This window comes from Pseudomonas sp. REP124, from assembly GCF_020164475.1.
GTDB lineage: Bacteria > Pseudomonadota > Gammaproteobacteria > Pseudomonadales > Pseudomonadaceae > Aquipseudomonas.
The window spans coordinates 1-56,497 of record NZ_JAIQWX010000022.1 but is presented as its reverse complement, the minus strand read 5'-3'; the positions used below and the strand labels follow the sequence as shown (position 1 = coordinate 56,497).

Genomic DNA, 56,497 nt, shown 5'->3' with positions numbered 1-56,497 from the left:
GGGGTCGCGGTAATCGGGGCGGCTTCAGGCGGTGGCGCTACCGGCTCAGACGCGGTCGGCATGGCTTCGGCAGGCGCAGCCGGCGCTTGTGCTGCGGCGGCAGGTTCTGCTTTGGTTTCCGGGGCCAGGGACGCAGGAGCAGGCGCTGCTTGCGGCTCCGGCATGCCCAGATCGGCTTTCGGCTTATCGGGAATATGCGCCGCTTCTTTGACTTCCTTGGGCAGGAACACTTCCACCAGCGCAAAGAAACGCTCGTAGAACTTGGACGACGAGACCGTTTCGCTCGCGACCTTGACCATCGAATCATCCGACGAACCGATCGGCATCGAGACCGAACCCAGCACGCCTACGCCCAGGCTTGCGGAGTTGTTGGTTTTCTTCAGTGCGTACTGGTCCTGAAGGGCGTTGGCAAACACCGTGGCGTGATGCCCGGCGCTGCCGTCTTCGGCACAGACCACACTGAAACTGATTTCCATGTGGGTTTCGCCGGTCTGCTGGAAGCTCTTGTGCCCGCTGACCAGCTTTGGATCGCTGCTGGTGATGATGTAGCCCTGGCTCAGCAACGCCCGGCGAGCAGCCTCACAGCTCTGTGCATCGGTAACAGGATAATTGCGGGAGAAGGTCCCGGAATCGTCGAAGTTCTCATGCTCGTAGATCGCGGTTTTCTTGGACGAGCAACCGGCGGCAGCGGCCAGCACCAGCGCCAACCCGGCAACACGCATGGGAAATGATTTAAACATTGAACATCCTGCTGAAAACGGTTCGGGGCGTATTGTGCAACAGATCGATGCTTAGCGTCGCACCGATTGTGTCTTAAAACAGTTACAGGAGTGTTGACTCCGTTATTTGGCATTAATCCCCCACGTCCGTCGGGCGCTCGGGAACAAAAAACCCCGGCTGTATGGCCGGGGTTCTTGTGTAACGCGAGATTTCAAACAGACATCAGTAGCGCTTGATGTCCGCTTCGCTTTCCAGCTGTTTGCGGTAAGCGGCGAAGTCCTGCTGGCCAACACGCGAAGCGAGGAAGCGACGGTATTGAGCCTTCTCTTCTTCAGTCGGCGTGGCGGCGTCGTTGACACCGTTCAGACGAACGATCATCAGGCTGCCATCAGGCAAGGTCACGCTGGTGAAGATCGGCTTGTCCTTGGCAGTCGGCTTCGGCATGCGGAACAGCGCCTGCAGCACGGTTGGGTCGATCCCTTCCTGAGCGCGGTTCGCAGCTTCGGTGACCTTCCAGTTCTGGCCATCGATCGCAGCGTTCAGCGCGGTCTTGCCATCGCGCAGGCTGGCGATCAGCTCGTCAGCCTTGGCCTTAGCGGCAGCACTGGCGTGCTCCTTGGCCAGTTGGGCGCGAATCGGACCGGCAACCTCTTCCAGCGGCAGTTGCGCAGGCTTGAGGTGCTCCTTGGCGCGCAGTACCACAACGGTTTCCGGATCCAGCTCGATGGCGGTGCTGTTGGCACCCTCATCCAGCACTTCCGGGCTGAACGCCGCGGTGATCACGGCACGGTTGGCGGTAATGCCTTCACCGCCGTCACGACCGAACGGCTTGGAGGTGTGAACGGTCAGCTTCAGGTCTTGCGCCGGCTGAGCCAGATCGGAGGCTTCGAAGGAGGCGTCTTCCAATTGCTTGGTCGCTTCGACGAAACGCTGTTCAACCTGCTGGGTTTTCAGTTCGCGGGTCAGCTTGCCTTGCAGGCTGGCGAAGGTCGGCACTTCAGGTGCCTCGACGCCCAGCAGCTTGATCAGGTGGAAACCGAAGTCGGTGCGAACCGGCTCGGAAACCTGGTCCTTGGCCAGCGAGTACAGGGCTTTTTCGAACGCCGGGTCATAGACACCAGGACCTGCGTAACCGAGGTCGCCGCCGTTGTTCGCCGAACCCGGATCCTGGGAGAATTCCTTGGCCAGAGCCTCGAATGTCTCGCCCTTGGCTAGACGGGCCTGGATGTCTTCGATCTTCGCCTTGGCTTGCGCCTCGGTGGTCTTGTCGTTGACTTCGATCAGAATGTGCGCAGCCCGGCGTTGCTCGGACAGGTTCGCAATTTCCTTCTGATACGCCGCTTGCAGGTCTTCGTCCTTGACGCTGACCTGATCGAAGAAGGAAGCCTTCTTCAACTCCAGGTAATCGATGACCACCTGATCCGGGGTCATGAATTCCTTGGCGTGTTCGTCGTAGTAGGCTTTGACTTCGTCGTCGGTCAGCTTGACCGCTGCCGGGTCAGCCTTGATGGTCAGGGAAGCGAAATCGCGGGTCTGTTTTTCCAGACGGGCGAAGGCCAGAACCTGTGCATCGGTGACGAAACCGCTACCAGCCAGACCGGCGCGCAGTTGGCCGATCAGCATTTCCTGGGCCAGCATCTGGCGGAATTGCATACGGCTGTAGCCCAGCTGACGAATCACCTGGTCGAAACGCTCGGGACTGAACTTGCCATCCACCTGAAATTCAGGCGTTTGCAGGATGACCTGGTCCAGGGCCGCTTCGGAGAAAGCGAATTTGGAGCCTTCTGCGCCTTGCAGCAGCAGTTTGCGATCGATCAGGCCCTTGAGCGCCGATTCGCGCAGCATCTTCTCGTCGAGCAAGGAAGCGTCGAAATCCTTGCCCAGTTGCTGCATGAGCTGACGGCGTTGCATGTCGACCGCCTGGCTCAGATCGTTCTGGCTGATTGCATCGCCATTGACCTGCGCCGCCTCGTTCTTGTGCGTCGTAGCCTGAAAAATGGCGTCGAAACCGGTCAGGGCCATCAGTACAACGATGACCCCGATAATTGTCTTGGCAATCCAGCCTTGTGAATTGTCCCTGATGTTCTGCAGCATGCGTCCCCCAAAAACGGTTGAACTTCAAAAATTAGGCAACCGTGGAGCGTGGGTAGAATCCGGATAGAAGAAAGGCGCATCCGAGGATGCGCCTTCTCGTAACTGGCGAAGCGGACCGATGACTCGAATCTGTGAGCCCCGGCGTCTCGGACCGGCGAATTGCCGACTGGACTACCGCTCCGCTGCCAGGTCAGGCATGACCCTGACCCGGACAGGCAAAAAACTGAATCGAACTTAGTTGACAGCTTCTTTCAGTGCTTTACCGGCTTTGAAACCTGGTTTTTTGGCTGCTGCGATTTCCAGAGTCTTACCGGTCTGTGGGTTACGACCGATGCGAGCTGGACGATCAGTTACGGAGAAAGTACCGAAACCAACCAGAACAACGGAGTCGCCAGCCTTGAGAGCGCCAGTGACGGATTCGATTACAGCGTCCAGCGCACGGCCAGCAGCAGCTTTCGGGATATCAGCGGATGCAGCGATAGCATCAATCAGTTCCGACTTGTTCACTCTAAGTCCCCTTATATCTATTTGAGTATGATTCTAAGTTTTTTTGGTGAAAGCAAAAACAGTGCTGAATGGCCTACAGACACTTAAGAGCCGCTTTATAACAAGGGCTCTAAAAAACTGTCAACAAGCCCCCCAGCCAAATACGTATTAATGCGTGCTAATTCTTTCCTTGGAATCGGACTCGCGTTTTTCATCCTTCGCGACAATCTCCGGAGCCACATCCGGCAAGGGCTCCGGCGCGTATTGCAGCGCAATTTGCAGGACTTCGTCAATCCATTTAACCGGTTTAATCTGGAGATCCTGCTTGATATTGTCAGGAATCTCCTTCAAATCGCGAACATTCTCTTCGGGAATGATCACGGTCTTGATTCCACCGCGGTGAGCAGCGAGCAGTTTTTCCTTCAGACCGCCAATCGCCAATACCTGACCACGCAAAGTGATCTCACCGGTCATGGCCACGTCCGCACGCACAGGGATGCTGGTCAATGCCGACACCAGCGCCGTGCACATGCCTACACCGGCGCTTGGGCCGTCTTTCGGCGTTGCCCCTTCCGGCATGTGGATGTGGGTGTCGCGCTTCTCGTGGAAGTCCAGGGGAATGCCCAGGCTCTTCGCGCGGCTGCGCACCACGGTCTGGGCTGCGGTGATGGATTCGACCATCACATCACCCAGGGAACCGGTCTTGATCAACTGGCCCTTGCCCGGAACGACAGCGGCTTCGATGGTCAGCAGTTCGCCACCCACCTGAGTCCACGCAAGACCGGTCACCTGACCGATCTGATCCTGTTGCTCGGCCAGGCCGTAGCGGAATTTGCGCACGCCCAGGAAGTGTTCCAGATCGTTCGCGGTGACCTTCACCGAGAAGCGTTTTTCCAGCGCATGTTCCTTGACCGCCTTGCGGCAGACCTTGGCAATCTGGCGCTCCAGGCCACGCACACCGGCCTCGCGGGTGTAGTAGCGAATGATGTCGCGGATCGCTTCCTCGTCGAATTCCAGCTCGCCTTTTTTCAGGCCGTTGGCCTGGATCTGCTTGGGCGAAAGGTATTTGACGGCGATGTTGATCTTCTCGTCTTCGGTGTAGCCAGGCAGACGAATGACTTCCATCCGGTCCAGCAGCGCCGGCGGAATGTTCATGGAGTTCGAGGTGCAGAGGAACATCACATCGGACAGGTCGTAGTCGACTTCCAGATAGTGATCGTTGAAGTTGTGGTTCTGCTCAGGATCGAGCACTTCCAGCAACGCAGACGCAGGATCGCCGCGCATGTCGCTGCCCATCTTGTCGATTTCATCGAGCAGGAACAGCGGGTTGCGGACGCCCACTTTTGTCATCTTTTGAATCAATCTTCCCGGCATCGAACCGATGTAGGTACGGCGATGACCACGGATTTCCGCCTCATCACGCACGCCACCCAGGGCCATGCGCACGAACTTGCGGTTGGTGGCGTGGGCGATCGACTCCGCCAGGGACGTTTTACCGACCCCAGGAGGACCTACCAGGCACAGCACCGGACCACGAATTTTCTTCACGCGCTTTTGCACGGCGAGGTATTCGAGGATCCGCTCTTTGACTTCTTCCAGACCGTAGTGATCGGCATCGAGAATGTCTTCTGCGCGCGCCAGATCGAGGCGGACCTTGCTCTGGGCCTTCCACGGCACCTGAACCAGCCAGTCGATGTAGGAACGAACCACGGTGGCTTCGGCGGACATCGGCGACATTTGCTTGAGCTTGTTCAGCTCCGCCGTTGCCTTGGCCAGCGCATCTTTTGGCAGGCCGGCGGCGTCGATACGCTTTTTCAGCTCTTCGACTTCGTTGTGACCCTCGTCGCTGTCGCCGAGCTCTTTCTGAATGGCCTTCATCTGCTCATTCAGGTAGTACTCGCGCTGACTGCGCTCCATTTGCTTTTTGACGCGACCGCGAATGCGTTTTTCGACCTGCAGCAGATCGATTTCGGCATCCAGCAACGCCAGCACGTGCTCGACACGGGCCGACAAATCGATGATTTCGAGGATTTCCTGCTTCTGTTCGATCTTCAGCGCCATGTGTGCGGCCATGGTGTCTACCAGGCGCCCAGGCTCGTCGATGCTGTTGAGCGACGACAGAACCTCAGCCGGGACTTTCTTGCCCAGCTGCACATATTGCTCGAACTGCGACAGCAGACTGCGCACGAACACTTCCGACTCGCGCTCTGGCGCGTCGACTTCGTCGATCAACGAGACTTCGGCACGGCAATGGCCGTCCACTTCGCTGAAGCGCTCAACGGTGCCCCGCTGCTCGCCTTCGACCAGAACCTTGACCGTGCCATCAGGCAGCTTCAGCAGCTGCAGGACGGTGGCAATCGTACCCACGCGATAAAGTGCGTCTTCACCCGGATCATCGTCGGCAGGGTTTCTCTGGGCCAGCAGAAGAATCTGCTTGTCGCCCGTCATCGCGGCCTCGAGGGCTTCGATGGATTTCTCGCGCCCCACGAACAGCGGGATAACCATGTGCGGATAAACCACGACATCACGCAATGGCAGGAGAGGCAATTCGATGGTTGTCTTCATGATTTCGCCTCTACGGCGGCCCTTCGGCCGGAAACAGATGGAATTAAGCGTGAAACCAAGATGGGGGCTAGGTTGGAAAAAAACAAGCGGATAAAAAAACGACTTGGAAGATTGTCGGATCAAGACCTGAACCCGTGGCCACGTCAGAAAACTGGCTGACCGCCCGCCCCTGCCCTTCACACGCAAAGCTCGTGCCCATAAAAAAGCAAAAGGGGCCCGAAGGCCCCTTCTTTGTACCGGCTGCGTGACGCTTAAGCGTCTGGCGCGGCCTTGGCAGGTTTCTCATTGTTCTCGTAAATGAACAATGGCTGAGACTTGCCTTCTATAACGCTTTCGTCGATCACTACTTTACTCACATCGGATTGCGATGGGATTTCATACATAGTGTCGAGCAACACACCTTCGAGAATCGAGCGCAGGCCGCGAGCACCGGTCTTGCGTTCCAGCGCGCGCTTGGCGACGGCTTTCAGTGCGTCTGCACGGAATTCCAGGTCCACACCTTCCATCTCGAACAGCTTGGCGTACTGCTTGGTCAGAGCATTTTTCGGCTCGGTGAGAATCTGCATCAGCGCAGCTTCATCGAGCTCGTCCAGCGTGGCAAGAACCGGCAGACGACCGACGAATTCCGGGATCAGACCGAACTTGACCAGATCGTCAGGCTCGACTTCACGCAGGGACTCACCGACTTTCTTGCCTTCTTCCTTGCTGCGCACTTCTGCGTTGAAGCCGATACCACCTTTGGTGGAACGGTTCTGGATGACCTTCTCGAGACCCGAGAACGCACCACCGCAGATGAACAGGATGTTACGGGTGTCGACCTGAAGGAATTCCTGCTGCGGATGCTTGCGACCGCCCTGAGGCGGAACGGAAGCGACCGTGCCTTCGATCAACTTGAGCAGGGCCTGCTGCACGCCTTCACCGGAAACGTCCCGGGTGATCGACGGGTTGTCGGACTTGCGCGAGATCTTGTCGATCTCGTCGATGTAGACGATGCCCATCTGGGCTTTTTCCACATCGTAGTCACATTTCTGCAGCAGCTTCTGAATAATGTTCTCGACGTCCTCACCCACGTAACCGGCCTCGGTGAGGGTGGTTGCGTCGGCGATGGTGAACGGAACGTTCAGCAAGCGGGCCAGCGTTTCGGCAAGCAGGGTTTTACCCGAGCCTGTCGGGCCGATCAGCAAGATGTTGCTCTTGCCGAGTTCGACGTCGTCAGCCTTTTTGTCACGCTGGTTCAGACGCTTGTAGTGGTTGTACACCGCTACGGCCAGAACCTTTTTGGCACGTTCCTGACCAATCACGTATTGATCAAGGATGCCGCTGATTTCTTTAGGCGAAGGCAATTTATGCGCGCTGCTCTCGGCCTGTGCTTCCTGCACCTCCTCACGGATGATGTCATTGCACAGGTCGACGCACTCGTCGCAGATAAAGACCGAGGGGCCGGCAATCAATTTACGTACTTCATGCTGGCTTTTGCCACAGAAGGAGCAATAGAGCAGCTTGCCGTTGTCCTCGCCGTTGCGGGTGTCAGTCATTCGTTCGATCCAAATCCGATAGGCTTGCAACACAAGATGAAGGCTATTGCGGGCTTTTTCAAGCCCGCAAATGATCGGAAAAGCCGACCACCCTCATTTTGAGCTGCTTATTTTAAGCTGGGCGCTGGGTGATCACTTCGTCGATCAGGCCGTATTCACGCGCAGCCTCTGCACTCATGAAGTTGTCGCGGTTGGTATCGCGCTCGATTTCTTCAAGTGTGCGACCGCTGTGCTGGGCCATCAGCTTGTTGAGGCGTTCACGAATGAACAGGATTTCCTTGGCGTGGATTTCGATGTCAGAAGCCTGACCCTGGAACCCGCCCAACGGCTGGTGAATCATCACTCGGGAGTTCGGCAGGCAGAAACGCTTGCCAGGAGCACCGGCAGTCAGCAGGAAAGCACCCATGCTGCACGCCTGACCGATACAGGTGGTCGACACGTTTGGCTTGATGAACTGCATGGTGTCGTAGATCGACATGCCGGCAGTCACCGATCCGCCCGGGGAGTTGATATAGAGATGGATGTCCTTGTCCGGGTTTTCCGCTTCAAGGAACAGCAATTGCGCACAGATCAGGTTGGCCATGTAGTCCTCTACAGGACCTACCAGAAAGATCACTCGCTCCTTGAGAAGACGCGAGTAGATGTCATAGGCGCGCTCGCCACGAGCAGATTGCTCGACAACCATCGGGACCAGGCCGCCTGCGGCCTGGATATCAGAGTTCTGCTGAATATAAGAATTACGGAACATGCTCTGCAGTCACTCCCAAAATAGTTAGGTCTTGAAAACGCATAAGCCAGCACGAATGCTGGCTTATGGTGTGTACTTCTTGACGCAGGAACAATCAGTCGGCTTGTGGAGCTTCTACCGGCTTGACCGCTTCTTCGTAAGAGACCGATTTGTCGGTCACGCTAGCTTTCTGCAGAACAGTATCCACAACTTGCTCTTCCAGCACAACCGAACGAACTTCGTTCAGTTGCTGGTCGTTCTTGTAGTACCAAGACACTACTTGCTCAGGCTCTTGATAGGCGGAAGCCATTTCCTGAATCATTTCGCGAACGCGGGTTTCGTCAGGCTTGAGGTCGAATTGCTTGACCACTTCAGCCACGATCAGACCCAGTACAACGCGGCGCTTGGCTTGTTCTTCGAACAGCTCGGCCGGCAGTTGGTCAGGCTTGATGTTGCCGCCGAACTGCTGAACAGCCTGCACGCGCAGACGGTCAACTTCGTTGGACAGCAGAGCCTTTGGCACTTCGATCGGGTTGGTGGCCAGCAGACCGTCCATTACCTGATTCTTGACCTTGGATTTGATCGCCTGACGCAGTTCGCGCTCCATGTTCTTGCGAACTTCGGTGCGGAAGCCGTCCAGACCGCTTTCCTTGATGCCGAATTGAGCGAAGAACTCTTCGTTCAGTTCTGGCAGGGTTGGCGCGGAAACGCTGTTCACGGTAACGGTGAATTCAGCGGTTTTACCAGCCAGATCCAGGTTCTGGTAGTCCTCTGGGAAGGTCAGGTTCAGAACGCGCTCTTCACCAGCCTTGGCGCCCACCAGGCCTTCTTCGAAGCCAGGGATCATGCGGCCGGAACCCAGAACCAGCTGGGTGCCCTTGGCGGAACCGCCAGCGAATACTTCGCCGTCGACCTTGCCAACGAAATCGATGTTCAGCTGGTCTTCGTTCTGGGCAGCACGCTCGGCCACTTCGAAACGGGTGTTCTGCTTGCGCAGGATGTCCAGCATCTTGTCCAGATCGGCGTCTTCGACATCAGCGCTCAGGCGCTCTACGTTAATACCGTCGAAACCGGCAACGGTGAACTCAGGGAACACTTCGAATACGGCTACGTATTCCAGGTCCTTGCCTGCTTCCAGGGATTTTGGCTCGATCGATGGCGAACCAGCCGGGTTCAGCTTTTGCTCAACCACTGCTTCGTAGAAGGAGGACTGGATCACGTCGCCTACAGCTTCCTGGCGAGCTTCAGCGCCGAAACGACGCTTGATTTCGCTCATTGGCACTTTGCCTGGACGGAAGCCAGCAATCTTGGCCTTTTGGGCAGTCTGCTGCAGACGCTTGTTGACCTGAGTCTCGATGCGCTCAGCCGGCACGGTGATGCTCATGCGGCGCTCAAGAGCAGAAGTATTTTCAACAGAAACTTGCATGGATATTCCTCGTTGCACAGACGTTAGCCGGCCGTTTCCGACCCCAGAATCAAGGGCATGCATTCTAGTGGGTCAAACTCAAGAAGTCACCCTACTGAAAACGGGTAAAAACACAGCAGGCAATTTATAGGTGCGAATGCACGGATGCACCTCGCCCCGGTGGCAAATACAGCCAAACATGCCAGGGCTCTGCGCCAACCCTTCTATATATAGAAGAGGTTGCCAATCATCTCCCTGACAGCCGAACTTGCGAGCAAGTCGGCAGGCAGCGCGGCATCATCGAGAAACATAAATACGACGAAACGCCCTGCCCTTGCGACCCCGGACCAGCAGTCGCCGAACCACTGAAACAAAAAAGGCGCCAGACTGTTAAATCTGGCGCCTTTCGGAATATGGGGTGGACGATGGGGATCGAACCCACGACAACGGGAGTCACAATCCCGTGCTCTACCAACTGAGCTACGCCCACCATATTGCGTGTCAAAGAAGCCAAACAACTTCTTCGTTAAACCCCACCATGCCAAGTGGCACATATGAAGCTTTATTTGGTGCGGATGAAGAGACTCGAACTCTTACGCCTCGCGGCGCTGGAACCTAAATCCAGTGTGTCTACCAATTCCACCACATCCGCGGCTTGAAGCTTTAAAACAAAGGCGCCAGACCGTTAAATCTGGCGCCTTTCGAAATATGGGGTGGACGATGGGGATCGAACCCACGACAACGGGAGTCACAATCCCGTGCTCTACCAACTGAGCTACGCCCACCATATCGCGTTACTTGTGCCAATGCTGCCTAATGGCGCACCCGGCAGGACTCGAACCTGCGACCATCCGCTTAGAAGGCGGATGCTCTATCCAGCTGAGCTACGGGCGCCTTATTAATCTGTACCCTTGAAGGACTACAAACTAAATGCTTTCCAGTCGTTGCAGAACCTTGATTCCGCTTGACCTTCTTAACCAGTGCTAGGCTGTGCCCGACAAGTGCGACGAATAGTATAGAGCCACCTGTAGGTCGTCAAATCCTTTTTAAAAAAAATTCATTTAATTAAAGGAGTTAGGGGAATTTGCAGACCAAGCGCCTTTGCCCTCACCGCATGACATGCGAGAATGCGCTCTCTTTTTTTCCCCTCTCGATGGTTAATCACGCGCAATGACTGCACAACTTATCGACGGCAAATCGATCGCCGCCAGCCTGCGCCAGCAGATCGCCCAACGCGTCAACGAGCGTCGCCAGCAAGGCTTGCGCACGCCAGGCCTCGCGGTGATCCTGGTCGGCAGCGATCCTGCCTCTCAGGTTTATGTCTCGCACAAGCGTAAAGACTGTGAAGAGGTCGGCTTCCTGTCCCAGGCCTACGACCTGCCTTCCGAAACCACTCAAGAAGCCTTGACCGATCTGATCGATCGCCTCAATGACGACCCGGCAATCGACGGCGTCCTGTTGCAGCTTCCCCTCCCCGAACACCTGGACGCCTCGAAACTGCTCGAGCGCATTCGTCCGGACAAAGACGTCGACGGTTTCCACCCTTATAACGTCGGTCGCCTGGCCCAGCGTATTCCGCTGCTGCGCCCATGCACTCCCAAAGGCATCATGACCCTGCTGGAAAGCACCGGTGCCGATCTGTACGGAATGGACGCAGTCGTCGTCGGCGCTTCCAACATCGTCGGCCGCCCGATGGCGATGGAACTGCTGCTGGCTGGCTGCACCGTGACCGTGACCCACCGCTTCACCAAGGACCTGGCCGGTCACGTCGGTCGTGCCGACCTGGTGGTCGTGGCCGCCGGCAAGCCTGGCCTGGTCAAGGGCGAGTGGATCAAGGAAGGCGCGATCGTGATCGACGTCGGCATCAACCGCCAGGATGACGGCAAGCTGGTCGGCGACGTTGTCTACGAAACCGCCCTGCCCCGCGCCGGCTGGATCACTCCGGTGCCGGGTGGCGTAGGCCCGATGACCCGCGCCTGCCTGCTGGAAAACACCCTGTACGCCGCCGAAGCCCTGCACAGCTGATTCACACTGCACAGGCAAATCAGCGACACAAGGAACCCCGCCACGGCGGGGTTCTTTTTTGCCTGCGGAACAGTCATGACCATCCGCCGGAAAGTGACTTTTTTTTCATGTTTCCAACGACTTTCACGCCACCCTCGAACAACCATCGACAGTTATTCAGCCATACTCCAGAATGTCGCGCTTTTACGAAATAGCCCGTTACATAACGGCGTATCAACACTTTATGAGTCTGCCAGCGTGAAAATCCGTCTTTCCATCCTGAGCCTAGTTTTTGCACTTACAGGGACTTTGATCACGCCACTTGCCAACGCCGGCGAAACCACCGCCGCACCTCGAGACACCTCGAAACTCAAGCTCGCTTCCGGCAGTTCGTTGTTGCTGGATATGCAGACCAACAAAGTCATCTACGCCAGCAATCCAGACGTGGTTGTCCCCATCGCTTCGGTCAGCAAACTCATGACCGGCCTGGTTGTGGTTGAAGCCAAACAGAACATGGATGAGTACATCAACATCGACATCAGCAACACGCCAGAAATGAGAGGCGTGTTTTCCCGGGTCAAGCTCAAAAGCGAAATGCCGCGCCGGGAAATGCTGCTGATTGCCTTGATGTCGTCCGAGAACCGCGCAGCCGCCAGTCTCGCGCACCACTACCCGGGCGGTTACGCCGCGTTCATCGCCGCGATGAATGCCAGGGCCAAGGCTCTGGGGATGACCAACACGCACTTCGTCGAGCCGACCGGTCTGTCGCCGCGCAACGTCTCGACCGCTCGCGACCTGAGCAAGCTGCTGGTCGCCGCGCACAAGTACCCGCTGCTGACCGAGCTGAGCACCACCAAGGAAAAGACCGTGTCGTTCCGCAAGCCCAACTACAGCCTGGGTTTTCGTAACACCGACCACCTGGTGCGCAAGCCGGACTGGAACATCGAGCTGACGAAAACCGGCTTCACCAACGAAGCCGGCCACTGCCTGGTGCTGGTGACGTACATGGGTAATCGCAAGGTGGCGATGGTCATCCTCGATGCCTATGGCAAGTACACCCACTTTGCCGATGCCAGTCGCCTGCGCAATTGGGTCGAGACCGGCAGAAGCGCCGATGTGCCTTCGGTTGCCCTGCAATACAAGTCGGACAAGAACCTCAAACAGCGCCAGAGCGGTGTGGTTGAGGCCTCGAAGTAACCACGTAATCGCCAATAAAAAACCCCGACTTGTCGGGGTTTTTTATTGCTTCGATCAATCATTCGGCAACGGCATCTTATCGTCATCCGGAATGCCATCCCCCTTGCTCGGATCGTTCCAGCCCTTGGGATGTTCCGTCGGCGCCACGGCAGGCCGGGCCAGCGGATCACGCAGCGGACTGTCCGGATCCATCACCGGATCGACGCTTTCCTCAGGCGTCGTCGGAACATTTTCCGGACGTTTGTCGTTAAAGCTCGAGTCAGTAGACATACGCACCTCCATCGCAGCTAAGGTTTCAGATCACCCAGCGGGTCATAGGGTTTTGACGGCGCCTTGGGATTGTCACCCGGCTTCACGTCTTTGGGTGCCTTGGCAGGTCCGACGGGATCGACCTGAGGGTCGTCGAGGTCCGGGGAATCGGGATCGAACCCCAACTCATCGCCGGACGAATGCTCGGATGAGTGTGGACCGGAAGGGGTATTGGAATATGCCATGAACACCTCCTGTGAACGAAGCCCGGAGATTCCGGGCCTTGTCCTTCAGATGGCCTGCATGCAGTACGGTGCCCGGCAAATGACGAACGGCCTCAGTGCGTGGACAACGCCTGCCTGGCCTGGGCCGCCGCCTGCTCCCGGCCAGCCTGCGCCAGGTCGTTGGCCGCCTTGAGCCAGCGCTGCTTGTCGACCTCGGCCGGAATCTGCGTCGGCGACTGAATCAGTACCGCCCAACCGCCGGCATCCTTGAACGCCGACTCGAACGAGCCGAAGCTCATCATCTGCCGCTGCTCCATACCGGCGCGCAACAGCACGGTCTGCTTCTGACGGTTGTACCCGGACAGAATCGCATAACGCGGTTCGGACCAGAACGCCGTACCTTCAGTGAAGCGCACCATAACCGGGAAACCCGCCGCCACCTGGGTCAACAGTGCCGGCAAATTGTTGTCCAGCGGATAAACCACCATTCCGTATTCCCGGGCAACGTTCTGAATGTTCTGCTGCAACTGAGCCTCGCCGCCCGGCAGATGCAACGATTTCTCGAGCAACCCCGGCGTGATCACGATGCCCTGCTGGGACAGCATGCTCGCCAGCACCTGCGGCCCGCTCTGATTGGCCACACCGCGATAGAACCTGCCGCTGAGCTCGACCCGCTCCGGCAAACGCTTGATCTGTGGCGAAACGCTGCCGGCGCAACCAGCCAGACCGGCGACGCAGCCGACGATGACCGCCGCTGAAAGAAATCGAGAAATTACCCGCACCATGATCACTCTCTTCTTCAGATGCCAGGCAATCCGCTTCCCGGCTTGGCTGTGGATCATAGGACGCCCGGCGGCGTCGGTATAGCCTTAACCGGTAGTCGAGGGCTTTGCATAGAGCAAACTGGTTGGTGACAGTCGACCTTCGGTCAATAGCCTGAAACAACCCAGCGACTAGACTGTCACTTGAAAGGTGTGTGTGCCCGCCGCAGGGCAAAGAGGAGGCATCGATGAGCCTGACAATGACGATCGTGATGTTGATTTCCGGCTGGCTGGCCGTTGCCGCCGCCATGTTGTGGGGTGTTCTGCGCATTGCGCGTCGCCACCATCACCCCGTTCAACCGGCCAAACGGGTACAGCCCGAAAAAACCACGAGGCGTCACGCCACCGCCCACTGACTGCACTTTCAATCTTAATAAAAAACGGCCGCCTGCTGTCTTTCGAGAGCAGGCGGCCGTTTCATTTCAGCCCAGCTTACGCTTCAGCGGTCAGACGCTTCTGCTTGGCCCGGCGGGACATCATGTTCAGCACCTCGATCGCCGCCGAGAATGCCATCGCCGCGTAGACGTAGCCTTTCGGTACGTGGGCGCCGAAGCCTTCGGCGATCAGCGTCATGCCGATCATGATCAAGAAGCCCAGCGCCAACATCACCACGGTTGGATTGTCGTTGATGAACTTGGCCAGCGGATCAGCCGCCAGCAACATCACCAGTACCGACACCACCACCGCGATGATCATGATCGGCAAGTGCTCGGTCATGCCGACAGCGGTAATGATGCTGTCGATGGAGAACACCATGTCCAGCATCAGGATCTGGCCGATCGCCGCGGCAAAGCCCAGGGTCACGGTCGAGGTCTTCGACGTCGGATCTTCCGGCGAAGGGTCCATGCTGTGATGGATCTCGGTGGTAGCTTTCCAAAGCAGGAACAGACCGCCGGCGATCAGGATCATGTCCTTCCAGGAGAATGCCTGACCGAAAATCTCGATCACCGGCGCCGTCAACTGGACGATGAACGCGATGGTGCTAAGCAAGCCCAGACGCAGGATCAGCGCCATGCCGATACCGATGCGCCGTGCCTTCTGCCGGTGCTGCTCAGGCAGTTTGTTGGTCAGGATCGAGATGAAAATCAGGTTATCGATGCCGAGCACGATTTCCATAACCACCAGGGTGGCCAGGGCGACCCAGGCGGTGGGGCTTGCAGCTAACTGTAAAAGGTATTCCATGGGTCAGTCCTGACTCGCTGTGAGACGGTTTAGATTTCCTGGGAAGACGATTCGGTTTTTTCCGATTCTTTTTCCGATGATTCTTTTTTGCTGATCAAGCCGCCAGTGGCCTCGCTCAATGCCTGTTCGGCGGCCTTGTGGGTGTCGTCGATGGCCTGCTTGGCACTTTCGGCAGCCTTGCCCATCAGTTGCTGAGCGCTTTTTTCGGCCTGATCACAGCCGGCCAGAACCAGTAAAGACGTTATCAGCAGCGCCGTGGTTTTAAGCTTCATGATGCTTTCCTCGATAGAACGAAACGGGCCACAGCGATGGCCCGTTGATAGCGATGCATTCTAGGGAGATGAACACTTCAGGAAAATTCGTATTTTTGGCGGCTATACTTCGGTTTTTACGAATCCGAAATAGGGCATTCACCACATGCTGAACTACCGACAACTGCACTACTTCTGGGTCGTCGCCAAGACCGGCAGTATCGTGCGCGCCTGTGAGCAGTTGAACCTGACGCCCCAGACCATCAGCGGGCAGATTTCATTGTTCGAACAAACCTACGGCATCGAGCTGTTCCGCCGGGTCGGCCGGCAGCTGGAGCTCACCGAAGCCGGTCGCCAGACCCTGCCCTACGCCGAACAAATGTTTCAGCTGGGCGGCGAGCTGGAACTGATGCTTCGGGCTCAGCCCAACGAGCAGCAGATCCTGTTTCGAGTCGGCGTGGCCGATGTGGTGCCCAAATCCATCGTCTATCGCCTGATCGCGCCGACCATGGAATTGACCGAACCGCTACGCATCACCTGCCGCGAAGACAAGCTCGAACGATTGCTCGCGGACCTGGCCATCCAGCGCCTGGACCTGGTGATTTCCGACAGCCCCATGCCGACCCACCTGGACATCAAGGGCTACAGCCAGAAACTCGGCGAATGCGGGATCAGCTTTTTTGCCACAAAGGAATTGGCGACACGTTACGGCCAGGACTTCCCCCGCAATCTGCACGGCGCGCCGCTGCTGATTCCCGGGGCGGAAACCGTGGTGCGCAGCCGCTTGCAGCGCTGGTTCGCCGAGCAGCAGATCCAGCCGCAGATTGTCGGCGAGTTCGATGACAGTGCCTTGATGCAGGCCTTCGGCCAATCCGGCAGCGGAATTTTCATCGGCCCCAGCGTGATTGCCGACGAGGTCAAACGCCAGATGGGCGTGGAGGTGATTGGCCAGACCGACGCGGTGAGCGAGTCGTTCTACGCCATTTCGGTGGATCGCAAGGTCAAGCACCCCGGCATTGTCGCCATTACCGAAGGTGCCCGACGCGAGCTGTTTACAGCGCTGTAACGGCGTCCCGCGGCTTGAAGGTCATCAGCGCGATGGCCAGCAGGATCGATGCGAGGATCAAGGCGGCGGCAGCGAAACCCAGGCCCTGCAGGCCGACGCTGTCGATCACCCGACCGCCGATCATCGCGCCCAGGCCGATGCCGAGGTTGGCTCCAGCGATGTTCAGCGAGGCAGCAAATGCCGGCGCTTCCGGAGCGGCCTTCATCAAACGCACATGGCTGACCAGGAACAACGCGGCCTGGGTAATGCCCCAGATGCCCATCGCCGCCGCCAGACCGAAGGCCGAATGAATGTTCGGCACCAGCGCCACCAGACCGGCAATCATGAAGGCGCAGAACATCATCGAAGCCACCAGCGGGTGCCGATCCACGGCGCGACCGCCCAAAGAGTTGCCGATCAGCCCGACCGCGCCGAAGCCCATCAGGCACCAGCCGACCACCGTGCCGTCGAAGCCGGCGAGGCGCTCAAGGATGTCCGCAAGATAGGTGTAGGCAGTGAACATGCCGCTGAACACCACGATCGACAGCAGCACATGGCCGACCATCAGGGGGCTGCGCAGGATCTTGAATTGCGAGCGGAAACTGACCTGATGTTGATGCAGGTTGGTCTTCGGCAAGTAGACAAACAGCAGCAGCGCCTTGGCGAAAGCGATGACCGCCAGAATGGCGAAGGCGCTGCGCCAGCCGAACGCATCGGAAATCAGCGTGCCCACCGGAATGCCGAATACAGTGGCGCAGACGATGCCGAAGCCGATCTTGGCGATGGCGCGGCCGGCGAAGTCAGGGCCGACGATGTCCACCGCCGTCTCGCTGGCCAATGCCCAGAACACCGGCAAGCCCAAGGCCGGAACCAGTCGGGCAAAGGCCATCACCCAGATGTTCGGCGCCAATGCCGCCACGGTATTGGCCAGGCCGAACATGATCAGGATCGTAATGAACAGCTTGCGCCGCTCGAAGCGGGCGAAGAACGCGGTGAGGAACGGCCCGAACGCGGCGACGGTGAAGGCGAACAGGGTCACTAGCAACCCCGCTTGCGGGATGCTGACGTCGAGATCACGGGCGATGGCCGGCAACAGGCCGACGATGACGAACTCCGTTGTCAGCACGGTAAAACCGGCGGCCGACAGCAGAAGGATGGGAAACAGCATGCACAACTCCAGAAAACGACAACACCAGCGCTAGCCCGAAGGCCCACTGGCAGATTGAAAATGGGGATGGCGAAGCTTAACAGAGTGTGTCCGATCAGGCTTGCACGAACCTGCAAATCGGCTCCGGAAACCGGGTGGCAGATCGTCACACTTCTGAAGGAATGGCCCTACGCTGTGATAAAGTCCGCGCCCCGCGAAACGTACCCCTGAACGTCGGCCATTTAAAGCCTCGATGTCACGTTACCCGCCCCGATAAATCCGAGATGCCGTTTTATGACAGCTTCATCCACTCCTCTATTGCAACGCCTCAAACGCACCAGCCTGGTCACACAGATCATCATCGGCCTGATCGCCGGGATTGCCCTGGCGCTGTTCGCCCCTGAAGTCGCCAAGGCCACCGGTTTCATCGGCAAAGTCTTCGTCTCGGCACTGAAGGCCGTCGCGCCGATCCTGGTGTTCGTGCTGGTCATGGCGTCCATCGCCAACCACAAGCACGGCCAGGAAACCCATATCCGGCCGATCCTCTTCCTGTATCTGCTGGGCACCTTTGGCGCTGCCGTGGTCGCAGTGGTGGCGAGCATGATGTTTCCGTCGAGCCTGGTGCTGTCCACCGACAACCTGGCCGTCACCGCGCCGGGCGGCATCGGCGAAGTGCTGCAAAGCCTGCTGCTGAGTGTGGTTGACAACCCGGTCAGCGCCCTGATGAACGCCAACTTCATCGGCATTCTGGCCTGGGCGATCGGCATGGGCATCGCCATTCGCCACGCCGGTGACACCACCCGTGAGGTGCTGGGTGATCTGTCCAACGGCGTGACCGTGATCGTGCGGTTGGTGATCAGCTTCGCGCCGCTGGGGATTTTCGGCCTCGTCGCCTCGACCCTGGCCACTTCCGGTTTCGGCGCCCTGATCAGCTACGCGCACCTGCTGGCCGTGCTGCTGGGCTGCATGGTATTCGTGGCGCTGGTGATGAACCCGCTGATCGTGTTCTGGAAACTGCGCCGCAACCCGTTCCCGCTGGTGCTGATGTGCCTGCGGGAAAGCGGCATCACCGCGTTCTTCACCCGCAGTTCGGCGGCGAACATTCCGGTCAACCTGGAACTGAGCAAGCGCCTGGGTCTGCATGAGGACACCTACTCAGTGTCGATCCCCTTGGGCGCAACCATCAACATGGCCGGCGCGGCGATCACCATCACCGTGCTGACACTGGCGGCCGTGCACACCCTGGGCATCGCCGTGGACATCCCGACTGCCATTCTGCTGAGCGTGGTCGCGGCGATCTGTGCCTGCGGCGCTTCCGGCGTGGCCGGTGGTTCGCTGCTGCTGATCCCGCTGGCGTGCAGCCTGTTCGGCATCCCGAGCGAGATTGCCATGCAGGTAGTGGCGGTGGGCTTCATCATCGGCGTGTTGCAGGATTCGGCGGAAACGGCGCTCAACTCCTCCACCGACGTGCTGTTCACGGCGGCAGCTTGCCTGGGCGAAGAACGCCTGGCCTGACCCTGCTCCCCTGTAGGAGCGAGCACGCTCGCGATGGACTATCAAACACCGCGGGAAATCAGAAAGCCCGCGTCATCGTTGACGACCATCGCGAGCATGCTCGCTCCTACAGAAAGCAAAAAAACCCGCCTAAGCGGGTTTTTTTGTATCCGGACGGTTTAGAACGCGCCCATGTAATCACGCTTGCCCACTTCCACACCGTTGTGACGCAGCAGCGCGTAAGCGGTGGTGACGTGGAAGAAGAACTGCGGCAGGCCGTAGGTCAGCAGGTAGGACTGACCGGTGAAGCGCTTCTCTTTCGGCGTGCCCGGACGGGTCACGATCTCGATGCCTTCCTTGCCATTGATCTGCTCCGGCTTGATCTCGCCGATGAAGGCCAGAACCTTGGCGATCAGCGCTTGCAGTTCGGCGAAGGTGGTTTCGCTGTCGTCATACTTCGGAAGTTCGATCTCGGCCAGGCGCGCGGAAATGCCTTTGCTGAAATCAACGGCGATCTGCACCTGACGCACCAGCGGGAACATGTCCGGGAACAGGCGGGCTTGCAGGAAGGCGTTCGGATCGATGTTTTTCGCGGTGGCGTGGGCTTCGGCCTTTTTCAGCACATCGCTCAGGGCGTTGAGCATTTGCTGGAGAACAGGAACGGAAGCGTCGTACAGGGAAATGGTCATGGTGGGTCTCTTGTGTGACAGGTGGGAAACGTCGGCCGAGATTATAGCCATGCCCGCCCGTGCTGCGGCTTGTCTTTTCTCGCGCAAGGATTAGGCTAGGCGGCTTCGACGGCATGCTTCGATTGCATAGGGAACAGCGTGATGAGCACTGAACAAGAAACGACATTCGACGAACCGCGCCTCAACAGCAGCGAAATCCGCATCCTCGGTTCTCTGATCGAAAAGCAGGCCACCAGCCCGGAATCCTATCCACTGACCCTCAATGCCCTGGTGATTGCCTGCAACCAGAAAACCAGCCGGGAACCGGTGATGAACCTGACCCCGGGCCAGGTCGGCCAGAGCCTGCGCGCCCTCGAAGGCCGCGGCTTTGCCAAACTGGTGATGGGCAGCCGCGCCGACCGTTGGGAGCACAAGGTCGACAAGGCACTGGAACTGGTGCCTGCCCAGGTGATCCTTACCGGTCTGATGTTTTTGCGCGGGCCGCAGACGGTCAACGAACTGCTGACCCGCAGCGGGCGCATGCATGAATTCGAAGATGCCGAACAGGTGGTGCACCAGCTTGAACGCCTGATTGCCCGCGGTTTGGCGGTGTTGATTCCGCGCCAGGCGGGGCAGCGTGAAGACCGTTATACCCATGCCATGGGTGACCCGGCGGATGCCGAGGCGATCATGGCGGCACGGCAGAATCCGGTGGAGCGCAGTGGCGGTGGCGGGGTTTCGGTGGAGCGGATTGAAGAGTTGGAGGCGCGGATTGCGGCGCTGGAGGAGCGGTTGGCGCGGTTGGAATAAAGTGATTTGCCGGTGCATTGATGTTGGATGTACCGGCCTCTTCGCGGGCAAGCCCGCTCCCACAGGTTCCGTGTGTCGATCACATTATGTGTGGACACCACAGATCACTGTGGGAGCGGGCTTGCCCGCGAAGAGGCCAGTGATGTCAACGCCTATGTTGAACATTTACCCCCGAGCAAACGCCACCGCCTTCTGAAACTGCTCATCCGTCGGCCGCACACCGGTGTACAGCACAAACTGCTCCAGCGCCTGAATCGCGATCACCTCAAGCCCGGTAATCACCTTCTTGCCTTCGGCCCTGCCGCGCACGATCATCGGCGTTTCCGAGGGAATCGCCACCACATCGAAGATGATGTCCGCAGCCTTGATGACGTCAACCTCGAATGCCAGTTGACCTTCCTCAGGTCCGCCGTCCATCCCCACAGGCGTCACGTTGACCAGCATCTGCGGCCGACGCTCACCCAGTTCCGCCTGCCATTCGTAGCCCAGTGAGTCCGCCAGGGCACGCCCCGCCGCTTCGTTTCGCGCCACGATCAGGCCGTTGCTGTAACCGCCGTCACGCAAGGCGCTGGCCACGGCCTTGCCCATGCCGCCGCTGCCGCGCAGGGCGAAGGTCACGTCCTTGGGCACCGCGTGGGTTTCCAGCAGTTGGGCGACGGCGATGTAGTCGGTGTTGTAGGCCTTGAGGTGGCCGTCGGTATTGACGATGGTGTTGATCGATTGAATTGCCGCGGCCGAGGCGTCCATTTCGTCAACCAGCGCGATGCAGGCTTCCTTGAACGGCATCGACACGCCGCAACCGCGAATGCCCAGGGCACGGATGCCTCCCACCGCGCCCGGCAGGTCCTTGCTGCTGAAGGCCTTGTAGTAGAAGTTCAGGCCCAGTTGTTCATACAGGTGGTTGTGAAACCGCAGGCCAAAGTTGCCGGGGCGCCCGGAGAGCGACATGCATAGCTGGGTGTTTCTGTCAGGGTTCATCTGCATGTGAATCTCCTTGCAATGCACTTTCGGATGGACGGGATTAGCCAGCCCATCGTGTTCTGTTCGATCATATTCCCGTGGCCGAATGCCGGATTGAACGTCGGTAAACGAGCCGGTACAGACCTTACACAAAATTTACCTTGCCGCTGTGCTGATTTTCAGAAAAACGCTGTCTTAGAAGTATCCCCGCGACGATCCTTGGGTCTATTGCAGAGCCAAGCGCCGGGTCGAAGAACCGAGGAATTATCATGATCCGTAAAATCCCCACAGTTGCCTTGCTGATCGGCGCTCTGGCTATCGCAGGGCAGGCAGAAGCACACGGCGGTGGCGGTTGGGAAGGCCCGGCGGTCTTTGGCGCGATCGTTGGCTCGGCCATCGTCGGCTCGGCACTCATCAACGCCAACCGGCCGGTCTATGTCGCGCCGCAGCCTGTGTATGCGGCACCGCCACCGGTCTACTACGCTCCGCCTCCACCGGTCTATTACCAGCCGGCGCCGGTGTATGTGCAGCAACCGATCTACTACCGCCCGGCTCCGGTCTACTACGGGCCGCCACGCGGCTATTACGGCCCGCCTCGCGGTTACTATGGCCGTCCTTATGGCCACTACTGACAGGCACAAAACAGGCCCCGCCGGAAATGGCGGGGCTTTTTTATGCACCACGAACCTGTAGGAGCGAGCATGCTCGCGATGGTCGTCAACGATAACGCTGGGTGCCTGATGCCCCGCGGTGTCCCGACGTCCATCGCGAGCATGCTCGCTCCTACAGTGGGTCGAGGGTGACCGTTCGTCGGAGTTGGTCTGGATACCTCTCGTCGGTGTCGCTATCGGGACAGTTTCGCCCGTGCAAACGGTCATATTGGTGTCATGTCGGATCCGCAAGCTTGAACCTGTCCGCCAACAACAGGTTACTTACAACAAGGACGCCCCCATGCCCACACAGAACCCGCACCACATTGTCGGTCTGTGCACCTCGAGCAAGGTGTACAACACCCTCACAGAGCTCAAGCAGCTGGAAGGCCATCGCACGGCCAAGTTTCTCTCGTTGCTGACTCAGGATCTGGTGCGCAAAGGCCTGCTCAATGAGCGAGAAGTGGTGCACATGCTCGATCAGGTGGTCGACTGAGCGACAGACGGTCCGATAGCCTCAACGGCGTCAATGACCACTATCGAAAACGGTGATTGTCGGAAAACTCGCCGGGCTCGTAAGGTATCTCCATAGTTTGATGGCCAAAGATGGAGATGCCTTAAATGTCCCAAGTTCAGATCATGTCCGTAATCGGCAGCGCCGTTCCCGCCACTCTCAGAGCTTCCGGGCTGCTTGCCTGCTGGTATCTGGTGCTCGATGGCGAACAGGTCAGCGGCCCGCTCACCTCGCTGCCGGCGGCCCAGGCCATGTCGCAACGCTACACCTCGGAACACGCCGGCAAGCTCAGCGCCTAAGGCAGCTGAACCCGCGGCTTGGTCTCCAGGAAGATGTCCCAGCTCGACATGAACAGCGCCGCAATCAGCGGGCCGATGACAAAGCCATTGAGCCCGAAAATCGCCAGGCCACCGAGAGTCGAAATGAGGATCATGTAGTCCGGCATCTTCGTGTCCTTGCCCACCAGAATCGGGCGCAGCACGTTATCCACCAGGCCGATCACGAACACCCCGAATAGTCCCAGCACCACACCCTGCCAGACCGCCCCGGTGAACAGGAAAAATGCCGCCACCGGCGCCCAGACAATCCCCGCGCCGACCGCTGGCAACAGCGAAAGGAACGCCATCAGCACCGCCCAGAGCAACGCACTGGGAATGTCCAGAAACCAGAAAATCGCTCCGCCCAGCGCGCCCTGCGTGACCGCGACCACCAGATTGCCTTTGACGGTGGCCCGCACCACGCGATTGAACTTGAGTTGCAGACGACGTTTCTGCTGTTCCTCCAGCGGCACGGCAGCGCGCACCCTGCGCGCGAGATCGGCGCCGTCGCGCAGAAAAAAGAACAGCAGGTACAGCATGATGAAAAAACTGACGATGAACTCGAACGTGCCCTGGCCGAAGCTGAACGCCTGAGTCGCCAGCACCTGGCCGCCTGTGACCGCGCTTTTGATGATCTTTTCGCGCATCGCTTCGAGTCCGCCGAGACCGAGGCGATCGAGCATGTGCTGGAAATACGGTGGCAGGCTGTGTTTGAACTGTTGCACATAGCCGGCGATGTCCAGCTCACCGTTCTCGATGCGCTGGTACACCGCCGCCCCTTCCTGAACCATCAGGATGCTGATGATGATCACCGGCAGAATGGCGATCACCAGGCAAATGCTCAGCGTGAGCAACGACGTGAGGTTGCGCTGCCAGCCGAGCTTGAGTTGCAGCCGCCTTTGCATGGGTGCGAACAGAATGCCGAGAATCACCGCCCAGAACACCGCGCCGTAAAACGGCAGCAGAATCCAGATGAAGGCGATGCTCACCACGCCCAGTACAATCGTCAGGGATTTGTTTTGTACGCTTTCTTCGTTCATGTCCAATCCACGCCAATGCGCCGCAACGCCCGCGTGCGCCCTGATGCTTAGGCCACAACCGCTCGCGCGAGTGCCATCGCTTTGTGCAACAAGCATAGATCCAGATCAATAAATCCTCGGGGCAAGGCGTATACCCTGCGCGGTTTTTGCGACCTGGCCCGCCATGAACCTCATCGCCCCCGAATTGCTCGCCCCCGCCGGCACCCTGAAAAACATGCGTTACGCCTTCGCCTACGGTGCCGATGCGGTCTACGCCGGCCAGCCGCGCTACAGCCTGCGGGTGCGCAACAACGAATTCGATCACGCCAACCTGGCCCTCGGTATTGAGGAAGCACAGGCCCAGGGCAAGCGTTTCTACGTGGTGGTCAACATTGCGCCGCACAACGCCAAGCTCAAGACCTTCCTCAAGGACTTGGCGCCGATCATCGCCATGGCCCCCGATGCGCTGATCATGTCCGATCCCGGCCTGATCATGCTGGTGCGCCGACATTACCCGCAGACGCCGATTCACCTGTCGGTGCAGGCCAACACGGTGAACTGGGCGAGCGTCGAGTTCTGGCAGCAACAGGGCCTGAGCCGGGTGATCCTGTCCCGGGAGCTGTCCCTTGAGGAAATCGCCGAGATCCGCCGGGAAGTCCCGGCCATGGAGCTGGAGGTGTTCGTTCACGGCGCGTTGTGCATGGCGTATTCCGGCCGCTGCCTGTTGTCGGGCTACATGAACAAACGCGATGCCAACCAGGGCAGTTGCACCAACGCCTGTCGCTGGAAGTATTCGGCGCAGACCGCGACCGAAAACCAGGTCGGCGAGATCGTCCAGCAATATTAGCCGGAACCGACCCTGGGTATCGGCACGCCGACCGAACAGGTGTTCCTGCTGCAGGAAGCCAACCGCCCCGACGAGCTGATGCCGGCCTTCGAGGACGAACACGGCACCTACATCATGAACGCCAAGGATTTACGCGCCGTGCAGCATGTCGAGCGATTGACGCAAATGGGCGTGCATTCGCTGAAGATCGAAGGACGGACCAAATCGCACTTTTACTGCGCGCGGACGACGCAGGTTTATCGCCGCGCGATTGATGATGCGATGGCGGGTCGCGAGTTTGATCGCAGCCTCATGACGGATCTGGAATCGCTTGCCCAGCGCGGCTATACCGAGGGCTTTTTGCGGCGGCATGTGCATGACGAGTATCAGAACTACCAGAACGGCAGTTCGGTGTCGGAGCGCCAGCAGTTTGTCGGTGAGCTGACCGGCGAGCGGCGGGATCGGCTGGCGGAGGTGAAGGTGAAGAACCGGTTTGGTCTGGGTGATCACATGGAGTTGATGACGCCCAAGGGGAATTTTCACTTCGATCTGCACCAGATGCAGAACGCCAAGGGCGAGGCGATCGATGTGGCGCCGGGGGATGGGCATACGGTGTATCTGCCGATTCCGGATGCCGTGGATCTCGATTTTGGCCTGCTGATGAGAGACATCGGCGTGAACTAAACACAAACCCTGTGGCGAGGGGGCTTGCCCCCGTTGAACTGCGCAGCAGTCCCATCTTTCTAGGGCGGCTTCGCCACCCAACGGGGGCAAGCCCCCTCGCCACAAATGTGTTCCCTGTGAATGCGGTTACGCAAACTCCTCCCGCAACATCGCCACAAACGCCTCCCGCGCCGGATGCACCCCGGCGTTCTCATGCCAGTAGAACAAATTGTCGATCGCCGTCAGTTCAGGAAACTCATACCCCACACACCCCGCCCCCTTCGCGTACTGATCGAACACCCCCTTGGGCACCAGCGCCACGCCAGCCCCGGCGCTGACGCAGCCGACAATCGCGCCATAACTGGCCAGGCTGACAATCGGCAGTGCCTGGCCCTGGCGCAGCAGCCAATGTTCCAGCGCCGCACGGTACGGACAGCCCTGGGGCCACATGAAGACGGTCTTGTCCTGCAGATCCGTGATGTCGCGCACCGGCCCCAGCGAGGTCGACGCGATCAGCAGCAGATCTTCGCGGTACATCGGCGTGCGCTTGAGGTGCGAGCGCTCCACATCCACCGCGACGATCGCGCCGTCCAGGCGATGGTTGAGGGTGTCGTCGAGCAGTTGGCCCCAAGCGCCGGTGGTTAGTTCCAGCGCCACCGCCGGATAGCGCTTGTGGAATTTCGCCAGCAGGCGCGGCAGGCGGCCGGTGGCCGAGGATTCGATGGCGCCGATACGCAACGGCCCGGAGGGTTCGGCGGCCGGATCCACCGCGCGTTTGGCCTCGGCAGTCAGGGCGAGGATTTTCAGGGCGTACGCAAGAAAGGTCTGGCCCGAAGGGCTGATGCGCAGCCCGCGGCCCTCCCGCAGAAACAGCGCCACGCCCAGCTCCGCCTCCAGCGCCTTGATCCGCGCCGTGATGTTCGACGGCACGCAATGCAGCACTTCGGCCGCCCGGGCGATGCTGCCGACCTCGGCGACGGTCTTGAACATGCGGATCTGCGACAGCTCCATATTCATCACTCAAAGTGAACGGTTTGCGCAGTACAAGTCAGTTGTGGCGAATGATTCGAGTTCGGATACTTCGGGCATCTGCCATCCGGTGCACACCTATGAACGCCCTGACACCCTCCCCCGCTTCGCCCGTCAAAATCATCCTGGCCATGGCCTTTGTGGTCGCCTGCTGGGGTTACTCCCCGAGCGGCATCCACATCGGCCTGCAGGCCTACGACCCCGTGCACCTGGCGCTGGCGCGCTTTCTCTTGGCATCGCTGTTCATGGCGCTGGTCGCGGTGTTCAAGGGCATCCGCCTGCCGAAACTTCGCGATGTGCCGCTGTTGATGGGGCTGGGTTTCTTCGCTGTGAGCCTGCATCACGTGGCGATCAACTTCGGCCAACAGGGCGTGAGTGCGGGCGCCTCAAGCGTTCTGGCGCAGACCACGCCGCTGTTCAGCACCCTGCTGGCGCGTTTTGTGTTCAAGGATCGGGTCAGCGTCTGGCGCTGGGGTTGCGTGATCCTCGGTCTGATCGGCGTGGTGATTGTGGTGGCGGGCGATCGTGGCCTGGGCAGCATCGATGCCCATGGCTTGCTGATCCTGCTGGCGGCGTTGTCCTGGAGCCTGTACTTCGGCCTGCAGAAGCACCACAGCGGGCGTTATGACGGGCTGACCCTGGTTTGCTACACGGTCTGGGCGGGGACGTTTTTGCTGCTGATTTACCTGCCGGGTCTGATGGAGCAGGTGCTGAACGCGCCGGTGAGGGTGCAGTTGGCGGTGTTTGCCCTGGGGATTTTTCCGAGCGCCCTGGCGTATCTGGCCTGGGCCTATGTGCTGGCCCATGTGGATTTGAGCCGGGCGACGATGACGTTGTATCTGGTGCCGCCGACGGCGATGGCGATTGCCTCGATGACCTTGGGAGAGCGGCCGACCTTGATGGTCGCGGTGGGAGGTGTGGTGGTGTTGATCAGTGTGCTGGCGCTGAATCTGGAAAGGCGGCCTTTGGTCCAACCCGCCCGCGCCTGACATGCACCGCCCCTGTAGGAGCGAATTTATTCGCGATGGACGTTCAGACACCGCGGGGCATCAGGCAGCCAACGTTATCGTTTACGACCATCGCGAATAAATTCGCTCCTACAGGGGACGCTGCGTCAATAGCCAACTTTTGAACGCAGCCATCGCCGGGGTTTCCGGTCGCGACTGCAAGCGGGTCAGCCAGTAGCTGCCGGTGGTGATATGTATCGGAAACGGCTGGCATATCGCATCCGCCGCCAGTTGCCGCGCGAACATCAACGGCGGCGCCAGTGCCACCCCTGCGCCCTGCTGCGCCGCCTCCATCATCGCCAGCGACGAGTCGAAAACAATGCTCCTCGGTGACACCGCCAGGCTCGGCAACCCCGCCGCCTGGAACCACTCCGGCCATTCATCCGCGCGATAGGAACGCAACAGCGTCTGCTGCAGCAGATCCGCCGGTTCGCGCAATTGCCGAGCGATGTCCGGGATGCACAGCACCGACAGCGGCGCCTCGATCAGGCGCACCGCTTCAATCCCGTGCCAGGCCCCGGCGCCGAACCGAATGGCGTAATCCAGGCCCTCGGCGGCGACGTCCACCCGATTGTTATTGGTCGACAGTCGCAAATCTATGAACGGATGTTTCGCCTGGAAGTCCGCCAGTCGCGGCAACAGCCAACCCACGGCAAAGGTCCCCACCGCGCCGACCGTCAGCACTTCACGCAAATGCCCGCCCTGAAAACACGCCAGGGTTTCGGCAATGCGGTCGAAACACTCGCACAGCACCGGCAGCAGGGTTTCCCCTTCACGGGTCAGCATCAAGCCGCGGGGCAGACGCTTGAACAGGGTCACTCCCAGCTGCGATTCAAGCCCCTTGACCTGATGACTCACCGCCGCCTGGGTGACGCATAATTCCACCGCTGCCCGGGTGAAACTCAAGTGCCGTGCCGACGCTTCGAAAGCACGCAGCGCATTGAGCGGTAATTGCGGCCGGATCATGACCACCCCCTAATTTTTCTAATGGCTCGCGCAAAATATCATCGGTTGTCCCGCATCGAAAGACTGCATAGATTTGCCTGCTCCCGGCTCCCAGACAACTCATGGAAGTGATTCCGTCATGCCTCATTTCAACCTGAACAAGTTCGCGTCCTACAGTACTTTCCTACTCCTGCTCGGCGCCAGCCATTGCATGGCCGACGATCGCCTGCAAGGCATCGTCGATGCGGCCATGAAACCCGTGATGCAGGAACAGAAGATCCCCGGCGTGGCGATTGCCATCACCGTGAAGGGCCAACCGCATTACTTTAACTACGGTGTCGCCTCGAAAGAAACCGGTAGCGCCGTCAGCGAAAACACCCTGTTCGAGATCGGCTCGGTGAGCAAAACCTTCACAGCCACTCTCGGCGCCTACGCCCAGGCCAGCGGCAAACTGGACCTGTCAGCCAAGGCCAGCCAGGTCCTACCGGCGTTGCGCGGCAGTGCGTTCGACAACATCAGCGTGCTGCAACTGGGCACTTACTCCGCCGGCGGATTGCCCCTGCAATTCCCGGACGAAGCCGACACGCCGGACACCATGCTCGCCTACTTCCAGCACTGGAAACCGACCTTCGCCCCCGGCACCCATCGCCAGTACTCCAACCCGAGTATCGGGCTCTTCGGCTACCTGGCCGCACAAAGCCTGGGCGCCCCGTTCGACGAGGCCATGGAAAAGACCCTGCTGCCCAAGCTCGGCCTCAAGCACACCTTCCTCAAGGTGCCGCAGGAGCAGATGAGCCTTTACGCACAGGGCTACAACAAGGACGACAAACCGGTGCGAGTCGGCCCGGGGGCATTGGATTCGGAAGCCTACGGGGTGAAAACCAGCGCGTCGGACCTGATCCGCTACGTCCAGGCGAACCTGCAACCGGCCCAACTGGAAAAACCTCTCCAACAGGCCATGACCACCACCCACACCGGTTACTACAAGGCCGGCAGCATGACCCAGGGCCTGGGCTGGGAACTCTACCCCTACCCGGTCAAGCTCGAGCAATTGCTGGACGGCAACTCCACGCCAATGGCCCTCGAACCCCATGAAACACAGTGGATCACCCCGCCGCAGGCGCCACAGCAGAACGCCCTGCTCAACAAGACCGGCTCCACCAGCGGCTTCGGCGCGTACGTTGCGTACGTACCCGAGAAGCAGATCGGCATCGTGATTCTGGCGAACAGGAATTATCCGAATGCAGAGCGGATCAAGGTGGCTTACCGGATTTTGAATGCGCTGGAAAAATAACCTGTAGGAGCGAGCACGCTCGCGATGGACGTCAACGATTACGCGGGGAACCTGATACCCAGCGCCGTTCTTGCGTTCATCGCGAGCGTGCTCGCTCCTACAGGATTACAGGGTTACGTGGATATCAATCATCCGGCTGCTCTGGCGGCTTGGTCGGTTTCGCCGGCTTCGCAGGTTTTGCGTTCTTGGCGCCTTTGGCCGCAGGCGCCGCTGGCTCGGCCGCCACGGGAGGCGGTGTGGGCGCAGCCATGTCCTTCTCTTCGGCCGGCAGTGCATCGATGGTGGCGAAGATTTTCTTCAGATCCACCGTCTTCGAATCTTCCCCCGATGTTTCAAGTTTCTTCTCGCCGTCCTTGCCCAGCAGAATCACTTTCGGCAACGCCCCGGCTCCCATCTTCAGCGAGCGGATCAGGGCCATGGTGTCCTGTTGACCGAGATCCTTGCCGTCGAGTTGCCCCGACATGTTCAGCACGCTGTAGACCTTGATGTTGCGATCAACGACTCCCTGTTTGTTGGCCGGATCTTCCAGCGACTTCTTCAGGCCCACCCAGACCGGATCCACAGTGCTCGAGGCAATGACAACCAGGGGGCGGTACAGGCCTTTGTTGATGTCCAGTGGTGAATCGCCATCGTTGGCGAACAGGGGGCCGGCGAAAGCCAGCAAGGTAGCCAGGGTCAGTGACCTGATGAGCATGCGCATCTCCTTTTGATATCCACGCTCTAATGATTGCGCATTGCGGCGTTCGTTCCGGGTAGCGCCTGGCAATTGTGTCTTGCCTTGTCCAAAGCTTAGGTCAGGGCGGACATTGCGCAACAGTGGGCCTCACCCGACATCCTCCCAGCCTCCTGGTAAAAGAGCATGCAACGCTGAAGCGGGCGCCCCGAGCCACCCGCTCCTTCAGGGTGTCAAGAATGCGCCGACACCCGGCCTGGCACGGCCTGCCGCGATGTGTTTGCGCTTCCTATTGCCCTCATACGGGACACCACAATCAACGCCACCAGCCCCAGACCCATCAGGTAACAATTGATGTAAAACGGATATCCCTCACCATAAGCGAGCAGAGAAGTCGCGATGATCGGTGCCAGGCCACCGCCAATCGCACCCGAGATCTGCACTGCAACGGAGATCCCCGTGTAGCGCACTTCAGGCGTAAATTGCGCGGAGAAAAGTGCGCCCTCCGGTCCATATAACAACGAATAAATGATCCCGATGGCCACAACCATCGCGAAGACTATCCAGAATTGTTCCCGTGTCTGCAGCAACTCAAAGAAGATCGAGGAAAACACAATGAGCCCGACGACCCCCATCGCGAATACTTTCCTCTGACCGATCCGGTCGCCGAGCCAGCCGCAAACGGGCATGCAGAACATTGCGACGGTAGCCCCCCAGACAACGGCATTGAGCATGGTGTCCTTGGGGATCTGCAGAATTTTGGTGGCGTAGGCCAAGGAAAAAGTGGCCACGGTGTAAAACCATGTCACCTCCGCCAGGCGCGCCCCGGCGACGGTTAGTAGCGCTTGCCGATGGTCGCGCAACACGGTCTTGAATGGCATTTCCCGAGGGACATCATTCTTCACGGCCACGAAGTCCGGTGACTCGGCAACTTTTTCTCGGATGTACCAGCCCACCAACAGCAGTGCCGCGCTGGCGAGAAAGGGCAGCCGCCAGCCCCAGGTGAGCATGTCCTGCTCGGGCAATTGGGCCACTGCGCCCATTGCCAGCGAAGACAGAATCAATCCCGGTGCAACTCCGGTTTGCGGCAGGCTGCCAAAAAAGCCCTTCTTGCCTTCGGGTGCATGCTCGACAGCCAGGAGAATCGCACCACCCCATTCGCCGCCCACCGCGATACCCTGCAGCAGTCGCATGACCACCAACAGTACGGCGGCCCAATAGCCGATGGAGTCGTAGGAAGGGATCAGGCCGATGATGATCGTCGGGATGCCCATCATGAACAACGTGATCAGCAGCATCGACTTCCTGCCCAGCCGATCGCCGAAATGGCCAAACACGATCCCGCCGAACGGTCGCGCAAAGAAACCCACCGCATAGGTCGCGAACGCGGCCAGGGTACCGGTGACGGGGTCGAAGTCGGGGAAGAAGATTTTGTTGAAAATGAGCGCGGCCGCGGTGCCATACAGGAAGTAGTCATACCATTCGATTGTGGTACCCATCATGCTCGCAAGGCCCGCAATCACGGTTTGACGTTTCACGGCTGAAGGAGCCGCACCTGCCTTATTTGTTCTCGACATTTTTCAGTCCTTTATCTGGCAGTCAGAAATTTTCTGGAGATGTGTTCCGGGCCCATACGCCGACGGTGTACGGGCGAATCGGCGCAGAGGCTTACATCGGCGGCATGCCGGGCGCGCGGTGCGTCTGGCGGCACCAGTAATCGAAGGTTGCCCTGACAATGGAGGCCTTGAGCAGATAGTCGTGTGCCTCCTGCGCCAGGACCGGGTCCACTGGAGTCAGATCACCGAACGCCTTGGCCCGGATCTGCATCCTTGCCGCGCGTTCCAGGTACACAGAAAGATAAGTGGCTTGCTCGACGGACTCTCCGGCGGTGAGATAACCGTGGTGAGCCAGGATGATCGACTTCATTGTGCCCAGGGCCTCGGAAATCAAAGTGCCTTCATGGTCGGCGATCGGCACGCCTGGCCATTCACCCAGAAATGCGCAGTCGTTGAACAGCGGTGTCATGTCCATCTGCGAAATCACCAGAGGCTGCCTCGCCGCCGCCAGCGCCGAGGCCCAGGGCGAGTGCGTGTGGATGATCGAGGTGACATCCGGGCGATTTCGATATACCCACAGGTGGAACCGGGTGGCGGGATTGGCCATGCCTTCACCGGTCACTGTGTTCAGATCCTTGTCGACCTCGATGAAGTCATCGGCCGTCGCTTCCTCGAAGCCCAGGCCAAAGCGCAGTGTCCAATAGGTATCGTCCCTATCGGAACGTGCGGTGAGCTGTCCCGCTAGGCCAGCTTCCTGCCCGGTCATCGCCAGGATGCGGGCGGCGTAAGCAAGACGCTGCTTGAGCGGCATCTCCTTTGATTTGAGGTGCTGGGCCATTTCGCTGGTGGCCCGCTGGTCGAAATACTCTTTGCTGCGTAGATCCTGATTCACTTGCCTGTCCTCACTAGCGCTATCAACGGTCGGTCCAGATTAGGAAGCTCGACCTACGATGGCGATGAGGCTGGGGCTATATCAGCTATTCACTTGAGTGCATTTGCGGCCAGCGTGGCGAAACCAAGGATGGCTTTGGTGATAGCGGTGGGAGGCGGATCAGCCCGATAAATGGCAACGACCTTGCGGTTCAACGCCGGCCTGATATCGGTAATTCGAGTCAGGTTGTACTGTTGCAGCACGCGATCGGGGATCAACGAAGGCAGGATGCAAGCGCCCACACCCGAGGAAACCAGTTCCAACATGGCGTCGACGGTTTCCACTTCGGCTGCAATGGTGAAAGGTACCGAGCAGGTGTCGAGCATTCGCCTCAATGCGTACCCACTTGGGAACACCACAAGCCTGAGCGCCTCGCGGGTCAGATCCAGTATCTGAGGCGCAGGCTCGCCCCCCGCCCGGACCACAATGGCCATCGACTCGGTAAACAGAACGCTCGATAACAGCTCCATTGAAGCCACTTCGCTGTCATAAACAAAGCCCAGGTCGGCGCGGCCAGACTCGACCAGTTTGATGACCTCAGTCGAACTGCGCGCCATGAACGACACATTCACGTCCCGATTCTGATGCACGAAACGTGAAACCAGATCGCCCAGAAAGTAATAGGTCAACGTATGCACCGTGGCCAGACGCAGATGTCCCCGGGTGATGCCGAATTCGTCCTTGATCTTGCTGATAGCCGAGTCGACGGCCATGAAAGCAGGCCCGGCCATTGACGCAAGATGCGTACCGGCATCGGTCAGTACCAGCCCCCGGCCGGTCCTGCGGAACAACGGATTACCGAGATAGCTCTCCAGACTCGCAAGCTGCCGACTCAGGCTTGGCTGGGAAATATTCAATTGTTCCGAAGCCGCTGAAATCGAGCCATGCATGGAGATACACAGGAAATATCTGATCTTGCGATCCAGATCTTCGCTCATTGCCGTGTCCTTTGAGGTGCGTGCGTGTCGCAAGCCGCATGGCTGCATACCTGCACTGCTAATTCACAAGACCATAACAAGCGCCTTCCTGAAAGATCCAGCACTGCTCGACATGAAGCTTGCCCATGCTGCTGACATTCGGTGTTGCCCTTCTGCACTCATCGCTTTCATAATCGGCGTTCTCGGCTTTCTACGTGAGGTGTTCGTCCGATGCGCAATTGATGCCGCCGTCCTGTTTGACGGTCCCGTTTGCATTTCTTCCCGCTCCGTGGGGAGGTGAACAGTGGCATCCATTGAGATCACCCATGACCCGTACCTACCTGACGCTGGACAGCGTTTCCTTTTCCTTGCCCGATGGCAGGGTTGTCTTTTCCGATCTTTGCTTTGAATTCGATCAACAAGCCACCGGCCTTGTGGGGCGCAACGGGGTTGGCAAGAGCGTGCTCGCACGCCTGCTGTGCGGACAGCTTGAGCCAACCAGTGGCCGGTGTTTGCGTGGCGGATCCATCCACTATCTGGCGCAGCAGGTTCAACATCCTGCGACGCTGAGCGTGGCCGGGCTGGCAGGTATCGAGCCAGCGCTCCAGGCGTTGCAGCGCATCGAAGCGGGCAGCGTGGAGCCTGCAGACTTCGACACGGTGGGAGACCGCTGGGATATCCGGCGCCGCTTGCAAGCCGAGTTGCTGGCCCAGGGACTGGGTCACCTTTCGCTGCACCAGCGCGCGTCCGAACTCAGTGGCGGCGAAGCCATGCGGGTGGCACTGGTAGGAGCCTGGATCGCGGCCCCCGATTTATTGATTCTTGACGAGCCCACCAACCATCTCGACCGAGCCAGTCGCCAGCAATTTATGGAACAGCTCAGCCTGTGGCCCAAGGGTCTGCTGGTCATCAGCCACGATCGGCAACTGCTGCAACGGATGTCGCGCATCGTCGAACTTTCGAGCCTGGGGCTGCGCAGTTATGGCGGAAATTACGAGTTCTATGACCAGACCAGAGCGCAGGACAGTGAAAACGTCGCGCGGCAATTGCAGCAGCGCAAGCATGAGCGCAAACAGGGCGAACTGGAACTGGCCCGCCAACGAGAACGCCATGAGCGTCGCACTGCCAAGGGCAACAAAAACGCCCGGGAGGCCAATCAGGCGCCGATTCTGCTAGGGCGGCGCAAGGAGCAGAGCGAGAACAGCCTGGGCAAATCACGCACCCGGGAAACGCAAGCACGCGAGCAACTGAACCTGCGCGTTCGACAGGCTGCGCAACAGGTTGAAGAGGAGGTTGCCATTCGCTTGTATGCACCGCCTGAACAACGGTTCACGCGACGCACCGCCGCCAGGCTCCAAGCCCTGCTCATGCCCTTTCGCCCCGCACGTGTTGGCACAATCGATCTGACCATCGAAGGCGGTCAGCGCATCGGCATCATCGGCGACAACGGGGTGGGTAAATCCACGCTGCTCAAGGTATTGGCAGGGCACCTGCAGCCCTTGTCAGGCGAGTGTTCGGTGCAAGTGCCCGTCGCCTGGCTCGATCAGCAATCAAGCATTCTGGACCCACGGACATCGGTGCTCGAACAGTTGCTGCGCGTCAACCGGTCTGTCCGCGAAAGCGAGTTGCGCACTCGTCTGGCGCACCTGGATCTGGACGCAGTGAAAATGCTGCAGCCCACCGCGTCACTTAGTGGCGGCGAACGTCTCAAAGCCGCCATGGCCTGCGTGCTGTATGCGGAGGAACCCGCGCAATTATTACTGCTGGACGAGCCGGGCAACCACCTCGACCTGACCTCGTTGCGGGCGCTGGAATCAATGCTCGTGCAATACGAGGGGACACTCATGATCGTCTCGCACGATGAGACCTTTCTTGAGCGACTACAGCTGTCCCATTACCTGCATCTGCGCAATGACGGTTGGACATGGAGGGCTGTCGGGGAGCATCTGGACAAGCAATGAGGCGCTTGCTCGCAGAGGCGTTCCGTCAAAAGTACACCCGACACCTACGTGCAATGTGTTCGTTTTGCCCGTCCGTGCTGTGATTGGTACCCGGGCAATGCATGGCCAGGTCCCTGACCCGGCATCGCCGGGCACGAACGCCATCCCCGCTCCGACAGGAGCTGTCCACTTGCGAGGCTGAACATGTTACTTCCACTGTCAACCTGGTCCGAGATCCAGCAGTTTCTTGAACGCTCGCGCACCATCGTCATTCCCATCGGCTCCAATGAGCAGCACGGGCCGACCGGTCTTCTGGGTACCGACTGGATGTGCCCGGAGATCATCGCCCATCATGCGCAAAAATCAGCCGACATCCTGATTGCCCCGACCTTCAACATCGGCATGGCCCAGCATCACCTCGGTTTTCCCGGGACCATCACACTGCGACCCTCGACGTTCATCGCCGCCATCGGAGACTGGACGCGCTCGCTGGTAGCCCACGGGTTCGAAAAGATTTTTTTCCTCAACGGCCATGGCGGCAACATCGCGTCGATTGAAGCCGCGTTTTCGGAGTTGTATGCCGAGGCAAGTTTCCACCGACGCCCGGCGGGCTTTGCATTGAAACTCTGTAACTGGTGGGATCTGGAAGGGGTGGGGACGCTCGCCAATGCTCAATTCCCCGTGGGTCACGGCATCCATGCCACGCCCTCGGAGATTGCCGTCACTCAATGGGCCTTCCCGGGCTCGATCAAGACCGCCGACTATTCGCCTCAGATCGCCAACTGGGGTCCGATACGCGAAGCCGCCGACTTCCGCGCCCGTCACCCGGACGGCCGGATGGGCTCGGACCCGGCCCTTGCAAGTCCGGGAAAAGGCCGCGAACTGGTCCTGCGCGCAGCTCTGAGCCTGATACAGGAGCTGGAGGTGTTCAGCGAGGAATCCGGCCCGATATAAGGCCGCATGCGCCGCAATCCACCTTGGCTAACAAACGCTAACAGTGGATAACTGGTGATAGACCGCCCAAGGCATCACTCTTGAGCCTGACCACTGACCTCATGGCGACCGGACTTCATTGCATTGGCCATGACCAGTAGAACTGATGGCTTAAGAGGGATCCGATCATGGCCGAAGGTTTTCGCGAAAGCTGCCTGAACAGTATCGACCGCCTCGCAGACGATGAACTTCGTGCGCTGATGGCGGATGTCCTGAAACACGACACCGCCGCTTCACTGCAACTGATCGCCAACGTGACGCCTCTGTTTCTGGCCTTTTTCGAAGGCCAGGCGCAAGCCGAGCGCGTCGGGCAGGACAGCGTCGAGGGGCTGGTTCAGGAAGCCTTCATGACGCTGTATCGCAGACGAGCCGACTATGATGACAACACCCCCTTTCGCGCGTGGCTGATCGAAATGGCCCGCTGCACTTTGCTCGAACACCTGCGCAACCGCAAGGACGCACAGGTTGCTCATTCGTTTCGCGGCCTCACCGATTTGAACCGTCACCACACCTTGCGAGCCATCTGAACGGTCTGTCGAAATTGCGAACGCTCATCAGGAACTGTTCATGCTCAGCATCGAAAAAACCCTATACACCGGCCATACCTGCACCACAGGAGGTCGGGAAGGAACCGGACGCAGCCATGATGGTCGGCTCGATCTCAAACTTTCGGCGCCTGGCGCTCCCGGCGAAGGCACTAACCCGGAACAGTTGTTCGCGATCTGCTGGTCGGCCTGTTTCCTCGGCTCCTTGCGACATGCCTGCAACGCGCGAAAAATCAGTTTCCCGGCAGACGCCAGCGTCGATGCACAGGTCGATCTGATGCATGGCGAACAAGGGTTCTTCCTGCAAGCGCGGTTGGCTGTGTCATTGCCTGACATAGCGGCGGACATTGCCCGTCAACTCATTGAAGCTGCTCACCAGAACTGCCCTTATTCCAAGGCGACCCGAGCGAACATCGACGTGAGCCTCAGCCTCGTCTGACGCTCTTATGCCAGCCTTCGCACGACACTCTGATACTCCCCTGACGGAATTGGAACACTTGATCGTTAAGTCAAAACCCATATGATGCAGACTTGGCCGCACCTTTCGCCTGCTGCGAAAACACGATCAACTTTTCAGAGAGCGATTCCATTGGAGCCCGTCGCCGACGATTTGCATGAATCCCTGAGCCTGCAACTCGCCTTTGGCCCTTTCTGTGTCACACCTGCAAAGCGCCTGCTCACCAGGAGCGGCGCGGCAGTGGACATTGGCGGCCGTGCGCTGGACTTGCTGATCGCCTTGCTCGAACGTCCCGGCCGAGTACTGTCCAAACACGAATTGATCAAGCTGGTCTGGCCCAACATCGTCGTTTCCGAAGGCAGCCTGCGTTTTCACATGACGGGTCTGAGAAAGATCCTCGGGGATGGTGAAGACGGCGCTCGTTACATCTCTACGCAAGTGGGCGTCGGGTATGCCTTCGTCGCTCCTATCGAACGTTTGCAATCGCTACTTCCTGCGCATGTCACCACCACCCTTACGGATCACTTTCACGACAAGCGTCTGACCAACAGCGTCGGCGGTCTGCCCCCACGTGCCCGACTGGTCGGGCGCGACAACGATGCACAAATGCTTGTCGACCGGCTGCTGGAACCCAAACTGTTCACCATCGTCGGCCCCGGCGGGGTCGGCAAGACCAGCCTGGCCATCGAAGTGGGTCACCGCCTCTGCGCCGGCAACGATGATCAGGTGCGTTTCGTCGATCTGGCCCAGGTCGAGGACGCCGCACTGGTGCCCTCCTCGCTCGCCAGCGCACTGGGCATCACGCTCCAGGCTGAAGACCCGATGCACGTGCTGCTGGCCCATCTGCGCACACGTAAACTGATGTTGATCATCGACAACTGCGAACACCTGATCGACGCCATTTCATCGATCATCGAAAAGATCAGGGAGGCCGCGCCCAATGTCGGTCTGCTGGCCACCAGCCGCGAGCCGTTGCGTGTTCTGGGCGAACATGTCCATTGGCTCAGCGCCCTGCGTTATCCGGTCGATGCGCAAGGGCTCAGTGTCGACCAGTTGCTGGCGTTTCCGGCTGTGAAACTGTTCGTCGAGCGCGCCACATCAGGCAATGCGTCGCTGGCTCTGGAGACAGAAGATGCACGGATGATTGCCGACATCTGCCGGCGTCTTGAGGGCATGGCGTTGCCGATTGAGCTGGCTGCGATGCGGGTTGCCAGCCATGGGCTTCAGGCCACCCACGGGCTGCTGGGTGAGCGTTTTTCACTGGGCTGGTCGGGGCGGCGGACAGCGCTGCCGAAACACCAGACACTGCGCGCGATGCTCGATTGGAGCTATGACCTCCTGTGCGCAAAGGAGCACTTGGTATTCGATCGACTGGCGATTTTCGTCGGGCCTTTTTCGCTGGAGGCTGCGTCACAGATTCTCGCCGACGCACAAATCGACTCGGTCAGCGCAGCGGCGGCCCTGGATGAACTGGCGTCCAAGGGTCTGGTCACTGTCGACCACAGTGCAGTCATCGCCACCTACCGTCTACTCGAAATGACCCGTGCCTATGCCCGGGAAAAACTGGCGATACGCGTGGAAGCCGAAGTCCATGCGCTGTCATTCAGGCACGCGGCCTACTTCACCGAACTGCTCAGTCATCCCGACGCGACACCCGACGAACTCTTCGAGCGGTCCTCACGACTGGCCAGCCAACTGGGCAATATCAGGAGCGCGCTTGAGTGGAGTTTCGGCCCCCAGGGCGACCCTGGGCTGGCCCTGCCTCTGGCCGCCGCCAGCGCTCCGTTGTTCCTGCATTTTTCACTGATGGTCGAATGCCGGGCCTGGTGTTCCCGGGCGACCGAACTGCTGGAACTGGGCTATTTCGGCACACCGACCGAGATGGAATTACAAGCCGCCCTGGGCCTGGTCCTGATGTTCACCCGGGGCAACAGCGACGCGGCGCAAAAAGCGCTGCTCAGGGCGCTGGACATCGCCCAGACACTGGACGATCACTGGTCACAACTGCGCCTGCTCGGGCGCCTGCAAATATTCTCGGAGCGTATCGGCGACTTCCCCTCATCCCTGGCCTGGGCGGAAAAAGCTGTGGTTGTGGGTGATCTCATCGGCAAGCCCGAAGCCATTGCGGTGGCCGCCTCGCTGGCGGGCATTTCCCATCACTTGCTCGGCAATCAGCCACTGGCGCGCCAGGAGCTGGAAAAGTCGCTGCGTTACAGCCTGCCATCCGAGCGCAGCAGCACCGTGCATTACGGCTTCGATCATCGCAACCGCACTGGCCTGGCGCTGGCCCGCACGCTCTGGTTACTGGGCTATCCCGACCAGGCCAGGCATTGGGCCGCAAAGGTCGAAGCAGAAGCGGCCGCGCTGGACCATTCGGTGACCTATTGCATCGCGCTGGTCTGGACCCTTTGCATCCACATCTGGACTGGCGAGCTGGACAAGGCTGCCGCCAGTCTCGCTACCTTCAGTAAAGTCGCCGATGCGAATGCGTTGGCGCCCTACGTGGCGGCAGCCCTGGGCGTACAAGGCAGCATCGCGATTCGCGCGGGGCAGTCAGGCGACGCCGTCGCCCTGCTTGAAGAAAGCCTGGCGCGTCTGCAAGGCATGCGTTACGAATTGCTGACCACCTCCTTCGAAACCGCTCTGGTCGAAGGCTTGATCCTCGGGGGCCAGTACGGAAAGGCGTTGTGTCAAGTCGAGCGGACCATCGGCCACTGTCGCGACAGCGGCGACGCCTACGCCCTGCCCGAGCTGTTGCGGATCAGGGCGGGCATTCTCGACACCCTGGAGCCTGCCAATCCCGCCGCAACCCAGGACAGGCTCATGGAAGCGATCAACCTGAGTCGCCAGCAAGGTGCCCGGTCATGGGAACTCAGAGCGTCGATGGACCTTGCCCTCCTGTGGCTGGAACAGGGTCAGGCCGCCAAAGCCAAAGAATTGCTGGCGGCTTGCCGTGAACAGATATCGGAAGGCTACGACACCCTGGACATGCGTCAATTTCAGGCGCTCTGGCAAAGGGTGTCGATCAGGGATACCGGGCAGCACTCGGACAGGTCGGAACCGCATTGAAAAAAAAGTGAGCGTCGGGGCGGAATCGAAGACCCGACGGTAAAAGATTTCAATCCGGCGGAGGCGCCAACTGCGTCACCTTTTTCACCAGGTCGGCAAGGGACCGGGCTTTCATCTTGCGCATGACTTTGCCGCGATGGGCCTTGACCGTGATTTCGCTGATACCCAGATCAGATGCAATCACCTTGTTCATGCGCCCGGCGACGACCATTTCCAGCACTTCGTTCTCGCGAGGTGTCAACGTGGCGCGAGCATCGCGCAGCGCACGCAGATCACCCTCACGCTCCAGCGCCGCACGGCTGCTCGCCAGCGCATCGGTGATGGCGCTCAGCAAGACCTCATCATCGAACGGCTTGGTCAGGAACTCCACTGCACCGGCTTTCATCGCACGTACCGAACGAGGTACGTCGCCGTAACCGGTAATGAAGATAATCGGGATTTTTGGTCGATCGCCAGCCATGGCGTTCTGCAAGTCCAGCCCGTTGAGGTCCGGCAAGTTGATGTCCAACACCAGACAGCTGGGCACCAGTGATCGGGGATGGGCGAGAAACGCTTGCGCCGACTCGAACAACTGCGGCCGCCACTGGGCCTGACCGATAAGCAACTCCAGCGACTCGCGCACGGAAATATCGTCGTCGACCACGAATACGATGGGGGTTGAATTCATCATTGTTGTTCCCTATACGGGGCAGACGCATTAATGGCGCTCAACAGAGCACCTCCTGATGGATGTTCGACACTCAGTCGACCGGCAACGCCGCGCTCAGGGCTTTGAGCAATTCCGCTTCACTGAAGGGCTTCATCAAGCATTCAACTGCGCCCTGACTCATTAAAAACGGACGCTGACCGGCATCGCCCAGCGCGGTAATGAAAATGATCGGAATGCGGTAATGCTGTGCCGCGAGCTGCCTTTGCAGCTCCGGTCCGGACATGCCCGGCATGGCGACGTCCAGAATCAGACACCGCGTCTGGCAAAGGCTGTCCGAGGACAGAAATGCCTTTGCCGACGAGAACGCCTGGACGGCGAAGCCGAATTCCCTGAGCAAATCCGGCAGCGCCTCGCGCACGGACTCGTCGTCATCAACCACCGTTATGAGCAAAGGCGTGTCCATCAAAGACCCTCTCTGGTGTGATCGGTACCGCTTCCTGCGCCCGGTCCCGGTGTGTCAGTCATGCCGGTGGACGGGGTATGCCCGGTGGGATAAGGGATCGAAAAACAAAAAACCGCACCGGGTCCGACATCGTTCGCTCGGGCCCAAAGACGCCCCTCGTGACGGTCGATGATCGAATGACTGACGGACAGACCGATTCCCATGCCCGACAGCTTGGTGGTATAGAACGCGTTGAACAGGCGCGCGGCATCCTGTGGATCGAAGCCGGGGCCGTTGTCCCTTACTTCAAGGAACACCTGTTGGTCATGGTGACCAGTGCTGACCTGCAGATGCCGCGAACGATCTTCAATGGTGTTCATCGCCTCTTTGGCGTTGAGAATAAGGTTGAGGATGACCTGTTGCAGTTGCACACGATCCCCCCTGACCAGCGGCAGTCCCTCGGCGAACACCGGGTTCAGGATCACCCTGCCCCGCTGCAGTTCGCCCAGCAACAGGGCGATGACTTCGCGCGCCGCTTCGTTGAGGTCCACGTCTTCGACGGTGATGCTGTCTTTGGAAAACAGCACCCGCAGCCGCTTGATCACATCGGCCGCACGGTTGCCATCGCGGATGGTGCGGCGCGCGGTTTCCAGGGCGCCATCGACATTGGGCGGGCTGGCACCGAGCATCCGCAGACACGTGCTGGCATTGGTGATGATGCCGGCCAGCGGCTGGTTGACTTCATGGGCGATCGAAGCCGTCAGCGCTCCCAGGCTCGCCACCCGCGCAAGGTGCGCCAGCTCCGAGCGGACCTCGCCCAGGGCGGTTTCGGAAAGGCGGCGCTGCGTGACGTCCTGCAAGGCAGCTATGTACTCAAGTTCCCCTTCGTCATCGCGCATTGCATGGGCGACCAGGTGGACGTGTTTGGTCGCACCGTCGGGCATTTGCAGGCGATGCTCATATTCGAAGTCGCGCCCCTTGCGGCACTGCGACCGGATCATCGACTTGTAACTGGAAAGGTCATCCGGATGGATGCGGGTGTACAACAGCTCGAAGGTGGGCTTCACGCCGGGGGCAAGGTCGAGAATCCTATAGATTTCATCCGACCAGGTGATGTCCTCCGAATCCAGGCGCCAGGAGAAGGTCCCCGTAGAACTCAAGCGCTGCGCCTTGGCCAGGAACGCTTCGCTCTGGCGCAGCGCCGCTTCCCCGCGCGCCCGGTCGATGGCGATGCTGGCAAGGTGGGTGAACTGGGCGATCAGATTCTGTTGCAAGAGATCGGGCGAGGCCGGCTCACGAAACAGCACTGAGAGAACGCCCGTCACGTTGCCGCTGATAGAGGTCACCGGGGTCGACCAACTGGCCCACAAACCGTGCTTCAACGCGGATGCACACCACTGCGACCAGCGGGTTTCACACGCCAGGTTGTGGCAGATCACTTGCTCATTGCTCATTGCCGCCTGCCCATCGGGGCAATGCATCGAGTCAACCGGGCGTCCATCGAGGGTGTTGATCAGGTCGGATGGCAAGTTGGGCGCGGCCCCAGGCAACATGCGCGGCACCGCATCCTGCGCCCAGTGCGAATGCTTGGGATCAATCTGCACGATGCTGCACACACCGCCGGCAAAGCTCGCCTCGACCAGCTTGCAAAGGGCTTCAAGAATGGACCTTAGCGGGGTGCCGCCAGCTATAAGTCCCAGCAGGTGTTTTTCGCCCTCCAATAACGTCTCGGCGCGTTTGCGATCTTCGATATCGGTGTTTTCCCCGTACCAGCGCACCACCTGGCCCGCCGCGTCACGTTCCGGCACCGTGCGGACCAGAAACCAGCGAAACACGCCGTCGAAGCGCCGCAACCGCGCCTCGAATTCACCCGGTTCGCCCGAGGTCAATACACGTCGGTATGCAGCCAGAGTAGTACGGTCATCCGGATCAACCGAGGCCATCCAGCCATGGCCGCACGCCTCGTCCATGGCGATGCCGGTGTAGTCGCACCATCGTTGATTGAGAAAGGTGATATTACCGTCCGGCGCGGCACTCCAGATGAAGCCGGGCACGGCGTTGATCAGGTTGCGATAACGAGCTTCCGAGGCACTGATATTTTCCAGCGCCTGGGCAATCAATGCCTTGTCGCGCTTGTGCTCGTCGATGTCGACGGTAATCACCCACCAGCGGGTGATATTGCCGTGTTCATCGCGCATTGGAATGCCATTGGCCGCAAACCAGTGGTAGGCACCGTCCGCTCGGCGGATACGCTGCTCTTCGCGAAACACCGAGCCGGTATTCACCGCGTGCGCCCAGCTTGCCATGACCCGGCTCTTGTCTTGCGGGTGAATGATTTCGCTGGTCGTCCAACCTCGAAGTGCCTCGAACGTAGTACCCATGTATTGCAGGTTATGCACGTTTACACATTCCAGTTCGCCGTCGGGCGTCATCAGCGACACCAGCGCGGGAATGCTGTCGATGAGGTTGCGCAGGTCGGGCTCGACCGCGGGTGAAGGCGTGATTGCGACGCAATGGTCTTCGATGTCGGCGCAGACCCCGCACCACTTGTACAAGTTGCCCGAGTCGTCCGTCAGCGGGCTCACGCGCAGGAGGAATCGACGATAAACGCCATCGGCACGGCGCAGGCGAGCCTGCATGTCACGAGGTTCACCGCTGGCAAGAATTGCGCACCATTGCTGCGACACTTGCGCGCGATCATCGTGATGGATGAATGATTGCCAGCCCTCACCCATCGCATCGTCCCGACCAGCCCCGGTGTACTCGTCCCAGTACTGATTGACGTAGTCGACACGGCCGTCGGCGAGCGCGGTCCATGCCACGCCTGGCAGCCCGTCGATCACGCGCTCGAGTTCGTTGTCCATACCGATCCTGTGTGTACGGTGGCTCTCCACGCAGGATGCCCCTGCCTGCAGCGTCGCGCCAATCATACCTTGGTGTCGCATGTGGCCATCAATGCCAAAACGCAAAGCTCACTGCCAGGTGCGTACCTTCTGATACCTACGTGCAATCGCTGCAACATCGGTGCTCTGTTCTGATTCTCCCTGGCATCGCACCGACCTTCATGGCCGGGGCACTGCAATTGCCAGGTCTTGGACATTATCAGGAGGCAGACATGACCACGGGGAGAGCACTGTACACCGCCCGGGTACACACCCAGGGTTTCCGCGACGGGGGCATCTCTCGCAGCGATGATGGCTGTTTGTATATCCGGCATGCGTTGCCGGGTTTCAACAGCAGCGGTACCAACGCCGAACAACTGTTCGCTGCGGGCTGGTCCGCCTGTTTCGATGCATCCCTGGGGCTGGCAGCGCTCAGGCTGCAGGTGTTGCTGCCGGCGGACGTCTCGATTGATGCCGAAGTCGACCTGTGCCTTGGTGGCGAAGCCTATTTCCTGCGGGCACGCCTGAACGTCAGCCTGCCAGGGCTGGACCGCGAGCTTGCACACCAACTGATCGACGCGGCACACCGAACTTGTCCCTACTCCAAAGCCGTACGGGGCAACGTCGAGGTGCTGCTCAATCTGCTTTGAAGTCGTCGACACCTTGGTGCAATAGACCCCGGACTGCATGGCCAATCAACCTGAAACGAGCAGCCCATTGCCATACTAAGCATCAGGGCGGCCCAACCAATCGTAAGGAGCAGACAATGAACAAGCTGACAAGCGCCGCCGGCGCCCCGGTGGTCGATAACAACAATGCTCAAAGCGCGGGCCCCAAGGGTCCCCTGCTGTTGCAAGATGTATGGCTGCTGGAGAAGCTGGCGCACTTCGATCGCGAAGTCATTCCCGAGCGACGGATGCATGCCAAGGGATCGGGCGCCTACGGCACTTTCACAGTGACCCATGACATCACCCGCTACACCAAGGCCCGAGTGTTTTCGCAGATCGGCAAAACCACCGATATCTTCGTACGTTTTTCCACCGTGGCCGGTGAACGCGGGGCCGCCGATGCCGAACGGGACATTCGCGGGTTTGCCATCAAGTTCTATACCGAGCAAGGCAACTGGGATCTGGTGGGCAACAACACACCAGTGTTTTTCCTGCGCGACCCGTTAAAGTTTCCCGACCTCAATCATGCGGTCAAACGCGATCCGCGGACCAATCTGCGCAGCGCCAACAACAACTGGGATTTCTGGACGTTGCTGCCCGAGGCGCTGCACCAGGTCACCATCGTCATGAGCGATCGCGGGCTGCCACGCTCATACCGGCACATGCACGGTTTCGGTAGTCATACGTTCAGTTTCATCAGCCCGGATAACCAACGCTACTGGGTCAAGTTCACCTGGAAAACCGAGCAAGGCATAGCCAACTTTACTGATGCCGAAGCCGGGGCTGTGATCGCCTGCGACCGGGAAAGCGCGCAGCGTGACCTCTATGACAGCATCGAGCGGGGTGACTTCCCGCGCTGGAAACTGTTCGTGCAAGTGATGTCAGAAGCACACGCCGCCGATTGCCCGATCAACCCGTTCGATCTGACGAAAGTCTGGCCCCATGCCGACTACCCATTGATCGAGGTCGGCGTGCTGGAGCTCAATCGCAACCCGGACAATTATTTCGCCGAAGTCGAGCAGGCGGCGTTCAATCCGGCCAACGTCGTACCCGGCATCGGTTTCTCCCCGGACAAAATGCTGCAGGCAAGGTTGTTCTCTTATGGCGATGCCCAGCGCTACCGCGTCGGCGTCAACCATCACCAGATTCCGGTGAACGCGCCACGCTGCCCGGTGAACAGCTATCACCGCGACGGGCAGATGCGCACCAACAGCAACGCCGACAGTACTCCGGGGTATGAACCCAACAGTCATGGCCAATGGGTCGAGCAACCGGACTTTCGCGAGCCGCCACTGGCCTTGCAAGGTGCCGCCGATCACTGGAACCACCGTGAAGACGCCGACTATTTTTCCCAACCCGGCGCGCTGTTTCGCTTGATGGATGCGCCGCAACGACAAGCGCTGTTCGAAAACACGGCGCGGGCGATCCTGGGTGCGTCGGCTCAGGTCAGGCAGCGCCACATCGACCATTGCACCGCAGCTGATCCGGCCTACGGAGAAGGCGTGGCACTGGCAATTGAAGCGATGGGTTGAAAAGTCTGTGGCGAAGGGGCCTGCCTGTCAGGCCCCTCACTCGCGACCCATGAATTCCCGTGGCGATTCGCCCATGGTTCGCCTGAACATCGCGCTGAAGGCGCTCTGGCTGGTGTAACCCAGATCACGGGCAACGTTGCCGATAGGGTGGCCTTTGTCTAACCGGTCGATTGCCGTTGCCAGTCGCACCTGCTGCACCCAGTGCCGAAAGTTCAGCCCGGTTTCGGCGAGGAACAACCGAATCAGCGTGCGTGAGCTGGCGCCCACCCGGTCAGCCCAGTACCCCACCGACCGCGCCTGCTCGGGATGTTCGAGGATGGCCTCGCAAATGCTTACCAGTCGGCGATCCCGAGGCCACGGAATTTGCAGAGGCAATGTGCGTGCGACCACCAGTTCGCTGAGAATCAGCGCGACGATGTGGGCATTGCGTCCATGCTGTTCGTACTCGATCGATTGATCCGCCAGCGCCAGAATCAATTCGCGCAATAGCGGCGAGATTTCCACCACCTTGCAATTGGTGCCGAAGGATTGCGAAGCCTTGGGCTCGATGTACACCGAACGCATTTTCACCGGGCTTAGCATCAGTTGGTCGTGCACCATGTGCGGCGGAATCCACAAGGCCCGCCTGGGCGGCAGCACCCACAAACCGTTCTCGGTAGCGACGCGCATGACCCCGCTGGAGGCATACAGCAGCTGTCCATGCCGATGAGTATGCGGATGGTTGTATTCGCCGGTGTGCTGATCGCGTACCAGCACGGTCATCAGCCGCGCCACGCTCTGGTAGTCCAGGTAATCCTCACTGCGCGGCAAACCTGGATCGGGGGAAGCAAGGCAACGCTCTTGTGGTTTCACGGGGGTCAGTCTTCCGCGTTCCTGGGGGATGAAAGTGCGCTGGGAGCCATCAAAACACGCCCGACGCAGGATGTCACTTTGGCAACAATAGATGGCATTTACCGCCAATCAACACGGGTTAGCCTGCTCATCATTCTTCCTGACGAGGCCGTCCCCATGGAACATACCCACGGTTTACCGAACAAAAGACAAAGCATCGCTGCCGTCATCGGCCTGCTGGTGCTGTCCATTGCACTGCGCCCGGCAATCATCTCGATCGGCCCGATCCTGCTGTTGATTCAGCAGCAATTCAATCTGACCTACGCCCATGCGGCGCTGCTGACTTCCATTCCGGATGTCTGCATGGGGCTGTTTGCGTTGATGGTTCCCAACCTCGCCAGGCGCTTTGGAATCGACCGCTGCGTCGTGGTCGCGCTGATACTGCTCGGAGCCGCCACGTTGTTGCGGGCGCTGTCGCCCAATGCTTTTTTCCTGTTGGGAAGCACCTTTCTCGCCAGTGTGGGGATCTCCATCGCCGGTGCGATGACCGGCGGCTGGATCAAGTCCCATTTCCCCCATCGCGCCGCCCTGTTCATGGGCATCTACGCCGCCGGCCTGAGCGTGGGTGCAACCCTGGCTGCGGTCTTCAGCGCCCCCATTGCCGAACTGACGGAGAGCTGGCGGATCAGCGCCGGGGTCTGGAGCCTGCTGTGCGTAACCGCAGTGGCGAGCTGGATCTGGATGACAAAAAGCTTCGCCGCGCCACCGACTGCCGCGAAACCGCGCCAGACATCCGCGGCCGGCCTGCCATGGCGCAACATGCAAGCCTGGTGGGTGGCGTTGAACTTTGGCGCAGGACAGTTCGTGGTCTATGCGCTATTCGCCTGGATGGCACCGGCCTATCTGGAAACGGCGGTTTCGAGCTTGTCGCCAGGCGCGTTGCTGGGGATTTTCACTGCGGTGTTCGCGGTGGCCAGCGTCTGTGCCGGCTTGCTGCCAGGCAAGGCACATGATCGTCGTGCACTGGTGGGTCTCTCCACCATGATGGCGACACTGGGTGTAGCCGGCATGGCCTTCCTGCCTGGTTGGGCACCGGTCCTCTACGTAATGCTGGCAGCCATAGGCCTGGGCATGGGCTTTACCGTCGCCATGACTTTGCCGCTGGACAACACAGCGACCGTCGAACAGGCCGGTCTGTGGACCGTGTTCATGCTGTTCATCGGTTACCTGGTTGCCGCGCTGGGCCCGCTGCTGTTCGGCGCCCTGCGCGACTACACCGGTCATTTTGCTCCAGCCTACAGTCTGCTGTTCGTGGTGTTGTTGCTGATGCTGTGCATCACGCCGCTGCTCAAGCCGGCGGTCGATCCCCTGCCCCAGGCTTCCTTTGTCCGGGGCAGTTGATCCCTCAGGAAAGGTAACCGCCGTCGACAGTCAAACTGGCACCGGTAACGAACGACGCCTCTTCGCTGGCGAGGTACACGGCCATGCTGGCGATCTCATCGGCATACCCCAGACGTCCCAACGGCACGCGGCTGATGACGTGCTCCAGGTAGGGCGCGTCAGCCGGGTTCATGTCGGTGGCGGTCGGGCCGGGCTGGACATTGTTGACGGTGATGCCACGGGCGGCGAAATCCTGGGCCAGACCGCGTGTCAGGCCGATCAGTGCCGACTTGCTCATGCTGTACCCGCTGGAACCGGGGAAGCCGGAACGCTCGCCCGCCACGCTGCCAATGGTAATGATCCGGTCGCCACGTTGCATGATCGCAGCACACGTTCGAGCCGCGATGTAAGCGCCACGCACGTTGATGGCGTAAAGATCGTCGAACGCCTCGACAGTGAAGTCATCGACCGTTCCCAGACTGAGGATGCCGGCGTTGTTCACCAGGATGTTCACGGCACCGAACTTGCGCAGGGTAAAGTCCACCGCGTGCTCGATATCCTCGGCAAATTTGCTGTTGGCCTTGATGGCCAACGCCGTGCCGCCGTCGCCCTCAATGCTGGCAACCAGCGCTTGCGCCTGTTCCTCGGAAGCGGAGTAAGTAAAGGCGACCGCTGCTCCTTCTCTGGCCAGACGGCGAACGATAGCGGCACCGATGCCGCGCGAACCGCCAGTAACCAGTGCGGTTTTACCGGTAAAACGTTGAGTGATCGTGGACATTGCTCAATACCTTCGTGAGTGAGAAAACATGACTGACCAGTCAACGGCCGCCGCAAAGGCCCGACCTGTTGACCGATCGATGCATTACAGGTGCGCGGTATCCGTCGCGGCCTTTTCAATCAGCCGGGCAACCGGCTCCGGGTTGGAAACCATCACCACATGGGAGGCTCCGTGAATCACTTGCACTGACTTGGCTTCGGCCCGCTTGGCCATGAAGGCCATGGCTTGCGCAGGAATGTTCTTGTCCTGGTCGCCGTAGATGAACCATGACGGGACACGCCTCCACGCCGGATCACCAGACGGTTCATTGAGCGCCGCTTCAGTCACGGGGCGCTGGGTCGCAGCCATCAGGGCAGCCTGGTCAGCAGGCACATCCGCAGCGAACTGGTCATGAAACTTGTCTTGCTGGATGTATAGATCCTTGCCGCCATCGGCGTGCGCGACTGGGGCGGCGAGTGTCGGGCCGAGGGTGCTGCCGGGGAATTTGCCGGCCAGACCGGCGACGGTTTCACCCGCTTCGGGCGCGAATGCGCTGACGTAGACCAGCGCCTTGACCGTCGGGTGATCGTTGGCCGCCGCGCTGATGACATTGCCGCCATAGGAATGGCCGACCAGTACCACCGGCGACTTGATGCTCGACAGCAAGGCGGAAACCGTCGCGCTGTCGCCTTTGACGCTGCGCAACGGATTGGCGGCGGCGACCACGGTGTATCCGTCTTTCTCGAGAATTTTCACTACACCGTTCCAGCTCGACGCATCGGCAAAAGCGCCGTGCACCAGCACCACCGTGGTTTTTTCAGGCTGCGCAAAGGCATTAACGCCAACGACCAGCCCGGTTGCAATCGTCAGTGCGCTCAATAGTTTTTTCATGGTGAACCCCTTGATTTCGTGGATTAGGGAGCGAATCGGGTGAAGACAAAGTCATGGTTCTGCACGCGTGCCTGATGGCAGGCGAAGCAGGTCTGATGCTGCGCTTCATCGGCGGGTTTGCCATTGATGAAGCGGCCAAACCCCCAACCTCCGGTAGAGGCGTATTTTTTCGAGTCCTTGACCATCACCTGGACGGTGGTCGCCGCGCCGGGAATGGAAGCCGGCTCGAACTCCGGCGACTGCACATGTTTCCAGGCCAACTTCACCAGTACCGTGCCGTCGGGAAACGGCAGCGTCGAAGCCTGGTAAGCCTTCATCGCTTGCTCGTTGCCCAACACTGCACGTAATTCGTTCAAGGGTTCGGCTTCCTGCGCCGGGGCAATCAACGGCCAGGTGCGATAGCCATCGGGCAATTTCACCCCGTAGATCGGCGACGCCTCGCCCCCATCGGCCAGCGCGACGCTGGTGGCGATCAAGGCAGCCGTGGCGATGGCGGCACTGAAGACCGCAAGACATGTAGGTTTCATCATGGTTCTCCTTGTGGTGCCGATCAGAGGCGATCGGCATCCATCACGGCTTGAGCGAAGGCTTGAGGTGCTTCCTGAGGCAGGTTGTGGCCGATACCACCTTGGATCAGCCGATGCTGATATTTGCCGGTGAAACGCTTGGCATAGGCGTCCGCCGGAGGATGGGGCGCGCCGTTGGCGTCGCCTTCCAGGGTGATGGTCGGAACGCCGATGGACGGGAACTGCGCCAGCTTTTTCTCCAGCGCGTCGTATCGGGCCTCACCTTTGATGAGGTTCAGGCGCCAGCGGTAGTTGAAGATGGAAACGGCGACGTGGTCGGGGTTCTGCAAGGCAGCAGCGCTGCGGTTGTAGGTCGCATCGTCGAAATTCCACTGGGGCGAGGCCAGCTTCCAGATCAATTTGGCGAAGTCGTGGGTGTTCTTTTCATAGCCCAGACGTCCACGCTCGGTGGCAAAGTAGAACTGATACCACCACTGCAATTCGGCAGCCGGTGGCAGTGGAGCTTTTCCGGCAGCCTGGCTGCCGATCAGATAACCACTGACCGCCACCAACGCCTTCACCCGCTCTGGCCATAATGCAGCAACGATATCGGCCGTGCGTGCACCCCAGTCATAACCGCCCAGTACGGCCTGCTTGATCTTCAGCGCGTCCATGAAGTCGATTACGTCAGTCGCAAGAGCGGCTGGCTGGCCATTGCGAACAGTCTTGGCAGAGAGAAACGTCGTATCGCCATAACCGCGTGCATACGGCACCAGTACCCGGTAGCCCTTCTCTGCCAATGCCGGTGCCACATCAGCGTAGCTGTGGATATCGTACGGCCAACCATGCAGCAGGATGACCACCGGCCCGTCGGCCGGGCCGAGTTCGGCGTAGGCGACATCCAACAGGCCGGCCTTGACGTGTTTGAGCGGGCCAAGGGACGAATGGGCACCCGGTGTCAGTGCGCCGATGGTGCTGGCCGGCACGGCGGCGCGGGCTTGCGAAGATGTGCTGTTCAGGGCGACAACCTGCAGGCAGGCCACGGCCAGGACAGAGCAGGCGAAAAGACGCAGGTGATGGGGTACAGCCTGTTGTTTCAACAAAGCTTTCATCGTCAGTCTCCCGTGCGACGGCCAACTGGCCGTCGCGTAGTGGAATCTCATCACTGGTTTAAGGAGCGGGCTGGATGCCCTTTGTGTTCACTGCCGTACGCAGCGGTCGGAATGCGGCACGCAGTTCTTCGCTGAACAATTGCGGCTGCTCCCAGGACGCGAAGTGACCGCCTTTGCCGACTTCGTTGTAGTACGCAAGCGAGGGATAGGCGCGCTGCGCCCAGGTTCTCGGTGCGCGGTAGATCTCGTGCGGGAACACGGTGATGGCCACCGGAACCTTGATTTCGGCGGTCTTCTGCGCCACGGCGCTGAAGTTATTGTTGTTGTTCTCCCAATAGAATCGGGAGGACGAAGCGCCGGCATTGGTCAGCCAGTACAGGCTGATGTCATCGAGCATTTCATCGCGGGTGAGTACCCGCTCCGGCTGACCGTCACTGTCGGTCCAGGCGGCGAACTTCTCGTACATCCATGCCGCCGTGCCCGCGGGAGAGTCGGCCAGCAGGTAGCCAATGGTCTGTGGCCGGGTGACCATCATCGCGCCGTAGGCGGCATTGCGGCCGAAGAACGTGCTCAGCGAGTTGTAGGCCGTGCGTTCCGGATCGGTCAGCCCGGCCGGCGCCGGATCACCGCTGTTGATCGGTTTCACCAGTTCGGGCGGAACAGTGGCCGGCATGTTCAGGTGAATGCCGAGCAACCCCGCAGGTGCAAGGCGACCCAGGGCGTCGGAGATTACCGACCCGTGATCGCCGCCCTGAGACACGTAATGGCTGTATCCCAGACGCTTCATCAATACGTCCCAGGCTTTGGCCACACGATCAGGCCCCCAGCCGAGTTCGGTCGGCTTGCCGGAAAAACCATGGCCCGGAATCGACGGAATCACCACGTCGAAGGAATCTTCCATCCGTCCGCCGTACGCGGTCGGATCGGTCAGCGGACCGATGGTCTTGAGGAATTCAAATTGCGAACCCGGCCAACCGTGGGTGAGGATCAGCGGCATCGCGTTTGGATTGCGCGAGCGGACATGTATGAACTGGATGTCGACGCCATCGATGGTGGTGATGAACTCGGGCAAGGCATTGAGCTTTGCTTCGGCCTTGCGCCAGTCGTAACCGTCTCCCCAATATTTCACCAACGCTTGCACCTGCTGCAGTTGCACTCCCTGGGTTGTGTCACCGACAAGCTCTTTGTCGGGCCAACGGGTATCGGCGATGCGTTTGCGCAGGTCGGTCAGTTGCGCTTCATCAACGTGAATGCGGTAGGGACGGATAGCCTCGGCCGGCGAAGTGGTAGCTGTGGTCGCAGCCCACGCACCGCTGCTGCCCGCCAGCAAGACGAGACCGAGCAGGCGATATCGGGCGTTGGACGCCTGGCATCGGTGCCATGTGAAAACGGACGAATCTGCACGCATGATCAATTTCCCTTGAGTAAGTGGCCTACTGGCACAGCGGTGGTTGCCGGGCGGACGGAACGAGGCGCGCATATGGCTCCATTTGTCGCGTCAATCCGGCTTACGCAGGCTGATAAAACCACCCTCGTGATCCTCGGGACGATTGCACGTTGGTGTCGGTCGATACCTAAGTATCACTTGCCAGTTGACGTGCTGAATGGTGTCGTCGCAGCAGTGCAGTGCGCCGCGCAACGTTTACAGGCAATCATGGGTAGAAGGACCAGCAATGAGTGGGAACAGGCACCGGGACGCCATCGACGACCGATCAATGACTCCCACGCAATGGCGGGGCATCGGCCTGTGCATGTTTTTCAACGTGGTCGATGGCCTGGATGCCATGGTCATGGCGTTCACCGGCGCCGCCGTTGCTGCGCAATGGGGATTGAGCGGGATCGAACTCGGCATGCTGCTCAGCGCCAGCCTGGTCGGCATGGCGCTGGGCTCAATGTTTGCCGCCCCGGCCGCTGACCGCCACGGGCGTCGGCCCTTGTTGATTGCGGGCCTGTCAGTCAGCGGACTGTGCATGGTGCTGACGTTCTGGAGCCAGGGACTGTTCTCGCTGATGTTATTGCGCGGTCTGACCGGCATCGGGCTGGGTGCGGTACTGGTCGGCGCCAATGTGCTCACTTTTGAACACGCAAGCGCGCATCGGCGAGGTCTGGCGATCGCGCTGCAATCGCTGTCCTTCGCGCTGGGGGTGAGTCTGGGGGGCGTGCTTGCCCATGTGTTCAATGACCACCTGGGCTGGCGATATGTCTTTCTCGCAGGCGGCCTGATCACGTTCGTGGCGACATTGGCGGGTGCGTGCTGGCTGCGCGAGTCCCAGGCGTTTCTCACGATGCGGTCCGAGTGCGCCGGACCACAAGCGGCCGACGACTGCGTCCAGCCCCCGCACAGCCGTGCGGATTACCGCCAGCTGTTTTCACCCGGACAGTGGCAGCAGACCGCATCGCTGGCCATGGCCTTCTTCCTCATCATGTTCGGCTTTTACTTCGTAATGAGTTGGACCCCGACACTGATGACCTATAACGGCTTTACGGAAAAGCAAAGTGCTGTCGGCGGCATCCTGCTGAGCGCAGGCGGCATGCTCGGCGCCTTGTTGATGGGCCTGGGCGCGGACCGTTTCGGTTCGCGACGATTGTTGCTCGGTTTTCTGTTGCTCAACGCCATACTGATGACGTTCATGGTGCCGGTCAGCGCCCAGTGGAGCCTGGCCATTTTGATCGGTTTCAGCACCGGCCTGCTGCTCAACGGCGCCATCGCCGCTCTTTACACCCTCGCACCACAAGCGTTCGTCACATCCATTCGAACCAGCGGAGTGGGTCTGGTATTAGGTTTGGGGCGCGTCGGTGCAATTCTTTCACCCGCCGTCGCCGGCTTGCTGCTGGACGCCCGCTGGAGCGCGCAAGGCCTGTTCACCTTCTTCGCAGGCAGCCAGTTACTGGCGGCGCTGCTGGTCTGGCGCGGCGGCAAAACAGGCTGATCGGCAGAAAAAAAAGGCCGTATTAAGATACGGCCTGTTCGTTTGTACGCAGCGACTGCCAGCCTTAGAACACCAACTTGTACCCGATCAACACCAGCATGGTCGCCAGACAAGGGCGCAACACTTCATCGGAGATACGCCCGGTGAGGTGGCTGCCCAGGTAAATCCCCGGCAACGAACCCACCAGCAGATAACCCAGCACCTGCCAGTCCATGTTGCCCATGCTCGCGTGGCCCAGGCCTGCGACCAGGGTCAGGGGGACGGCGTGGGCGATTTCGGTGCCGACCAGGCGACGGGTCGCCAGCAGCGGGTAGAGGATGAACAGGGCCACGGTCCCCAGGGCGCCGGCGCCGATGGAGGTCAGGGCGACCATGGTGCCGAGCACCAGACCAGTGATGACGGTGAGGATATTCAGGCGCGTGCCGCTGGGGTTGTAGTTGCCGCCGGCGCGTTTGTGGGCGAAGTCGAGCAGGCGTTTCTTGAACAGGATCGCCAAGGCGGTGGCAAACAGCACGACACCCAGAGCCTGTTTGATGATGGCGTTCATCGCATCCGGCGCCGAGTGCAGGGTGCTCAGGAACCACAGGGTCAGCAGCACCGCCGGGACACTGCCGGCGGTCAGCCAGCCGGTGATTTTCCAGTCGATGTTGTTGTTTTTTCGGTGGACGAGTACGCCACTGGACTTGGTGATGGCCGCGTACAGCAGATCGGTGCCGACCGCCGTTGCCGGGTTGATGCCGAATGCCAGCAGGATCGGGGTCATCAACGACCCGCCACCCACGCCGGTCATGCCGACGATGAAGCCGACAACCAGTCCGGCAACGACCAACCCGATGTTCAGTAAATCCATTGATACGTCCACAAAGATCGCAGGGGAAATCTGGCCCGCAGCATAGCGATTTTTCTTATAACCAGTTAGATCGTTGCGATCTATCTTTATGCCATATTCCTCCCCCTGTAGGAGCGAGCTTGCTCGCGATGGAGGCCC

The 56,497-nt window shown here is 59.7% G+C and carries 52 protein-coding genes, 4 tRNA genes and 1 pseudogene (1 of these 57 cut by a window edge); 21 read left to right on the top strand and 36 right to left on the bottom strand.

The genetic code is table 11. The features are described from left to right. The 11 genes from K9857_RS08170 to K9857_RS08120 form a co-directional block, all read right to left on the bottom strand. Positions 1 to 740, bottom strand: partial view of a DUF2242 domain-containing protein gene (locus K9857_RS08170; protein ID WP_224534680.1) — the 5' portion only. 109 nt of this gene lie to the left of the window's left edge; 740 of the gene's 849 nt are visible here — the first part of the coding sequence; its start codon is at positions 738 to 740; its stop codon lies off the left edge, out of view. 202 nt (positions 741 to 942) lie between these two features. Continuing rightward, on the bottom strand, positions 943 to 2,814 hold the full coding sequence (locus tag K9857_RS08165; RefSeq protein ID WP_224534678.1) for a SurA N-terminal domain-containing protein: 1,872 nt from the start codon (positions 2,812 to 2,814) through the stop codon (positions 943 to 945). A 234-nt stretch (positions 2,815 to 3,048) separates the two neighbouring features. After that, the gene (locus K9857_RS08160) at positions 3,049 to 3,321 is read right to left on the bottom strand and encodes an HU family DNA-binding protein (RefSeq protein ID WP_002552737.1); all 273 of its coding nucleotides are present in this window, start codon (positions 3,319 to 3,321) and stop codon (positions 3,049 to 3,051) included. 147 nt (positions 3,322 to 3,468) lie between these two features. Then, positions 3,469 to 5,865 carry an endopeptidase La gene (gene lon / locus K9857_RS08155; RefSeq protein WP_175379451.1) on the bottom strand — a complete coding sequence of 799 codons (2,397 nt, stop codon included), beginning with the start codon at positions 5,863 to 5,865 and terminating at the stop codon, positions 3,469 to 3,471. 251 nt (positions 5,866 to 6,116) lie between these two features. After that, a complete protein-coding gene (gene clpX, locus K9857_RS08150) occupies positions 6,117 to 7,400 on the bottom strand; it encodes an ATP-dependent Clp protease ATP-binding subunit ClpX (protein WP_224534676.1) in 1,284 nt (427 codons plus the stop codon). Positions 7,401 to 7,512: 112 nt separating this feature from the next. Then, positions 7,513 to 8,148, bottom strand: coding sequence for an ATP-dependent Clp endopeptidase proteolytic subunit ClpP (clpP, locus tag K9857_RS08145; RefSeq protein WP_224534674.1), 636 nt, complete (start codon positions 8,146 to 8,148; stop codon positions 7,513 to 7,515). A 94-nt stretch (positions 8,149 to 8,242) separates the two neighbouring features. Further along, positions 8,243 to 9,553 carry a trigger factor gene (gene tig / locus K9857_RS08140; RefSeq protein ID WP_224534672.1) on the bottom strand — a complete coding sequence of 437 codons (1,311 nt, stop codon included), beginning with the start codon at positions 9,551 to 9,553 and terminating at the stop codon, positions 8,243 to 8,245. Positions 9,554 to 9,946: 393 nt separating this feature from the next. Then, positions 9,947 to 10,022, bottom strand: a tRNA-His gene (locus K9857_RS08135). 77 nt (positions 10,023 to 10,099) lie between these two features. Further along, positions 10,100 to 10,184 (bottom strand) — tRNA-Leu (locus K9857_RS08130). 57 nt (positions 10,185 to 10,241) lie between these two features. Next, positions 10,242 to 10,317, bottom strand: a tRNA-His gene (locus K9857_RS08125). Between the two features lie 32 nt (positions 10,318 to 10,349). After that, positions 10,350 to 10,426: transfer RNA gene (locus K9857_RS08120), tRNA-Arg, on the bottom strand. 276 nt (positions 10,427 to 10,702) lie between these two features. Here K9857_RS08120 and folD point away from each other — a divergent pair. Further along, on the top strand, positions 10,703 to 11,557 hold the full coding sequence (gene folD, locus K9857_RS08115; RefSeq protein ID WP_224534670.1) for a bifunctional methylenetetrahydrofolate dehydrogenase/methenyltetrahydrofolate cyclohydrolase FolD: 855 nt from the start codon (positions 10,703 to 10,705) through the stop codon (positions 11,555 to 11,557). Between the two features lie 237 nt (positions 11,558 to 11,794). Beyond that, entirely contained in the window at positions 11,795 to 12,733 is a 939-nt protein-coding gene (gene pbpG, locus K9857_RS08110) for a D-alanyl-D-alanine endopeptidase (RefSeq protein ID WP_224534668.1), read from the top strand. Positions 12,734 to 12,787: 54 nt separating this feature from the next. On the opposite strand, the gene K9857_RS08105 is transcribed toward pbpG, so the two are convergent. From K9857_RS08105 to K9857_RS08095, 3 genes are all read right to left on the bottom strand, one after another. Further along, positions 12,788 to 13,003, bottom strand: coding sequence for a hypothetical protein (locus tag K9857_RS08105; protein WP_224534666.1), 216 nt, complete (start codon positions 13,001 to 13,003; stop codon positions 12,788 to 12,790). Between the two features lie 17 nt (positions 13,004 to 13,020). Then, positions 13,021 to 13,227 carry a DUF6021 family protein gene (locus K9857_RS08100; RefSeq protein WP_224534664.1) on the bottom strand — a complete coding sequence of 69 codons (207 nt, stop codon included), beginning with the start codon at positions 13,225 to 13,227 and terminating at the stop codon, positions 13,021 to 13,023. Between the two features lie 92 nt (positions 13,228 to 13,319). Then, positions 13,320 to 14,048, bottom strand: a complete 729-nt coding sequence (locus K9857_RS08095; RefSeq protein WP_224534662.1) for a peptidase C39 family protein — start codon at positions 14,046 to 14,048, stop codon at positions 13,320 to 13,322. Positions 14,049 to 14,215: 167 nt separating this feature from the next. Here K9857_RS08095 and K9857_RS08090 point away from each other — a divergent pair, with 167 nt between their 5' ends. Continuing rightward, a complete protein-coding gene (locus K9857_RS08090; RefSeq protein ID WP_175379460.1) occupies positions 14,216 to 14,383 on the top strand; it encodes a hypothetical protein in 168 nt (55 codons plus the stop codon). A gap of 76 nt (positions 14,384 to 14,459) precedes the next feature. Here K9857_RS08090 and K9857_RS08085 read toward each other — a convergent pair whose 3' ends face one another. Continuing rightward, complete coding sequence (locus K9857_RS08085) at positions 14,460 to 15,209, bottom strand: TerC family protein (protein WP_224534661.1); 750 nt, start codon at positions 15,207 to 15,209, stop codon at positions 14,460 to 14,462. Between the two features lie 29 nt (positions 15,210 to 15,238). Beyond that, the gene (locus K9857_RS08080; RefSeq protein WP_224534659.1) at positions 15,239 to 15,481 is read right to left on the bottom strand and encodes a hypothetical protein; all 243 of its coding nucleotides are present in this window, start codon (positions 15,479 to 15,481) and stop codon (positions 15,239 to 15,241) included. Positions 15,482 to 15,626: 145 nt separating this feature from the next. Between K9857_RS08080 and nhaR the strand changes: the two genes are divergently transcribed. Next, positions 15,627 to 16,526, top strand: coding sequence for a transcriptional activator NhaR (gene nhaR, locus K9857_RS08075; RefSeq protein ID WP_224534657.1), 900 nt, complete (start codon positions 15,627 to 15,629; stop codon positions 16,524 to 16,526). Here the strand turns inward: nhaR and K9857_RS08070 are convergent. Continuing rightward, positions 16,513 to 17,673, bottom strand: a complete 1,161-nt coding sequence (locus tag K9857_RS08070; protein WP_224534655.1) for an MFS transporter — start codon at positions 17,671 to 17,673, stop codon at positions 16,513 to 16,515. The two genes, nhaR and K9857_RS08070, sit on opposite strands and share 14 nt — an antisense overlap. 273 nt (positions 17,674 to 17,946) lie before the next feature. On the opposite strand from K9857_RS08070, the gene sstT reads away from it, so the two are divergent. Continuing rightward, entirely contained in the window at positions 17,947 to 19,167 is a 1,221-nt protein-coding gene (gene sstT, locus K9857_RS08065; RefSeq protein WP_224534653.1) for a serine/threonine transporter SstT, read from the top strand. A gap of 158 nt (positions 19,168 to 19,325) precedes the next feature. Here sstT and K9857_RS08060 read toward each other — a convergent pair whose 3' ends face one another. After that, positions 19,326 to 19,835, bottom strand: coding sequence for a DUF1993 family protein (locus tag K9857_RS08060; RefSeq protein ID WP_224534650.1), 510 nt, complete (start codon positions 19,833 to 19,835; stop codon positions 19,326 to 19,328). Positions 19,836 to 19,976: 141 nt separating this feature from the next. Between K9857_RS08060 and K9857_RS08055 the strand changes: the two genes are divergently transcribed. Beyond that, a complete protein-coding gene (locus K9857_RS08055; protein WP_224534648.1) occupies positions 19,977 to 20,624 on the top strand; it encodes a YceH family protein in 648 nt (215 codons plus the stop codon). A gap of 165 nt (positions 20,625 to 20,789) precedes the next feature. On the opposite strand, the gene K9857_RS08050 is transcribed toward K9857_RS08055, so the two are convergent. Continuing rightward, complete coding sequence (locus K9857_RS08050; RefSeq protein ID WP_224534646.1) at positions 20,790 to 21,608, bottom strand: shikimate 5-dehydrogenase; 819 nt, start codon at positions 21,606 to 21,608, stop codon at positions 20,790 to 20,792. A 245-nt stretch (positions 21,609 to 21,853) separates the two neighbouring features. Here K9857_RS08050 and K9857_RS08045 point away from each other — a divergent pair, with 245 nt between their 5' ends. The 3 genes from K9857_RS08045 (at position 21,854) to K9857_RS08035 (ending at position 23,047) form a co-directional block, all read left to right on the top strand. Beyond that, positions 21,854 to 22,216, top strand: coding sequence for a hypothetical protein (locus tag K9857_RS08045; RefSeq protein WP_224534644.1), 363 nt, complete (start codon positions 21,854 to 21,856; stop codon positions 22,214 to 22,216). 319 nt (positions 22,217 to 22,535) lie between these two features. Further along, positions 22,536 to 22,730, top strand: coding sequence for a hypothetical protein (locus tag K9857_RS08040; RefSeq protein WP_224534642.1), 195 nt, complete (start codon positions 22,536 to 22,538; stop codon positions 22,728 to 22,730). 125 nt (positions 22,731 to 22,855) lie between these two features. Then, positions 22,856 to 23,047, top strand: a complete 192-nt coding sequence (locus K9857_RS08035; protein ID WP_224534641.1) for a hypothetical protein — start codon at positions 22,856 to 22,858, stop codon at positions 23,045 to 23,047. Here K9857_RS08035 and K9857_RS08030 read toward each other — a convergent pair. Beyond that, on the bottom strand, positions 23,044 to 24,105 hold the full coding sequence (locus K9857_RS08030; RefSeq protein ID WP_224534608.1) for an AI-2E family transporter: 1,062 nt from the start codon (positions 24,103 to 24,105) through the stop codon (positions 23,044 to 23,046). The genes K9857_RS08035 and K9857_RS08030 overlap by 4 nt on opposite strands. 163 nt (positions 24,106 to 24,268) lie before the next feature. On the opposite strand from K9857_RS08030, the pseudogene yegQ reads away from it, so the two are divergent. After that, positions 24,269 to 25,594 (top strand): annotated as a pseudogene (gene yegQ / locus K9857_RS08025) (tRNA 5-hydroxyuridine modification protein YegQ). A gap of 126 nt (positions 25,595 to 25,720) precedes the next feature. Here yegQ and K9857_RS08020 read toward each other — a convergent pair. Beyond that, positions 25,721 to 26,584 carry a LysR family transcriptional regulator gene (locus K9857_RS08020; protein ID WP_224534606.1) on the bottom strand — a complete coding sequence of 288 codons (864 nt, stop codon included), beginning with the start codon at positions 26,582 to 26,584 and terminating at the stop codon, positions 25,721 to 25,723. Positions 26,585 to 26,682: 98 nt separating this feature from the next. Between K9857_RS08020 and K9857_RS08015 the strand changes: the two genes are divergently transcribed. Further along, positions 26,683 to 27,591, top strand: a complete 909-nt coding sequence (locus tag K9857_RS08015) for a DMT family transporter (protein WP_224534603.1) — start codon at positions 26,683 to 26,685, stop codon at positions 27,589 to 27,591. Between the two features lie 108 nt (positions 27,592 to 27,699). Here K9857_RS08015 and K9857_RS08010 read toward each other — a convergent pair whose 3' ends face one another. Continuing rightward, positions 27,700 to 28,575 (bottom strand): LysR family transcriptional regulator, encoded by an 876-nt coding sequence (locus K9857_RS08010; RefSeq protein ID WP_224534601.1) that lies wholly within the window; start codon positions 28,573 to 28,575, stop codon positions 27,700 to 27,702. Positions 28,576 to 28,765: 190 nt separating this feature from the next. Here K9857_RS08010 and ampC point away from each other — a divergent pair, with 190 nt between their 5' ends. Continuing rightward, on the top strand, positions 28,766 to 29,848 hold the full coding sequence (gene ampC, locus K9857_RS08005) for a class C beta-lactamase (protein ID WP_411961552.1): 1,083 nt from the start codon (positions 28,766 to 28,768) through the stop codon (positions 29,846 to 29,848). Between the two features lie 124 nt (positions 29,849 to 29,972). On the opposite strand, the gene K9857_RS08000 is transcribed toward ampC, so the two are convergent. From K9857_RS08000 to K9857_RS07985, 4 genes are all read right to left on the bottom strand, one after another. After that, complete coding sequence (locus K9857_RS08000; protein ID WP_224534597.1) at positions 29,973 to 30,542, bottom strand: DUF4174 domain-containing protein; 570 nt, start codon at positions 30,540 to 30,542, stop codon at positions 29,973 to 29,975. A gap of 212 nt (positions 30,543 to 30,754) precedes the next feature. Next, positions 30,755 to 32,059 carry an MFS transporter gene (locus tag K9857_RS07995; RefSeq protein ID WP_224534596.1) on the bottom strand — a complete coding sequence of 435 codons (1,305 nt, stop codon included), beginning with the start codon at positions 32,057 to 32,059 and terminating at the stop codon, positions 30,755 to 30,757. A 130-nt stretch (positions 32,060 to 32,189) separates the two neighbouring features. After that, positions 32,190 to 32,969, bottom strand: coding sequence for an aldolase (locus tag K9857_RS07990; protein WP_224534594.1), 780 nt, complete (start codon positions 32,967 to 32,969; stop codon positions 32,190 to 32,192). A gap of 89 nt (positions 32,970 to 33,058) precedes the next feature. Continuing rightward, positions 33,059 to 33,946 carry a LysR family transcriptional regulator gene (locus K9857_RS07985; RefSeq protein ID WP_224534592.1) on the bottom strand — a complete coding sequence of 296 codons (888 nt, stop codon included), beginning with the start codon at positions 33,944 to 33,946 and terminating at the stop codon, positions 33,059 to 33,061. A gap of 305 nt (positions 33,947 to 34,251) precedes the next feature. On the opposite strand from K9857_RS07985, the gene K9857_RS07980 reads away from it, so the two are divergent. From K9857_RS07980 to K9857_RS07960, 5 genes are all read left to right on the top strand, one after another. Beyond that, a complete protein-coding gene (locus K9857_RS07980) occupies positions 34,252 to 35,886 on the top strand; it encodes an ABC-F family ATP-binding cassette domain-containing protein (RefSeq protein ID WP_224534590.1) in 1,635 nt (544 codons plus the stop codon). A gap of 183 nt (positions 35,887 to 36,069) precedes the next feature. Next, positions 36,070 to 36,819: a creatininase family protein gene (locus tag K9857_RS07975; protein ID WP_224534588.1), complete on the top strand. Its 750-nt coding sequence runs from the start codon at positions 36,070 to 36,072 to the stop codon at positions 36,817 to 36,819. Positions 36,820 to 36,986: 167 nt separating this feature from the next. Next, positions 36,987 to 37,385, top strand: a complete 399-nt coding sequence (locus K9857_RS07970; RefSeq protein WP_224534578.1) for a sigma factor — start codon at positions 36,987 to 36,989, stop codon at positions 37,383 to 37,385. Between the two features lie 40 nt (positions 37,386 to 37,425). After that, on the top strand, positions 37,426 to 37,842 hold the full coding sequence (locus K9857_RS07965; RefSeq protein WP_224534576.1) for an organic hydroperoxide resistance protein: 417 nt from the start codon (positions 37,426 to 37,428) through the stop codon (positions 37,840 to 37,842). 150 nt (positions 37,843 to 37,992) lie between these two features. Then, positions 37,993 to 40,929, top strand: coding sequence for an ATP-binding protein (locus tag K9857_RS07960; protein ID WP_224534574.1), 2,937 nt, complete (start codon positions 37,993 to 37,995; stop codon positions 40,927 to 40,929). 49 nt (positions 40,930 to 40,978) lie between these two features. On the opposite strand, the gene K9857_RS07955 is transcribed toward K9857_RS07960, so the two are convergent. From K9857_RS07955 to K9857_RS07945, 3 genes are all read right to left on the bottom strand, one after another. After that, the gene (locus K9857_RS07955) at positions 40,979 to 41,599 is read right to left on the bottom strand and encodes a response regulator transcription factor (RefSeq protein ID WP_224534572.1); all 621 of its coding nucleotides are present in this window, start codon (positions 41,597 to 41,599) and stop codon (positions 40,979 to 40,981) included. Positions 41,600 to 41,669: 70 nt separating this feature from the next. Then, positions 41,670 to 42,041, bottom strand: coding sequence for a response regulator (locus K9857_RS07950; protein WP_224534570.1), 372 nt, complete (start codon positions 42,039 to 42,041; stop codon positions 41,670 to 41,672). Beyond that, entirely contained in the window at positions 42,041 to 44,884 is a 2,844-nt protein-coding gene (locus K9857_RS07945) for a PAS domain-containing protein (protein ID WP_224534560.1), read from the bottom strand. The genes K9857_RS07950 and K9857_RS07945 overlap by 1 nt, the downstream gene beginning before the upstream one ends. A gap of 251 nt (positions 44,885 to 45,135) precedes the next feature. Here K9857_RS07945 and K9857_RS07940 point away from each other — a divergent pair, with 251 nt between their 5' ends. Together K9857_RS07940 and K9857_RS07935 are read left to right on the top strand one after the other, a co-directional pair. Beyond that, entirely contained in the window at positions 45,136 to 45,552 is a 417-nt protein-coding gene (locus K9857_RS07940) for an Ohr family peroxiredoxin (protein ID WP_224534558.1), read from the top strand. A 116-nt stretch (positions 45,553 to 45,668) separates the two neighbouring features. Continuing rightward, positions 45,669 to 47,102 (top strand): catalase, encoded by a 1,434-nt coding sequence (locus tag K9857_RS07935; protein WP_224534556.1) that lies wholly within the window; start codon positions 45,669 to 45,671, stop codon positions 47,100 to 47,102. Positions 47,103 to 47,138: 36 nt separating this feature from the next. On the opposite strand, the gene K9857_RS07930 is transcribed toward K9857_RS07935, so the two are convergent. Beyond that, positions 47,139 to 47,864 carry an AraC family transcriptional regulator gene (locus K9857_RS07930; protein WP_411961551.1) on the bottom strand — a complete coding sequence of 242 codons (726 nt, stop codon included), beginning with the start codon at positions 47,862 to 47,864 and terminating at the stop codon, positions 47,139 to 47,141. Between the two features lie 246 nt (positions 47,865 to 48,110). Here K9857_RS07930 and K9857_RS07925 point away from each other — a divergent pair, with 246 nt between their 5' ends. Then, entirely contained in the window at positions 48,111 to 49,334 is a 1,224-nt protein-coding gene (locus tag K9857_RS07925) for a CynX/NimT family MFS transporter (RefSeq protein ID WP_224534552.1), read from the top strand. Positions 49,335 to 49,338: 4 nt separating this feature from the next. Here the strand turns inward: K9857_RS07925 and K9857_RS07920 are convergent, their stop codons facing one another. From K9857_RS07920 to K9857_RS07900, 5 genes are all read right to left on the bottom strand, one after another. Then, complete coding sequence (locus K9857_RS07920) at positions 49,339 to 50,091, bottom strand: 3-oxoacyl-ACP reductase family protein (RefSeq protein ID WP_224534549.1); 753 nt, start codon at positions 50,089 to 50,091, stop codon at positions 49,339 to 49,341. An 84-nt stretch (positions 50,092 to 50,175) separates the two neighbouring features. Continuing rightward, entirely contained in the window at positions 50,176 to 50,961 is a 786-nt protein-coding gene (locus tag K9857_RS07915) for an alpha/beta fold hydrolase (RefSeq protein WP_224534547.1), read from the bottom strand. Positions 50,962 to 50,984: 23 nt separating this feature from the next. Next, entirely contained in the window at positions 50,985 to 51,488 is a 504-nt protein-coding gene (locus tag K9857_RS07910) for a cytochrome P460 family protein (protein ID WP_224534688.1), read from the bottom strand. A 23-nt stretch (positions 51,489 to 51,511) separates the two neighbouring features. Beyond that, positions 51,512 to 52,579, bottom strand: a complete 1,068-nt coding sequence (locus K9857_RS07905; protein WP_224534546.1) for an alpha/beta fold hydrolase — start codon at positions 52,577 to 52,579, stop codon at positions 51,512 to 51,514. Between the two features lie 58 nt (positions 52,580 to 52,637). Further along, a complete protein-coding gene (locus K9857_RS07900) occupies positions 52,638 to 53,987 on the bottom strand; it encodes an epoxide hydrolase family protein (RefSeq protein ID WP_224534544.1) in 1,350 nt (449 codons plus the stop codon). A gap of 307 nt (positions 53,988 to 54,294) precedes the next feature. On the opposite strand from K9857_RS07900, the gene K9857_RS07895 reads away from it, so the two are divergent. Then, positions 54,295 to 55,509, top strand: coding sequence for an MFS transporter (locus K9857_RS07895; protein WP_224534542.1), 1,215 nt, complete (start codon positions 54,295 to 54,297; stop codon positions 55,507 to 55,509). 64 nt (positions 55,510 to 55,573) lie between these two features. Here K9857_RS07895 and K9857_RS07890 read toward each other — a convergent pair whose 3' ends face one another. Further along, positions 55,574 to 56,359, bottom strand: coding sequence for a sulfite exporter TauE/SafE family protein (locus tag K9857_RS07890; RefSeq protein ID WP_224534540.1), 786 nt, complete (start codon positions 56,357 to 56,359; stop codon positions 55,574 to 55,576). Between the last annotated feature and the right edge of the window lie 138 nt (positions 56,360 to 56,497).

Bases quoted from the DNA above. Each gene is read 5' to 3' on its own strand.
- K9857_RS08030 (WP_224534608.1), bottom strand. From the start codon at position 24,105: ATGAACGAAGAAAGCGTACAAAACAAATCCCTGACGATTGTACTGGGC.
- clpX (WP_224534676.1), bottom strand. From the start codon at position 7,400: ATGACTGACACCCGCAACGGCGAGGACAACGGCAAGCTGCTCTATTGC.
- K9857_RS07925 (WP_224534552.1), top strand. From the start codon at position 48,111: ATGGAACATACCCACGGTTTACCGAACAAAAGACAAAGCATCGCTGCC.
- K9857_RS08050 (WP_224534646.1), bottom strand. From the start codon at position 21,608: ATGCAGATGAACCCTGACAGAAACACCCAGCTATGCATGTCGCTCTCC.
- K9857_RS08100 (WP_224534664.1), bottom strand. From the start codon at position 13,227: ATGGCATATTCCAATACCCCTTCCGGTCCACACTCATCCGAGCATTCG.
- sstT (WP_224534653.1), top strand. From the start codon at position 17,947: ATGACAGCTTCATCCACTCCTCTATTGCAACGCCTCAAACGCACCAGC.
- K9857_RS08045 (WP_224534644.1), top strand. From the start codon at position 21,854: ATGATCCGTAAAATCCCCACAGTTGCCTTGCTGATCGGCGCTCTGGCT.
- nhaR (WP_224534657.1), top strand. From the start codon at position 15,627: ATGCTGAACTACCGACAACTGCACTACTTCTGGGTCGTCGCCAAGACC.
- K9857_RS08015 (WP_224534603.1), top strand. From the start codon at position 26,683: ATGAACGCCCTGACACCCTCCCCCGCTTCGCCCGTCAAAATCATCCTG.
- K9857_RS08010 (WP_224534601.1), bottom strand. From the start codon at position 28,575: ATGATCCGGCCGCAATTACCGCTCAATGCGCTGCGTGCTTTCGAAGCG.
- K9857_RS07895 (WP_224534542.1), top strand. From the start codon at position 54,295: ATGACTCCCACGCAATGGCGGGGCATCGGCCTGTGCATGTTTTTCAAC.
- K9857_RS07940 (WP_224534558.1), top strand. From the start codon at position 45,136: ATGACCACGGGGAGAGCACTGTACACCGCCCGGGTACACACCCAGGGT.
- K9857_RS08070 (WP_224534655.1), bottom strand. From the start codon at position 17,673: ATGCTGTTTCCCATCCTTCTGCTGTCGGCCGCCGGTTTTACCGTGCTG.
- K9857_RS07920 (WP_224534549.1), bottom strand. From the start codon at position 50,091: ATGTCCACGATCACTCAACGTTTTACCGGTAAAACCGCACTGGTTACT.
- K9857_RS08035 (WP_224534641.1), top strand. From the start codon at position 22,856: ATGTCCCAAGTTCAGATCATGTCCGTAATCGGCAGCGCCGTTCCCGCC.
- K9857_RS08105 (WP_224534666.1), bottom strand. From the start codon at position 13,003: ATGTCTACTGACTCGAGCTTTAACGACAAACGTCCGGAAAATGTTCCG.
- K9857_RS07900 (WP_224534544.1), bottom strand. From the start codon at position 53,987: ATGCGTGCAGATTCGTCCGTTTTCACATGGCACCGATGCCAGGCGTCC.
- K9857_RS08165 (WP_224534678.1), bottom strand. From the start codon at position 2,814: ATGCTGCAGAACATCAGGGACAATTCACAAGGCTGGATTGCCAAGACA.
- K9857_RS07975 (WP_224534588.1), top strand. From the start codon at position 36,070: ATGTTACTTCCACTGTCAACCTGGTCCGAGATCCAGCAGTTTCTTGAA.
- K9857_RS08040 (WP_224534642.1), top strand. From the start codon at position 22,536: ATGCCCACACAGAACCCGCACCACATTGTCGGTCTGTGCACCTCGAGC.
- K9857_RS08060 (WP_224534650.1), bottom strand. From the start codon at position 19,835: ATGACCATTTCCCTGTACGACGCTTCCGTTCCTGTTCTCCAGCAAATG.
- K9857_RS07910 (WP_224534688.1), bottom strand. From the start codon at position 51,488: ATGAAACCTACATGTCTTGCGGTCTTCAGTGCCGCCATCGCCACGGCT.
- K9857_RS07945 (WP_224534560.1), bottom strand. From the start codon at position 44,884: ATGGACAACGAACTCGAGCGCGTGATCGACGGGCTGCCAGGCGTGGCA.
- K9857_RS08000 (WP_224534597.1), bottom strand. From the start codon at position 30,542: ATGCTCATCAGGTCACTGACCCTGGCTACCTTGCTGGCTTTCGCCGGC.
- K9857_RS08020 (WP_224534606.1), bottom strand. From the start codon at position 26,584: ATGGAGCTGTCGCAGATCCGCATGTTCAAGACCGTCGCCGAGGTCGGC.
- K9857_RS07965 (WP_224534576.1), top strand. From the start codon at position 37,426: ATGCTCAGCATCGAAAAAACCCTATACACCGGCCATACCTGCACCACA.
- K9857_RS07950 (WP_224534570.1), bottom strand. From the start codon at position 42,041: ATGGACACGCCTTTGCTCATAACGGTGGTTGATGACGACGAGTCCGTG.
- K9857_RS07980 (WP_224534590.1), top strand. From the start codon at position 34,252: ATGACCCGTACCTACCTGACGCTGGACAGCGTTTCCTTTTCCTTGCCC.
- K9857_RS08055 (WP_224534648.1), top strand. From the start codon at position 19,977: ATGAGCACTGAACAAGAAACGACATTCGACGAACCGCGCCTCAACAGC.
- K9857_RS08085 (WP_224534661.1), bottom strand. From the start codon at position 15,209: ATGGAATACCTTTTACAGTTAGCTGCAAGCCCCACCGCCTGGGTCGCC.
- ampC (WP_411961552.1), top strand. From the start codon at position 28,766: ATGGCCGACGATCGCCTGCAAGGCATCGTCGATGCGGCCATGAAACCC.
- lon (WP_175379451.1), bottom strand. From the start codon at position 5,865: ATGAAGACAACCATCGAATTGCCTCTCCTGCCATTGCGTGATGTCGTG.
- K9857_RS07985 (WP_224534592.1), bottom strand. From the start codon at position 33,946: ATGAGCGAAGATCTGGATCGCAAGATCAGATATTTCCTGTGTATCTCC.
- K9857_RS07930 (WP_411961551.1), bottom strand. From the start codon at position 47,864: ATGACCGTGCTGGTACGCGATCAGCACACCGGCGAATACAACCATCCG.
- K9857_RS08080 (WP_224534659.1), bottom strand. From the start codon at position 15,481: ATGAAGCTTAAAACCACGGCGCTGCTGATAACGTCTTTACTGGTTCTG.
- K9857_RS07935 (WP_224534556.1), top strand. From the start codon at position 45,669: ATGAACAAGCTGACAAGCGCCGCCGGCGCCCCGGTGGTCGATAACAAC.
- K9857_RS07955 (WP_224534572.1), bottom strand. From the start codon at position 41,599: ATGATGAATTCAACCCCCATCGTATTCGTGGTCGACGACGATATTTCC.
- K9857_RS07890 (WP_224534540.1), bottom strand. From the start codon at position 56,359: ATGGATTTACTGAACATCGGGTTGGTCGTTGCCGGACTGGTTGTCGGC.
- folD (WP_224534670.1), top strand. From the start codon at position 10,703: ATGACTGCACAACTTATCGACGGCAAATCGATCGCCGCCAGCCTGCGC.
- K9857_RS08095 (WP_224534662.1), bottom strand. From the start codon at position 14,048: ATGATCCACAGCCAAGCCGGGAAGCGGATTGCCTGGCATCTGAAGAAG.
- K9857_RS07915 (WP_224534547.1), bottom strand. From the start codon at position 50,961: ATGAAAAAACTATTGAGCGCACTGACGATTGCAACCGGGCTGGTCGTT.
- tig (WP_224534672.1), bottom strand. From the start codon at position 9,553: ATGCAAGTTTCTGTTGAAAATACTTCTGCTCTTGAGCGCCGCATGAGC.
- K9857_RS07970 (WP_224534578.1), top strand. From the start codon at position 36,987: ATGGCCGAAGGTTTTCGCGAAAGCTGCCTGAACAGTATCGACCGCCTC.
- clpP (WP_224534674.1), bottom strand. From the start codon at position 8,148: ATGTTCCGTAATTCTTATATTCAGCAGAACTCTGATATCCAGGCCGCA.
- K9857_RS08090 (WP_175379460.1), top strand. From the start codon at position 14,216: ATGAGCCTGACAATGACGATCGTGATGTTGATTTCCGGCTGGCTGGCC.
- K9857_RS07905 (WP_224534546.1), bottom strand. From the start codon at position 52,579: ATGAAAGCTTTGTTGAAACAACAGGCTGTACCCCATCACCTGCGTCTT.